Origin of the sequence: Phyllobacterium lublinensis (assembly GCF_020164435.1) — a bacterium.
In the GTDB taxonomy this organism is placed as follows: Bacteria; Pseudomonadota; Alphaproteobacteria; order Rhizobiales; family Rhizobiaceae; genus Phyllobacterium; species Phyllobacterium lublinensis.
Genome location: NZ_JAIUDQ010000013.1, coordinates 56,843 through 114,513, shown reverse-complemented (window position 1 = coordinate 114,513; position 57,671 = coordinate 56,843). Strand labels below are relative to the sequence as shown.

Below are 57,671 nucleotides of genomic sequence, written 5' to 3'. Positions count from 1 at the left end.
ACCGCGTCGGGCATGGCTGCGGTCGCTGCAGCAATCCTGTGTCAGGTCAGGGCTGGCGACCACGTCCTCGCTGCGCGCGCTATGTTCGGATCCTGCCGCTATATTATCGAGACCCTCTTGCCGCGCTATGGCGTCGATTTCACATTGATCGACGGTTCCAGGATTGAAAACTGGCAGGACGCCATCCGCCCCAACACGAAGGTATTGTTCCTCGAAAGTCCCACAAACCCGACTTTGGAAGTCATCGATATTGCAGCCGTGGCAAATGTCGCCAATTCCGTCGGTGCGAAGCTGATTGTCGACAATGTTTTCGCAACGCCGCTGTTCCAGAAACCACTGGAGCTCGGCGCACATATCGTCATCTATTCGACGACAAAGCACATTGACGGCCATGGCCGCTGTCTTGGCGGGATGATCCTCTCCGACAAGCAGTGGATCGATGAAAATCTCCACGAATATTTCCGCCATACCGGCCCGGGCCTCAGCCCGTTCAATTCCTGGGTGATGCTGAAGGGTCTGGAGACGCTGGCAGTGCGCGTGCAGCAGCAAACCGCAAACGCGACAAGGATCGCCGATTTTCTTGCCGAACATCCGGCGGTGTCGAAGGTTCTCTATCCCGGACGCGCAGACCATCCGCAAGCCGATATCGTCGCCAAGCAAATGACTGGCGGCTCAACCTTGATCGCATTCGAGGTAAAAGGCGGCAAGAAGGCAACCTTCTCGGTCGAAAATGCTCTGGAGATTATCCAGATTTCCAACAATCTTGGCGATTCCAAGAGCCTGATCACCCATCCGACCACGACGACGCACAAGAACCTGACCGATGAGGCGCGGGCCGAGCTAGGCATCTCGGATGGCCTGCTACGCCTGTCGGTCGGACTCGAAGACGTGAATGACCTGATCGATGATCTGGACGTTGCGCTGACGGCGGCACGCTAAAGCCAATACCGGCAATGCCCTAGAGCATATGCCGCGCCGAAAGGGACTTCGGCGCGGCTTTTTTCCAGGCCATAGCCATCGCATGCCTGACGGCCTCCGGATCGGCGTTTTGCAGAATGACGAGGGTCCAACCCTTCTCGCCCCAGCTTCCCGGCACCGGCTCGAACATGTCGGCCGACGTTTCGCGCAAGAGCGCCTGGTCCTCACGGGTAAGCGACAATACTCCGCGGTGCTTTTCAGGACGCAGCGTCGCAAAGATCTTGCCGTTCACCCGAAAATCCGTGGTGCCCAAATGGCTAGCCTGAATAGTTTCAGGAAAAGAAAGCGCCATCTCGGCAAATGTTTCGAGCTTCATCAATATTGGCGCCTGGTTTTCTTGAGCCGGCAATATCGATTATACTAACGGTAAATTGCCTGATCACGAATGATTTAAATCCAACCGTCCGCATGAATGGTTGACGAGCAGGCTTTGAGTCGCGATATCAGGGACATAGACTGAGAGCAAGAATGTACAGAGCCACAACGCGCGACATCGAAGTAACTGTTGAACCATTCTATCTGGAGGAGCAATCCAACCCGGAAGAAAACCGTTATGTGTGGGGTTACAGGATCACGATTGCCAATGAGTCCGAAGGAACAGTGCAGCTGCGAGCGCGCTACTGGAAGATCACCGATGGTAACGGCCATGTGGAGGAAGTGCGCGGACCGGGTGTGATCGGCGAGCAACCGGTTCTCAATCCCGGCGACAGTTTCCAATATTCTTCAGGCTGTCCGCTTACGACAACATCGGGGGTCATGACCGGACGCTATACGATGCAGGCCGAAACGGGAGAACGTTTCGACATCGAGATTCCTGCCTTCTCGCTCGATCTGCCTGACCAGCTGCGGACATTGAACTGATATGATCGAAGCCGAGCGCACGCAGTCTCCGTACATCAAGGGTCTCGCCTGCTCGGCAGTCGCTTTTGCCTTGGCAGTAGGGGCGCTTTTTCTTGGCTACACCCTGCCGAGTTTGAAAACCGGGGCTGAGGCCATAAGCCAATTGCTCGCCCTCGTTCTTGTTCCCGGCCTGATCGTGGGCCTGCTGGCGAAGAAATCGACCCGATCCTGGCCACTTTGGCTGATGATATGTGCGTTTATCGTTATTTTGATCGTGGTCACGCTTGCCCACGAATTCACAGCACCAATGCGAAGCTGACCGGCTCCTTCAACACATTCCACATTCTATCGTCAGTTTTTCGGAAGAAATTCCGACGGATCGAACACATACTGCGTCGAGCAGAATTCGCAGGTCACGCTGATCTTGCCGTCTTCGATGCTGTCCGTGATTTCCTCGGCGGTGAAGCCGGATAGCACACCTGCAATCTTCTCACGCGAGCACGAGCAATCATCGTTGACCGTGACCGCATCGAAAACGCGGACGCCCCTTTCATGAAAGAGGCGATACAGCAACCGTTCGGCGCCCACCTGTGGATCGGTCAGCTCCGAGCTTTCGATGGTTGCGACGAGCGCCTTTATTTCCGCCCAATCATCATCCTCGACAAGTCCGTCATCGTCCTCGTCGCCGTTTGGCGCGTCACCGGCCGGAAGATCTCGCTGGCGTATGCGCAATTCGGATTCAGGCAGAAACTGGACGATCAATCCGCCGGCGCGCCATTGTTCCACCGGCTTGCCATCTTCGCCACGCTCGACCAGCTTGGCAACCGAAAGCCGCACATCCGTCGGTATCTGTTCAGACTGACGGAAATAGGTTTTGGCGATCTCTTCAAGGTTGGAGCCGTCAAGGGCAACGATCCCCTGATAGCGCTGCGTGTGCTCGCCCTGATCCACAGTCAATGCGAGCGTACCGCTGCCCATCAATTCTTCCTGCGACAGCCGGCGTTCTGCCATGGATTCCGCCAGATGTTCCTCGTCGTAACGGGCGTAGGCTCGAACTGAATTCGGGGTGCGGAAGTCCACGACCAGCATGTCGACAGGACCGTCGGACTGTGACTGGAAGATAAACTTTCCCTCAAATTTCAACGATGTTCCAAGGAGCACTGTGAGGACGATTGCTTCGGCCAGCAACTTCGCCACCGGCTCGGGATAATCATGGCGGTTCAGGATGTCATCAAGCGCCGGCCCTAGTTGAACAGCGCGTCCCCGCGCGTCGAGGTCGGCGACCTGAAACGGGACGACCGCATCGTCGCCTGCGAAAATGTATTCATCTGGGTGCATTTCAGACATGTCAGACACTCGAGCGGCCTCCTTCGAGACACCAAGCAAGTATGGCTTTTTGGGCGTGCAAACGGTTCTCTGCCTCATCGAAGACGACAGAGTGGGGTCCGTCAATGACCGAATCCGTGACTTCCTCACCACGATGGGCCGGAAGGCAGTGCATGAACAGCGCATCCGGATTCGCGTGCCTCATCAAGGCATCATTGACCTGATAAGGCATGAAGACGTTGTGGCCGCGTGCACGGCCCTCCTGTCCCATTGACACCCACGTGTCGGTCACAATGCAATCGACGCCCTTAACGGCTGCAACGGGGTCGGTTGTCAACTTGATCTTGCCACCGGCACCTTTGGCCCATTCGAGATATTTTCCAGCAGGTTCACTGCCTTCCGGGGTAGCAATATTCAGATTGAAATCAAAACGCGCTGCGGCCTCGACGAGGGAGTGCAAAACATTGTTGCCATCGCCGGTCCACGCGAATGTCTTGCCCTTGACGGGTCCGCGATGCTCCTCATAGGTCATGATGTCAGCCATGATCTGGCAGGGATGCGTATCATCGGTCAGCGCATTGATGACGGGTACAGTCGCATTCTCAGCCATTTCGGTCAGGCGCTCATGAGTCGTTGTGCGCATCATTATGATGTCGACATAGCGTGACAACACCTTGGCCGTATCGGCGATGGTCTCGCTGCGGCCGAGCTGCATTTCCGAACCAGTCAGCATGATGGTCTCGCCGCCGAGCTGGCGCATACCAACGTCAAAAGAAACGCGCGTACGTGTCGACGGCTTGTCGAAAATCATCGCAAGGACCTTGCCCGCGAACGGTTTTTCGATGGCGCCGGCCTTGAGCCGCGTCTTGCGCGCCCGCGCATCGTCGAGAATGGTCCGAAGATCCCCCGAGGATAGCGCAGACAGGTCTGTGAAGTGCCTGAGGTCCTGCTTGATTGTCATGACGGAATCCTCAAGCGCTTTTCTGTCTGGTCGCCACGGAGAGCCGCTCGGCTGCCGTTTCGATCCGGGAGAGAGCGTCACGCGCCTCCGCTTCCGTCACAACCAACGGTGGTAGCAACCGGATCACATTGTCACCGGCACTGACAGTCAGCAGTTGCTCGTCGCGCAGCGCCTGAACCATTGTCGTATTCGGGACGACACTCTTTATTCCCATGAGGAGACCCTGGCCTCGCACTTCGGCAATAACATCTGGATAGCGATCAGAAATCGAAGCCAGCCCCTGCTTCATGACCAGGGAAAGTTTCTGGACATGTTCCAGAAAACCGTCTTCCAGAATGACATCGAGAACGGCATTGCCGACGGCCATGGCAAGCGGATTGCCGCCGAAAGTCGTGCCATGCACGCCAGCAGTCATCCCCTTGGCCGCCTCTGCCGTTGCAAGGCAAGCACCAAGCGGAAAGCCCCCGCCGATGCCCTTGGCAACAGCCATAATGTCAGGGCGAATTCCGGACCATTCATGCGCAAACAGCTTGCCGGTACGGCCAACACCGGTCTGGACCTCGTCGAGGATCAACAATAGTCCCTCATCGTCGCAGAGCTTGCGCAATGCACGCAGATCCTCATCCGGTACCGAACGTACCCCGCCCTCACCCTGGATGGGCTCAATCAGTATGGCCGCGGTCTCAGGACCAATCGCTGCTTTCAACGCCTGCTTGTCGCCGAAAGGAACCTGGTCGAAGCCTTCAACCTTGGGTCCAAAGCCTTCGAGATATTTCGGCTGTCCGCCCGCGGCGATCGTCGCGAGTGTCCGGCCGTGAAAGGCCCCCTCAAACGTGATAATGCGGAACCGTTCAGGGTTGCCGTTGACGTAATGGTACCGGCGCGCCGTCTTGATTGCGCATTCGAGCGCTTCAGCGCCAGAATTGGTGAAGAACACCTTGTCTGCAAACGTATTGTCCACGAGGCGTTGACCCAGTCGTCTTTGGCCTGGAATTTCATAAACATTGGAGACATGCCACAGCTTTTCAGCCTGGTTTTTCAACGTCTCCACGAGATGCGGATGGGCGTGGCCGAGCGAATTGACTGCTATGCCGGCAGCAAAATCAAGGTAGCGATCGCCCGACTCCGTCACAAGCCAAACACCCTCTCCTCGCTCAAAGCGCAGATCCGCACGAGCAAAAGTGTCGTAAAGCGGCTGCGCGTTTGCGTCCGTCATATCGTTTCGGGCCTCCAATACCCAGTTTGCCAAACTGCTGATCAACAAAGAAAAACCGGCAGCGTTGAAATCAAAAAGCCGCCCCACAATGCCATTCTTGGGGCGGCCACACCGGTAATATCATCATTCGAATCGCAATTGTCAAATGAACACTTGAACGGTCCGATCGCAAATGGACGCAATCTCGCATCCACATCAAATTAGGTACAACTTGCGCGCGCAATCGCAAGAATGGTTTGCCGGCGCCGGTACAGAGAGTCTTTTATGCAACAGTTCATCGCGCAAGTTGGGGAAAACCCAAAAAAGCATGGCCGCGGGCGGTGCCCGACTCTTGTCACAGAGTCATCCCATATTGTAGCTTGAGAAACGAAATAGCTAGATTTCGTGCGGCGTCTTCGTCATCTGAATAGATATGGTATTACACCAATCTGGAGCAATCCAGATGCGAGGAAGGATTCAGTCCGTTGTCCGCACAGAACAGAGCCCCATATGGAGCTAGGGAACGATGAACTGGACAGATGAGCGCGTAGAACAGCTAAAGAAACTTTGGGCCGATGGTCTGAGTGCAAGCCAGATCGCAGCACAACTGGGCGGTGTCAGCCGCAATGCCGTCATCGGCAAGGTCCATCGGTTGAAGTTGTCAGGCCGGGGCAAGACCACCTCCACCCAGGCGCGCAGCAAGAAGGTCAACACAAGCGCTTCCGGCGGGCAGCGCAGCGGTGGCTCCGCCCATATGACAAGCCGGGTCGTAAACCGGAGCGTCGGCGCAACGGCCTTGCAGACCGAGTACAGCACCGATCTCGTTCCGCATACGATCACGAGAACCGTGACCGATGTCGTCGTACCCATATCCCGGCGCCTCGAACTCGTTCAGCTCAGCGAGCGGACCTGCAAGTGGCCCGTAGGGGATCCACTGCAGCCGGACTTCAACTTCTGCGGAAATGACGTGGGCGATTCCGGCCCCTATTGCACGTATCACTCACGTCTCGCTTACCAGCCGGCGTCGGACCGTCGCCGCGTTCGCTAAGTTCTTTGCAATCCTCCACTAAGGCGCCGGAAGGCGCCTTCTTTTTGAGGTTATGGTTTTTGTGGCCCGAACAGGACCGTGAAGGATGAACCTTCGCCAACGCGCGAGCGGACAACCAGACGGGCACGGTGCCGCGTCAGGATATGTTTGACGATCGCAAGCCCAAGGCCCGTACCCTTCTGCGCCCGGCTCGTTTCGATATTCACCCGGTAGAATCGTTCGGTCAGGCGGGGAATGTGTTCTTCCGGGATTCCCGGCCCAAAATCCTGAACCGTTGCCCGGATCCCGTCGCTGCCCTGCTTCAGTTCAATGATGATCCTTTTTCCCGGCTGGCCGTATTTGCAGGCGTTTTCGACCAGGTTCTGGAATACCTGTGTCAGCTCATCGCGGTCACCGAGCACTTTGATTGGCCCGGGGTCGATATCCTGTTCGATTACCACGCCGAGGCCAGCAGCCAGGGGCCGCATTGAATCTGCCACATGGTTGAGTATTGCCGTCAAATCCACCTGATCCTTGACGGCGATATGGGCTTTCATCTCGATACGAGAAAGGGACAGGAGATCGTCGATCAGCCGGGCCATTCGTTCCGCCTGCTTCTGCATGATCTCAAGAAAATTGTCGCGCGCTGCCTCGTCATTGCGGGCAGGGCCGCGCAGCGTTTCGATGAAGCCGCTCAACGAGGCCAGGGGTGTACGCAATTCGTGACTGGCGTTTGCGACGAAATCCGAACGCATTCGTTCAAGCCTGTGCGCTTCGGTCAGATCCCGGAAAGACAGCAGATATTGCCTGTCTGCGCCCCCTGTCTGGTCGAGCAACAATACCGTGGCACGATACCATCGTTCGACCGGGACGCGTTCGGAATAGTCAACCGATCGCGCCACCCCATCGATCATCACCGACTGGACCAATGCCTGCATCTCGGGGGCGCGGAAGTGCATGAGGAGTGTTCCGCCCCTGGTCAGTGAACCGAAGGCGCCCGCGGCCGCGGGGTTGGCATAGAGGATCGTCCCATCATGGTCGAATATGATCAGCGGATCTGGCAACTGTTCCGCGAGCTGCTGCCCCGACAGGCGAAATATGGCGGTGTTGCTTGCGTGCAGGGCGGTATTCTGGCTGTCAACGCGGGGCAAGCTGGCCGACAGCAACACGACCGCAAGCAATACAAACATCAAGACCGCAAAGCTCAGCCAGAATGACGCGCCCGAATTCAGAACGAGTACCGTGAGAAATGCTGCCGCGCCCAGAACATAGCGGGACCGGCTGATCCTTTCCAGCGCACGGCGCCTTGTCCCACTACCCTCCTGACCCCAGATACTCATTCGCTAAACTCCTGCCCTGCCGCCCTTTTTTAGCCTCTGGACGATACAACGCTCTCCCCATAACATGGCTTTATGTCAATTGAGGATGAACGACGTGGGTAAAGATTCAAAAAAGAAACCTGATCAGGCTCAACAGGTCATCGCCCCGCTCGAATTAAAGATAGACGGGAAAAAACGCTCCTTCGATATTGACGATCCCGAGTTGCCCGACTGGGTAGAGAAGACCGCGCTGACCTCAGGCGGCTTTCCCTATACTGAGAAAATGCCCGAAGACGATTACGAGAAGGTACTCGAACGTCTGCAGATTGAACTTGTGAAGATGCAGTATTGGCTGCAGGACAGCGGTTCGAGTGTGATCTGCCTTTTCGAAGGTCGGGACGCCGCAGGAAAAGGAGGAACGATCTTTTCGCTGCGCCAATATATGAATCCACGCTCTGCGCGCAACGTCGCCCTTCCCAAGCCCAGCGAAACCGAGCGGGGTCAATGGTATTTCCAGCGATATATCGCTCATTTCCCGACCGATGGCGAATTCGTCACCTTCGATCGCTCCTGGTATAATCGCGCTGGAGTGGAACCCGTACTCGGCTTCTGTACGCCGGAACAGCATGAGGCATTCTTGAACGAGGTGCCGGGCTTCGAACGCATGATTGTCTCCGACGGCATTCATTTCTTCAAGTTCTGGCTCGACATCGGCCAAACCATGCAGTTGAAGCGCTTTCACGACCGCCGCCACAGTCCCCTCAAAAACTGGAAGTTTTCGCCCATCGACATCGAAGGGGCAAAGAAGTGGGATGGTTATACCAAAGCCCGCGACCAGATGCTTGCCCGCACCCAAACGCCTTCCGCACCTTGGATCGTTGTCCGGGCGAATGACAAGCGCCGCGCCCGCATTGCGGTAATCCGGCGAATTCTCCTGAGCTTGCCCTACAAGGGGCGCGACGTCGAGGCGATTGGCAATGAAGATACGTTGATCATTGGCTCGGGCGCGGAATTTGTCTGAAACGCGGATCGATCTGACGATCCTGCCGTAGCGGGCCTATGGGGGGTTTTTTCCCAGAGGAATGGCGTCCGGTGCAGTTGCCATAATGCGCGCCAGGCAGCTGCCGAGATCATGAGCCAATAAAAAGGTATCCAGACGAGTACGGGTCGAGAGCTTTGTCCTCCTTTCAATACGCGGCGGCCCAATGCATGAAATGCCAGATATCCCATCACGATATTGATGACATCGACAACGAGAAGGGTCCGCCGCACTGCGGCTGAACCGCCCTGTGGGAGATCAAAGGCCGAAAGTGCAACGGAAACGAGCATGAGCGGATAGAGCAATGCCGAGACGATCATTCCCGCCGATAATAATTGGTATACTGTGAAGCGTCGTGCTCCGAATTGATAAAGCAAGCGGATTGGCCGCCGCATTTCGACCAGCCATGTCTGCATCCAGCCCTTGATCCAGCGCGTCCTCTGCCTCAGCCATATGCGCGCTTCGGCTGGCGCGTCTTCGATTGTCGGCGTCGTAAGCATGCCGATTTCAAAGCCACATCGGGCCAGCCTTGTTCCCAGTTCGGCATCTTCCGTTACGTTGAATGGATCCCAGCCACCAACCGCCTCAAGGCAACCGCGCCGAAAATGATTTGAGCTCCCCCCAAGAGGCATGACGAGGCGATGGCGGGCAAGCCACGGCAATATCCCGCGGAAATGCGCCGCATATTCAAATGCGAACAGACGTGTCAGCCTGCCTGCATATGCATTGGCGATAACAAGCGGCGCTTGGAGACAGCCGAGCGTCTCTCCGCCTTTGGCGAAATGCCACCATGCCTCCTGCAGTTGCTGAGGGTGTGGACGATCTTCGGCGTCATATACAACGACGAAATCTCCTTTCGCCAGTTGCAGTCCATAGTTGAGTGCTTTTGGCTTCGTGCGAGGGCCGCCACTCGGAACGCGGACAATTCTGAAACCGGCCGGCAACATTGCGGCTTGAAGGGCAGCAATCGTCCCGATGTCATCCAGCTCACACAGAAACAGAACGTCGAGCTTCGATCGCGGCCAATTGAGCTCCCTCATGGCATTCACCAGCTGCGGGACGACGTCAGCCTCGTGATAAAGCGCAATCAAGACGCTGTAACCGGGCAATCCCGATGGTGAAAGGGGATACCAAGGCTGTATTCGCATGGACCCGACGTTATGACGCGCAAGCAAACGCAATAAAATACATGCCGAGAAAAAACTCGAAAAGAGAGCATGCAGCAGTTGCCATAACAGCCCCGGATTCAGCATCGCCGTGAAAAGGCATGAAGATGCTATGAAACCGATCATGACTCCCTGTGTCCCGGTCGCAACCACCTTTGCCGAATGTTCGGCACTTGTGATTTCTACCATGCGTATGGCCCTGTCCAGGAGGGCCGTCTCATGGCTTGACACCAGGAATTGGTCCAAAGCGTATGGTGTCGTTATTCGCAAACGCGCCGCTATTTCCGGGCTTCCTGGAAGATTGTTCTTGATTGCCGCGAGGTCGCTCAGACTCGGGGCGATGTAGATTAGTGTCGTATCCTCTGATGTCAGAACGACCGTGTGCCTCATGCCACGTAGCACTACAAAATCTGCCGCACTGGGCATTACAACGCGAACCCCCTCGGGTACATCTTCGAACAACAGCCCTGCTTCATCGGCGATGCACTGTCCAATTGTCGTTTCATGGATCCGCCCTGACGCATACAACTCGTCGATGAATGACGTTCCATTGACAAGCGATTGCCTGAATGCGCCAACAATGAGCGAACGCGGCATTCGCGTGCAGGCAAGTCGCGCCGCAAGCGAAACTTCAATCGTCCGCATTTTTCAGACGATAACGGCCGATCGCCCCTGCATCGACAGCAAATACAGATCCAAATCAATTACGGTCAATATTATCATTCCGAAAACCCTCAATCAAAAATTGCAGTGAATTCGATCAATACATCTTCAGTTGAAATACTTGCCTGTACTTTCTATTATCCAGAACGTGCTATACTGGATAGAAAATCACAATACGCTTCTGACGTTCTGTGGGCAGAATTCGACCAATTGATGAGTGGTCCGTCGCCGAAGCATCGGACCGGAAAGCGCTATCGCGTTCATCGCCGGTTCCATTTGGAGCGTGTTTGTTCTAGCTTGCCGCAAATCACATGATTGCGCTGGAACGAATGCATATCCGGAAAATTGCCGCCTTTGCCTTTGGCCTTAGTCTGGCCGTTTTGCCGAATGCGCATGCCGCATCGGATTTTCCGCATTATTGGGATGGTCGGGAACATGTTTCGAAACCCGACCTGACGACCGTCGAACGCATTCGCTTCATGACGACGGTAGATTACCCGCCCTTCAATTTCATCGACAGTACAGGACGCATTTCCGGGTTTAATGTGGATCTCGTGCGGGCGATTTGCGATGAACTGGGCGTCACGGCAATTTGCCAGATTGAGGCGCGCCCTTGGAACGAACTGCAGCCAACGCTTGAAAACGGTGAAGCCGAGGCGATTATTGCCGGGCTGAAACCAACTGCCGTCTTGCGGGAGAAGTACAACTTTACAGCCCCTTATATACGCCTGCCTGCCCGTTTCATGACGCTAAAAAATACGCCACTGAGGGAACCGCTTGCGAATGCCCTGGAAAACAAGACGGTTGGCGTTATCGCGGGTTCCGTGCACCAGGCGATACTTGCCGATTACTTCCCGCAAGCCCATTGGGTCGGCTACCCCTCACGCGACCTCATGTTCAAGGACCTGCAGGCGAAAAAGGTCGATGCGATATTTGGCGATGGTTCCGACCTCTCGTTCTGGATTGGCAGCCCAGACGCGAAAAACTGCTGTGCATTTGCTGGGGGGCCCTATGTCGCGCCGCAATTTCTCGGCGACGGCATGACAATTGCAACGACCCTGGCCAACAGCAAGCTCGTTGAGGCCTTCAATTTTGCCTTGAAAGCCATGGAAGAAAAGGGAACGATATCTGAACTCTACCTGCGGTATTTCCCGGTCGATTTTTACTGAAGCCAGTCCCATTCTTCAAAAATGAGCAATGATGGCGTTGGCGCGGACAGTTGTGATTGACGCGGGCAAACTGCCGCCATAGTGTCCGCGCGCCCCACCAAATGGCCGGAAACACAGGAAAAACGAATGACTTCGCGCCCGGATACACAAATCGAACTGACCGCCGAATTGATCGAGGCGGCAGCAGAGGCCAAAGCCTGGCCTTTCGAAGAGGCGCGTAAGATCATCAAACGGTATGAGAAAACCGGCTTTCCGGAGACGGTACTGTTCGAGACCGGCTACGGACCCTCCGGTCTGCCGCATATCGGGACGTTCGGAGAAGTGGCCCGAACATCGATGGTACGCCATGCCTTTCGGGTCCTGACCGGGGACACAGTCAAGACAAAATTGCTTTGCTTCTCCGATGACATGGACGGGATGCGGAAGATCCCGGAGAACGTACCAGACCCCTCCTTGCTGGCGCCGCACCTGCACGAGCCTCTTTCCGCAGTTCCCAACCCCTTTGACGGTGATTACAAGAGTTTTGCCGACCATAACAATGTCATGCTGTGCCGGTTCCTTGATACATTCGGCTTTGACTACGAATTTGCCAGCGCCACGGAATATTACAAGTCGGGCCGCTTCGACGAAGTGTTGCTGCGTGCGGCCGAGCGCTACGAAGAGATCATGAAGGTGATGCTGCCTACGCTCGGCGAAGAACGGCAGGCGACCTATAGTCCGTTCTTGCCCATCTCGCCCACCAGTGGCCGGGTTCTTTACGTTCCGATGAAGCATATCGATGCGAAGAACGGCACGATTACCTTTGACGACGAGAACGGCGTTGAAACGACTCTCCCCGTAACGGGTGGGAACGTGAAGTTGCAGTGGAAGCCTGACTTCGGAATGCGTTGGGCGGCCCTCGGCGTGGATTTCGAGATGTTCGGAAAGGATCACCAGACGAATGCGGTGATTTACGATCGCATATGTGAGATTCTGGGCGGCCGGGCTCCTGAACATTTTGTCTATGAGCTCTTTCTCGATGATGTTGGCCAGAAAATATCCAAGTCGAAGGGCAATGGTCTGAGCATCGACGAATGGCTGACCTACGCTCCAACCGAAAGCCTCGGCCTGTACATGTTCCAGAAGCCGAGGACAGCAAAGCGGTTGTATTTTGACGTCATTCCAAAGGCGGTAGACGAATACTTTACCTACCTGTCCGCGTATGGCCGGCAATCCTGGAAGGACCGGCTGAACAATCCAGTCTGGCATCTGCACGACGGCAACCCGCCAGCGATCGAGATGCCGGTTCCATTTGCGCTGCTGCTCAACCTTGTGAGCGCCTCCAATGCTGAGAACAGCAGTGTTCTCTGGGGCTTTATATCGCGCTATGCGCCGGGCGTTACGCCTCAGAACAATCCGGAACTCGATGCATTGGTGGGTTACGCGATCCGCTATTTCAATGACTTCGTCAAGCCGTCGAAGAAATTCCGCGCGCCAGATGACGTGGAGCGCGTCGCCCTCGAAGCAATGGACAAGAAGCTTGCAACCATTCCCGCCGACGCCGACGGCAGCGAGATCCAGAATGCGATACTCGATGTCGCCCGCGCAATCGAACGCTACCAGGACCATACGAAAAAAAGCCCTGAAGGCGGCCCGGGTGTTTCAGTATCCTTCTTCCAGATGCTCTACGAGGTGCTGATCGGACAGGAGCGTGGACCACGCTTTGGCTCCTTCGTCGCACTTTATGGCATTGCCGAGACTCGCGCCCTCATTGCGAAGGCACTGGCGGGCAATCTATCATAGGCTGACAGAGCAACATGCTTGGGAGGACTGAATGATCGATCATACAGGCGTAGCCGTAGGTGATTACCAGAAGAGCAAGAAGTTCTACGCCGATGCATTGGCTGCCATAGGATATCAACTGATCGTCGAGTTCCCCGCCTCCGTCACCGGTACCGAAGGCGTTGCCGGATTTGGCGAGGGTGGGAAGCCGGATTTCTGGGTTGTCAGCGGCACGCCCAACAAGCCTCCGGTTCATGTGGCCTTCCGTGTCGGCAGCCGCACTATGGTCGACGCCTTCTATAAAGCGGCAATAGCAGCCGGCGGCACCGACAATGGACAGCCGGGACTGCGTCCCCATTACCATCCAAACTACTATGGGGCGTTTGTCCGTGATCCAGACGGCCACAACATCGAAGCGGTTTGCCACGAAGCTTAGAGCTTACTGTGGACGAGGCGGAAATGGAGCGTCCGGCGCAGTGAGCGGCGGCGGAGTGACGGCAGGCTCCTCCGTCGGCAAAAGCGTATCGCTGAAAGACGGCATTGGTACTTCCTGGGTCACTGGAAGAGCCGCCGGTGCTTCACCAAAGATGCCGCGTTTTTCTTCTTCGGCTTTTTTCATCGCGTCAGCCATCGGGGTGCCGTGCTTGACGCGCGCCCAACCGTTTTCCACCAGCCATTGCGCGAGATCGGCATTCCCAAGCTTGCAGTGGGTCGCGATCACATCGTCGGTTGGCTGGCCAGGTACGTCGCATTCGATCGCGCGCGATCGCAGCCAGTTGCGAAATGCTGTCCTCGCTGCCATGCCGCATGGCCAGCTCGCTCCGTCGCCGGCACTGCAGGTCTCCTCTATGGGCAGTGTTTCGATGCCATCGAGCGCGATCTTGTAACCTGACGCTTCGATTGTTCCGGCGGCAAGAGCAACCGGCTGGTAGAGCAGCAACGGCTTTGCCGTATTGTCGACCGGCACCGGAGGTGGAGGCGGCGCTACGGTCGCGGCTTGCCCAAGTTGGCTCAATGGTTGACGAGGTTCGACACGTTCCAGTGGCGTTGACTGGCTGTCTGGCAACGCAGGTGCGTCCGGATTGACCTGTCGCGCTTCGGGAGAGGTTACGCGTCCCTTCAAGGGCGCGGCCTCCGGCTCGGCGTCCGGCACATCATTCTTCATTTCATCGGGTAGTTCAAAGTCTTCAGGCGTGATGTCGACATCCTGACCCGTCACAGCGGGCGTCCCGACACCGCCGTGGAAGGGTGCCATAAAGGCGTAGGTCAGCGAAATGGCGACGAAAACGGTCAAAACATAGAGCGGCAACTGACGCATACGGAAAAATTTCCTACTGGCTTGCCCATAGGATCCGGGCGACCCAGTCTATGTGGGCCGCATCAAAAGTACGATTAGGGTGTTCAGGATTCATCGACTGCAATTCGATCGTCCGCGGAGTTTGCCGGGCGAGGACCTTGGCCATGACCTCTCCATCCTTGGTGCGAACCACGACGCGATCACCCCGCCGTACGGCTGCGCCAGGCGAGACGATGATCGTATCGCCGTCACGATATAGCGGCAGCATGGAATCGCCTGATACTTCCAGGGCATAAACGGTATCACCGGGACCTATCGGAAACTCGACGACATCCCAACCCTGCCCTACCGGAAAACCGCCATCGTCAAAGAAACCGCCCGCCCCAGCCTGCGCAAAACCAAGGAGCGGTACTGACCGCGTCGTCGTACCGCCTGACCTTGTGGCTTTGCCCAGAACCAGCATCATGAACTCGTCGAGCGACGCCCCCGTCGCCTCCATAATCTTCGCCAGGGATTCGGTAGAAGGCCATCGCGCGCGGCCGTCTACAGCATAACGCTTCGATTTGTTGAACGTTGTCGGATCCAGCCCTGCCCGCTTCGCCAATCCGGAAACGGAGAGCGAATGGCGTTCTGCCAGTGCATCGATGGCCGCCCAGATGCGGTCATGTGAAAACATGGGATGTTCCAGCGACGAGGAAAAAATACCTTCCCTATTGTTCTAAGAAGGAAACCCGGAAAAGTCGAGAAAAATTGCGGAAAACTTTCTTATCCACAAAGAAAAAGGGGCGATCAGTGCCCGCCCCTTGAGAGGGTGGCCGCGAGGTCAAGCGGCCTGCTTCTTTTCCTCAGCCGGATAGGGATTGAACCTTTCGTAAAAGGTGTCGCCCTTTTCGGCCATATCAAGCAGGAGTTTCGGCGCCTTGAACTGCGCACCGTATTTGCGCTGCAGCCCCTTGGCGATCTCTACAAACCTTGCTGCCCCCATGCCATCGATGTAGGACAGCGTTCCGCCCGTGTAGGGCGCAAAGCCGAAAGCAAGGATCGACCCCACATCCGCTTCACGCGGATCGGTAACGATGCCTTCCTCCATCACGCGTGCCGCTTCAAGGGCAATGGTGAAGAGGAACCGCTGCTTCAAGACATTGACGTCGATCTTGTCCGGGTCCTGCTGAGGATAGAGCGTCTTAAGCTCCGGCCACAGGTGTTTCTTCGCGGGCTTGGCCGGGTAGTCATAGAAGCCCTTGCCGTTCTTGCGACCGCGGCGGTCGAATTTATCAACCAAAGTGTTGACGAGCTCTACATGCCGCGGGTCGACAGCCTTTGGTCCGAGATCTGCCAATGTGGCCTTCAGTATCTTTTGCGAAAGATCAATCGCCGTCTCGTCGTTGAGTGCCAGCGGGCCGACCGGCATGCCCGCCATCCGGGCAACATTTTCGATCATTGCCGGCGGAACACCTTCAATCAGCATGTTGTAGGCTTCCGACATGTAACGCAGAACGCAGCGATTGACGTAGAAACCACGCGTGTCATTCACAACGATCGGCGTCTTCTTGATCGCACGGACGTAGTCAAGCGCAACGGCAAGTGCCTTGTCCGACGTCTTCTTGCCAAGAATGACTTCCACCAGCAGCATCTTGTCCACTGGTGAGAAGAAATGGATGCCGACGAAGTTCTTGGGTCGCTGTGAGACTTTGGCAAGGCCGGTAATTGGCAAGGTTGAAGTGTTGGACGCGAATATCGCGGCCGGCTTCAGGACCGCCTCCGCCTTTTCGGTCACTGCCCGTTTGACTTCGCGGTCTTCGAAAACCGCCTCGATGACAAGGTCTGCACCTTCCAGATCAGCATAGTCGGCCGATGCCGTGATCAGGCCTAGCAGTTTTTCCTTTTCCTCGGCTGTCGCCTTGCCCTTCTGCACTTCCTTGGTGATCAGCTCGGCGGAATGTGCCTTGCCCTTTTCTGCCGCCTCGAGGCTCTGGTCGAGGAGCACCACCGGGATGCCAGCCTTTGCGGTGACATACGCGATACCAGCCCCCATGAAGCCCGCACCGACAACGCCGACTTTCTTGAATTTGGTAGGCTTGATGTCGCTCGGACGACGTGCGCCCTTGTTCAACTCCTGCAGGGATACGAACAGCGAGCGGATCATCATGCCGGCTTCGGTCGTCTGCAGGATCTTTGTGAAGTAGCGCTGTTCGATCTTGAGTGCGGTGTCGAACGGGACGAGCAGACCCTCATAGACTGATTTGAGGATCGATGCCGCGCCCGGATAATTGCCGTAGGTTTCGCGGCGAAGGATCGCAGTCGCCGCAGGCCAGAGATTGGCGCCGGCTGGGGAATAGATCGCGCCACCGGGGAGCTTGAAGCCCTTTTCATCCCATGGCTGCACGGGCTTCAAACCGGCCTTGATCATCTTCTTGGCCGCGTCGATCAGCTTTTTGGCTGGAACAACCTCATGCACCAGCCCCATTGCCTTGGCGCGTGATGCCGTCAGACTAGACCCTGTAGTCATCATCTGCAGGGCATCCTGCTGGTTGGTCAGCCGCGGTACGCGCTGGGTTCCGCCTGCACCTGGAAAGATGCCGACCTTGACTTCCGGTAAGGCCATCTTGACGGCCGGGTCGTCGGAAACAACGCGGCCATGGCAGGCCAATGACATCTCGAATGCGCCGCCCATGCACGTGCCGTTGATCGCGGAAACCCATGGTTTGCCGCACGTTTCCAGCTTGCGGAACAGGCCACCCATCTTGCCAGTGTTCTCGAACAGCAGTTCAACCGCCTTCTTTGGGTCCTTTGCCTTCTCTTCCTGGAAAAGCTGGAACATGCGCTTGAGCATGGTCAGATCGGCACCACCGGAGAACGTGTCCTTGCCGGAGGTAATCACAGTTCCCTTGATTGACTCGTCCTTTGTGACCCGGTCGACGATCGCGTCCAATTCCTGCATGACCTCTTCGGTGAAAACATTCATGGACTTGTCGGGCATGTCCCAGGTAACGAGGGCTATGCCGTCCGCGTCAACGTCGAATTTGAAGTTCGTATAGCTCATCTTCCCTATCTCCTCAGACGCGTTCGACGATGGTTGCGGTGCCCATGCCGGCGCCTATGCACAAGGTAACCAGTGCGATGTTGAGATCACGGCGCTCCAGTTCATCGAGAACAGTGCCAAGGATCATGGCACCTGTGGCGCCCAGAGGGTGCCCCATGGCGATGGCACCGCCGTTGACATTGATCTTTTCGCGCGGAATGTCGAAGGCCTGCATGTAGCGCAGGACCACCGCGGCAAACGCTTCATTGAGCTCGAAGAGATCGATGTCCGAAATCTTCATCCTCGCCCGCTTCAACAGCTTCTCCGTTACATCGACCGGGCCGGTCAGCATCAGAGCCGGGTCCGAACCGATATTGGCGAATGCGCGGATGCGGGCACGCGGCTTTGCGCCGATAGCCTTGCCCGCGCCCTTCGAGCCAAGCAATACGCCCGCAGCGCCATCGACGATTCCGGACGAATTGCCGGCATGATGGACATGATTGATCGTCTCGACCTCGGGATGTGCCTGAATGCCAACAGCATTGAAGCCTCCCATTTCGCCGGGCATGACAAAGGAGGGATTCAATGAGGCCAGCGCCTGCATATCCGTCGCCGGACGCATGTGCTCGTCATGATCGAGTATCGTCAGCCCGTTCTGGTCCTTTATCTCGAGAACCGACTTCTTGAAATATCCGTTCTTCCAGGCTTCCCCGGCCCGCTTCTGGCTCTCGACCGCGTAAGCATCGACGTCATCGCGGGTGAAGCCGTACTTCGTAGCGATCAGGTCGGCGGAAACGCCCTGCGGCATGAAATAGCCCGGCAGGCCGACGGACGGATCCATATACCAGGCGCCGCCTGACATGCCCATGCCAACACGGGACATGGACTCGACGCCGCCGGCAATAACGATGTCGTCCGCACCCTGCACGATCTTGGCGGCAGCAAAATTCACCGCATCAAGTCCGGATGCACAAAACCGCGATATCTGCATGCCTGGCGCCTTGAAATCATATCCCGCTTCAAAGGCGGAGGAACGCGGGATGACAGCTCCGGCTTCGCCGACCGGATCGACGCAGCCGTAGATGATGTCATCGACCAGGCCCGTGTCGAGTCCGTTGCGGTCGCGCAGCGCCTCGAGCACGTGGGCGCCGAGGCGGACCGCAGGCACTTCGTGCAGGCTGCCGTCCTTCTTGCCCTTGCCGCGCGGCGTGCGGACGTGGTCGTAAATGTATGCCTCAGTCATTTCATTCTCCCTGTTCGAACCGGCAGCTCAAAGGCTGCGGGCGATCAAAAGCTTCATGATTTCGTTGGTGCCGCCATAGATCCGCTGGACGCGGGCATCACGGAACATGCGGGCGATAGGATATTCGTTCATATAGCCGTATCCGCCATGCAACTGCAGGCATTCGTCGACCACTTTGTTCTGCAAATCGCTGAGCCAGTATTTCGCCATCGAGGCCGTGACCGGATCAAGCCCGCCATTCACGTGGCGTTCGACACAATGATTGTAGAAGACACGCCCGATGGTCGCCTCTGTCTTCAGCTCAGCCAGTTTGAACTGGGTGTTCTGGAACTCAATGACAGCCTTGCCGAAGGCTTTGCGCTCCTTGACATAATCCGACGTGATGGCAATGGCACGCTCCGCCATGGCGATTGCCGTCCCACCTATCTGCAGGCGCTCCTGGGGCAATTGCTGCATCAGCTGAACAAAGCCCTGCCCCTCTTCCGTCCCGAGAAGATTGGACGTGGGTACCCGGACTTCATTGAAAAAGAGCTCTGACGTATCGTTGGACTTCAGCCCGACCTTATCGAGATTGCGGCCGCGTTCGAAACCTTCCTGCCCATCGGTTTCAACTACGATAAGCGAGGTACCCTTTGCCCCCTGCGCAGGGTCGGTCTTGGTCACGACGATGACGAGGTTGGCAAGCTGACCGTTGGTAATGAACGTCTTTGACCCGTTGATGACGTAGTGGTTACCATCCCTTTTCGCGCTGGTCTTTACACCCTGGAGATCCGATCCCGCACCGGGCTCGGTCATGGCGATGGCGCCGATGAGTTCGCCGGTCGCCATTTTCGGCAACCATCGCTGTTTCTGCTCCTCCGAACCATAGTGAAGGATATAGGGAGCAACGATGGAATTGTGCAGAGCTATGCCGAATCCGTCGACGCCGACATGGCTGATGGCTTCAAGAATGGCGCTTTCGTGCGCATAGGAGCCACCCGCTCCGCCATATTCCTCCGGCATCGAGGCGCACAGGAGCCCGTTCTCTCCAGCGAGCTCCCAAGCCGAGCGATCGAATATTTCCTGTTTCTCGAAACGGTCATAGTGCGGCAGTATCTCCGCCTCGAGAAACCTCGTGGCCATCTCTTCCAGCATGACGACATCTTCCGTCTTCCAGCCGGGTTTCGGCACACCCAATACTTCTTCCGGTCGCAGACCCATCACAAACCTCCCAAGATCAGTTGACGGAGCCGCGTGGTCGCGGCTCGAAATGAGCGTGCAGCAGCTTAGAATGCTTCCGCTGCGAGCGCCATCATCGTATCAGCTCCAGTCTGGATGCGGGCAAGATGCGCCGATGTTTCCGGCATGACGCGCTCCATGAAGAACTTGCCCGTGACGAGCTTGGTCTCATGGAAGGCCTTGTTGCCTGTGCCTTCAGCCAGCTTGGCGTGCGATGCCTTGGCCATGCGCGCCCACATATAGCCAAGCGATACCAGGCCGAAGAGATGCATGTAGTCGGTGGAGGCAGCCCCAGCATTGTCGGGATTTGCCATGCCGTTCTGCATCAGCCACATGGAAGCGGCCTGCAAATCGTTGAGGCCCTTCTTCAAATGCTTGGTGAAGAATGAGAGTTTCTCGTCGCCGCGATTTTCTTCGCAGAAATCGCCCACTTCCTTGAAGAAGGCCATGACAGCCCGGCCGCCATTGGCGCCGAGCTTGCGGCCGACCAGGTCCAATGCCTGGATGCCATTCGCACCCTCGTAGATCATGGCGATGCGCGCATCGCGCACGTACTGGCTCATGCCATGTTCTTCAATATAGCCATGGCCCCCGAAAACCTGCTGGGCCAAGCACGCATGTTCAAAGCCCTTGTCGGTCAGCACACCTTTCAGCACCGGCGTCATCAGGCCGAGAATGTCATCCGCCAGCTGCCGTTCGGCCTCATCGCCCGAGCGATGCGCAATGTCGGACTTCAGCGCCGACCAGAGAATGAATGCGCGGCCTGCCTCGTTGAAAGACTTGATCGTCAGGAGGATGCGCCGGATGTCGGGATGGACGATGATCGGGTCGGCTTTCTTGTCCGGCTGCTTGGGACCGGTCAAGGCGCGCCCCTGAATGCGGTCGCGCGCATAGATGGCAGCATTCTGGTAGGCGATCTCGCCTATCGAAAGACCCTGCAGGGCAACGCCGAGACGCGCTTCGTTCATCATCGTGAACATGGCGCGCAGACCCTTGTTCTCTCCGCCGATCAGGTAACCGGTCGCTTCGTCATAGTTCATGACGCAGGTCGAATTGCCGTGGATGCCCATCTTCTCTTCGATCGAGCCGCACGACACGCCGTTGCGGGTGCCGGGATTGCCGTCCTTGTCGAGCATGTACTTGGGCACGATAAACAGCGAAATGCCCTTGGTACCTTCCGGCGCACCTTCGATGCGGGCCAGGACGAGATGGATGATGTTCTCAGCCATGTCGTGCTCACCGGCCGAGATGAAAATCTTCTGCCCGGAAATCCGGTAGGAGCCATCGGCGTTTGGCACAGCCTTGCTTCGCAACATGCCCAGGTCGGTACCGCAATGCGGCTCCGTGAGGTTCATGGTGCCGGTCCACGTCCCATCGGTCATCTTGGGCAGATAGGACTGCTTCTGTTCGTCGGTTCCATGCGTGAGAATGGCAGCGATTGCGCCCTGTGTCAGACCGGGATACATGACCAGCGCCATGTTGGCCGAAGCCATATATTCGCCGGCCGCCACGTGCAACGCATAGGGCAACCCCTGGCCGCCAAATTCCTGCGGCACGGCAAGGCCTACCCAGCCACCCTCCCGATACTGGTCGAATGCTTCCTTGAACCCCTTCGGCGTGGTCACCGAACCGTCATCATGGCGGACACAGCCTTCATGATCGCCGGTCTGGTTCACTGGAAACAACGTGTTCTCGGCAAGCTTGGCGCCTTCGCCCAAAATCGCTTCGACGATATCCGGGGATGCATCGCCAAAACCCGGAAGGTTGTTGTAACGCTCAAAACCAAGAACATCGTTCAGGATAAACAGCGTATCTTCAACAGGCGCACGATAACTCGGCATCAGGTTTCCTCCAAAACATATACGAGCAAAATGCGGCACCGTAGTCATGGTACCATCAGATTTCCGCCCTCTGTAACAAATTTTGACGTTTCCGTAAACGTCAAAATTCTGTGAATTCCGGTCTTCTGCAAGAATATTTTGAAGCGGGCCATCTGCCATATGGCACCACCATGAATTCCCTATGAAACGCCGCCTCCGTGCGGCGACATTTTTAATGATTAGCAGATTGTTTTAACGAGTTGTTTACCACGTTTCGCCAATGTCACGGTGTCGGTGATCCGTGTCTATGTGTGATTTGTTTTTCACGGCTTGTCGGACCGCATGGGGCAGACCTGTCCTGGCTTTCCGGATTAGCCCGAATGGACCTGTGAGGACACATTCCTGCTTTTCGGCAACCGAGACCAGCGTCGCTGCTCCAAGGTCAAGAAGTTAAACCCGCCAATGCTGTTGGCGTTAGGAAAAAGCAGACGTCCATGACGAAGCAAAGGTCACTGATGGAACAGGTCAATGTGAACCGCGCACGCCGCGATGCGACGTCGCTGGATAGTCTCAATCAGACACTCGAAACGATCGAAGGCCAGTTGCGCCGGGCCATGGAGCCAAAGCCGGATATCAGCGAGGGAAGCCAGGACATTGCGGACCGCTTCGCCGCCCTAGCCTCACGCGCTGGCCGACCGGCAGCGCCGAGGCACATGGCGCAGCCAGCACCGGTTGCTAGCCAGCCAGCCGACGGCAAGCACGACCTTACCGCCATTGCAGCACAGTTGAAGCAGCTGCGCGACGAGATGCGCGACGAATCCGAACCAGCGCCACCGGCCGGCTTGACTGCACGTGGCGACACGATCAACCGCCTGTGGCAGTCAACGGCGGCGAGTGAAGGGTTCGGCGATGATACCAAGGCTGGTCGACCGGAGGCCAGTCATCTATCCATGCTCCGTGGTGACCTCGAAGAACTGAGGCGCACCGTGGACACGCTGGCACGCGAGGAATCCGTAAGGGACCTTGGCAGCCGTTGGGACGCGATGGACGAGCGCTTCGATGCGTTCGCGCAAGGCAACCCATTCAATGGGGAAATTGCCAGCGCTTCGCTCGGATCGCTGGAAGGCCGCCTCAAGGAAATTCGTGAAACGCTGGACGGTTTGCCCCAGTCATTGCCGCTCCAGAACGTTGAAGAAAAACTGTTGTTGCTGGCAAGCGCTGTTGATCAGATGTCACGGAAGAACGGCGCTTCCCTGACAGGCAAGTTCATGCAGCAGGTCGATGAGCGCCTTGATGAAATCAGCCGTGCAATTGTTGCTACATCCAGGCCTTCGACCACACGCAATATCGAAGCCGATGCCTTCGAGCGGCTTGAGGCGCGGATCACGTCTCTGGCGACAAAGGTCGAGGCAGCGACTCTTGACCGGACATCCGATACCATCCTCAAGGGAATGATCGAACTCGCCGAGCGCGTTGATGATCTGACCGCACAGCATGCAGCGCCCGTCTCCAATCTTGACGTGCTGTCCGACCAGCTTGCTGCAATCACCCGACATCTGCAAAATGCGCCGGCATCGATCAGCATTACCGACTTCCGCGATCTGGAAGACCGGGTGTTGCAGATCATCGACAAGCTTGAAAACATGCCGCAGCCGCCTGCTGCTGATCCCGCCTTTATCGAACAGATCGATCAACGTTTCGAAGCGCTGACCCGCCGCCTCGACGATCATCACATGATGGTCGAGCACAGCGACATTCGTCTTTCCGATAATCTTGAGGCCCGTTTTGACGATATTGCACGTTACATCGCCAAGAACGTACCCGATGTCGACAATACGCACGGCGCTATCCGCAATCTCGAATTGCAGATCGCCAGCCTGGCGGAACATTTGTCACGTACGAATGAGCACCAATCGGAACTGCGGGCGATTCCTCCCCGGCTCGATGCGATCGAGGAATCCATCGCCCTGAACCGCGATCTCGTGCTTGAAGCAGCGCGCAATGCAGCGGCGGAGGCGATCCGCAATACGGCCAGCTTCGACAGTATCCATGATAACGCGATTGCCCATGAACTCGCCGAGGATTTGAAGACTCTCGAAATGCTTGCGCGCAAGTCTGAAGAGCGCAATACCAAGACGTTCGAAGCGATCCACGACACCTTGCTCAAGATCGTTGATCGGCTGGCCTCGCTGGAAAGCAGCACAACCCCGGAACGCAGTGCGTTCGGTGCCATCGCCGGGGGAACGATCATCGCCGAGGACGCGGAGGCACTTGACTACGACCCGAAACTTCCTGTCGAGCCCGCCGATAGCGTATCTCAATTGCAGGAGGACGATGTCTCTCCAGACGTGAACCTCTCCGGCGATCTTGATGACACGCCCCGGCAAAAACGATCTCTTTTTGGTAGTTTTGCTCGCGGCCTGAAGGGGCGAAACAAACAGGACGCCACAAACCAGGATTCGGGGTTGGATTTGCCGGGGCGCGACGAGCGTCCCGACGTGAAGATGGACTTCGATCCGGATATCCTCAACCGCCCGCTGGAACCAGGCTCAGGCATGCCTGACCTGAACTCGATCCTTAAGCGGGTGCGCGACGACCGGCGGGATGCGCCCACCGTCAGCGACGTCCCTGCCGGCAAGGCCGATTTCATCGCGGCTGCACGCCGGGCTGCCCAGGCGGCGGCGTCGGAAATTGATAGCCAGAGTGTACTTCCAGTCCAGCAGGAAGAAGCGGTCACGGCTAAGGCCGGGCTTCTCTCCCGGCAGCGCAAGCCGATCCTTCTTGCAATCGGCGCAATCATGATCGCAATTGTCGGCCTGCAGTTGAAGAGTGCATTCCTCGATCATCCAGCGCCATCGAACCTGGCGACCGGTCAGGCCAAGCCGGGTGAGACGGACGATCTCGCGTCCAGCACCACCGAAGCCAATCCTGCCATAGCGGCTGAACCGGCTGCGCCTTTGGACAGCACGGGACCGGCATCGGCGGCATCCCTGCCTGCCCCCGACAGTGTCGCCAGCGTCATTGCCTCCCAGCAAAATACTCCACCTACGTTCACGGCCACCGACACCGCAGCCGGCGGCGCAATGACCGCTCCAGCCGTTCCGGCAGAAGTCGGGCCGGAGCCCCTGCACACAGCGGCAGCAAATGGCGATCCCAGGGCATTGTTCGAAATTGGCAACCGCTACATGGATGGACGAGGCATCGATCGGGACTACACCAAGGCTGCCGACTCATATCGCATCGCTGCCGAGAAGGGTTATGCCCCTGCCCAATATCGTCTCGGCAACTTCTACGAAAAGGGCCTCGGCGTCGCGCGTGACCTGACGAAGGCCAAGACATACTACCAGCTTGCAGCCGAACAGGGGAATGCGAGCGCCATGCACAACCTCGCTGTGCTGTTTGCTGCAGGTACCGATGGCGCCCCGGACAATGACTCTGCCGCGCTCTGGTTTGCCAAAGCCGCGGAGCTTGGAGTGAAGGACAGCCAGTTCAATCTTGCGGTCCTTTCAGCGAAAGGCATGGGCGTCCAGCAGAATCTTGAAGAAAGCTACAAGTGGTTCGCTCTTGCAGCGAATGCCGGCGACAAGGATGCATGGCAAAAGCGCGACGAAGTTGCAAAGGCCATGTCTCCCGAACAGCTTCAGCGGGCACGCGCGGCTGTCGAGCTCTGGAAGCCGAAGCCGATGAACGCGGACGCCAATGCTCTTAATGTACCCGAAGAGTGGCTTGATACCCCATCCACTACAGGTTCCATTGATATGGAAAAAGCCATTCGCAACGTGCAGATGATCCTGAACAAACATGGTTACGATGCAGGCGGTTCTGATGGCAGGATCGGAGCCAAGACCCGCGATGCGATCATGGCATTCCAGAAAGACAATGGGTTGAAGCCGACAGGCAACATAGACGGCGAGTTTGTCCGGAACCTTCTCGGTAAGAACGGGTAGGCACCTTGCATTTCCAAGCATAGTTCTGGTTAAAAACAGCAGCTACCCCGTTGTTGCGACAATTGGTTTCGTGTTTGAACCGGTATGTCCCGCAACATTGAGTCAGTGTTTGACTCAAGCCCGTCGAGAGGGCAAGAAACCTTAAAGAATTGCTGTCATTGTGGTGTTACGACGGCGTCGTAGCACCATGATGAGTTTGGGGTTTGTATTGGGTATTTACCTACCTATAGCCGAGATCTCGGTCAATATCTTCGTGCTCTTCGGCATGGGAGCGGCGGTCGGATTCCTGTCGGGCATGTTCGGTGTGGGTGGTGGCTTTCTGATTACGCCGCTGCTGATCTTTTACAATATTCCACCTGCAGTTGCGGTTGCCACCGGTGCCAATCAGGTCATTGCCTCGTCGTTCAGTGGTGCACTGACGCATTTCAGGCGAGGTACGCTCGACATCAAGCTCGGATCCTTGCTGGTGATCGGCGGCATCATCGGCGCCGCCGTCGGCATATACGTGTTCGTGCTCTTGCGGGAACTCGGCCAGCTCGACCTGATCGTCTCCCTGCTCTATGTGGTTTTTCTGAGCACTGTCGGCGGTTTGATGCTGTATGAAAGCGTCCAGTCGATGCGCCGGGCGCGGGCAGGACAACTCGCCACTTTGAAGAAGCCCGGCCAGCACAATTGGGTGCACCGCCTGCCATTCAAGATGCGGTTTCGCCAATCCAAAATCTATGTGAGCATCATTCCTGTGCTCGTTCTTGGTGGAGCGATCGGCTTTCTGTCGTCCATCATGGGCGTCGGTGGTGGCTTCATCATGGTTCCCGCCATGATCTACTTGCTCAAGGTACCGACGAACGTCGTTATCGGCACATCGCTGTACCAGATCGTATTCGTCACCGCCTTCGCGACGGTGATGCAGGCGACAACCAACCAGTCCGTCGATATCGTCCTGGCAATGCTACTCATGTCAGGCGGTGTCGTTGGAGCGCAATATGGCGCTCGAATTGGCCAAAAATTGCGAGGCGAGCAACTGCGCGCGCTGCTTGCATTGCTTGTCCTTGCGGTTGGCTTGCGTCTTGCCATAGAGCTTTTCGTGACACCCGATGACCTTTATTCGATCTCGCTCGCGATTGCGACGGGGGCGACATGAGCATGTGCGCCAAAGCCCTGGCATTGGCGATCTGGCTCGGAACAGCTGCAGCCGCCTTTGCCCAGCAACCGTTGAACAAGGAAACGGTAGAAATCGGACTTTCTACCGACACCATAGCGATTACGTCTGGTTTCCGTGGAACCGATCTGACGGTCTTTGGTGCCTTGGACAATGCGGACCCGTTGATCCAGCGCCAGGGTCGCTATGATGTGGTCGTCATTCTGCAAGGCCCGGAACGTGATTTCGTCGTACGCCGCAAGGACCGTTTCTTCGGCATCTGGGTTAACACGGAATCGGTAACTTTCCAGCACATACCGGCATCCTACTCGCTTGCATCGACGCGCAGCCTGCAGGACATCACTACACCGAAGGTGTTTGCCCAGCTCGGTCTCGGCATCAACAATATATTCTATGAACCAATGCCGGACAGCTTTGGATCAAGTGCCACGCTGAGGGAGTTCTCCACGGAACTGCCGCGACTGAAGCTGAAGCAAAAGCTTTACAGCCAACGCATGGGAGATGTGCAATTCCTGTCATCGACCTTGTTCCGCGCGACGCTTTCTCTACCGGCCAATGTGCCGGTCGGCAAGCACGTGGCGCGAGCCTACCTATTCCGGAATGGTGAATTTCTGCGAGAGAGCGCCACGAGCCTCAACATCGTCAAGGCAGGTCTGGAGTTTCGCATTTACCGGGCCGCCAACCAGCACAGCCTTCTCTACGGTCTCTTCGCTGTCTTCCTCGCCGTTGTGACTGGATGGATGGGCCGTCTGGTATTCCGCAAGGACTGATCAGTTCGCCTTGGCGACTGCGATGAGCCCCTGGAGAGCCTCCCCTCGATCGAGGCGTATCTGCTCGCGCTGGATGCTCACGGGGACCAAGGCATGCTCCGCGAGAAGACGGCGCACATAGGCTTCGGAGTGCGTATAACGCAGCGAAGATTGGAGAGCTGGCTCGTCGCGGTCACCTGCATCATGCTCGACCGAAAACGCAAAGAGGCCGTCCCGTACGAGGACTCGCGCGACATTGGCGAAAGCTTGATCGAGATCACCGACGTAAACGAAAACATCTGCGGCGATGACGAGATCCGCGCTGTTCGAAGCCGCGTCCAGCTCGTTGACATCACCTTTTGCCAAGCTGTCATAGACATGCTTTTCCGCAGCCTTCTGCAGCATGGCGTCCGAGAGGTCCGTGCCGGCCAGGTAATCCGCTGCGGCACGGATGTGGGTGCCCATCAGCCCTGTACCGCAGCCGAGGTCGAGCACGGACCGAAATTGCCTTCCAGGCGCAGACGCATGAATGGCATTCGCCAGCAATTCAGGCACGCGGTAGTCCAAACGCTCCACGAGCGCAGCCTCAAAGGTCGGGGCATAGGCGTCAAAGAGCGTTTCGACATAGGCCGTGGGCGGCGTGTGGGGAGCCTTTGCATGGCCAGCAGCCGCAAGCTTCAACGCCGCACCAAACCGGTCTGCCGGATCAAGCTCGAGCACGCGGTTCCAGGCACGGGCTGCCGCATCGTGCTCACCGGCCGCCGCCTCCATTTCGCCGAGGCGGAACAGGCCGGCCGCCCATTGCGGTACGATTTCCAACGCCTGGCGCATCAGATCAGCCGCGGCAGCATGATCGCCGGATTCAAACAACATGTCCGCATAGGAGGAACGCCGGTCGGCGATCATATCCCCGGAAGATAGAAATGCGCGCGCCATCAGTTCGTGATCTGGACGCGGATGGAGATGATGTCGACCGACTTTCCAGCCTGGGAAACATCAGAGTTGATTTTTATGACGCCGCCAGCGGCTGGCTGCTTGTCCGCGGGAAACTGTTTCTGCACCAGATACTCGCCATTGGCATCCGAAACATCGAAACGGGTACGCCCGCAATCACCGAGATTGCCGAAGTCACAACTAACCGCGATCTGTGTACTCGTACCATCCTGCGTCTTGGCAATGATATCGAAGACAGCGTTCGTCCCCACCAGCTGCTCTAGAACGCCCTGCCCCACAGCAAAGCTGATGTCGTCAGCCTCGCCGGGAGATTTGATGCGCAGGAACTTCTCCAGTTGGTCGCCATCGACACTGGCCATTGCTCGACCGGCCACAGACACACCGGTGGAATCGGCCGGATCGAAAATCGTGATCCAAGTGCTTTCTGACGCAACCTGTCCTTCCTTTACCGGTTCCTGGCTCTCACTGTTGGTTCGAGTGTCTGCAGTCATCGGCGGGGCACTGGACGGTTTCTGATTGACGATCCCGGATGCGACAACCCACAGCAGCCCCAATGCAACTGCCAGCAAAGCGAAAAGAATAAGAAGCTTGCTGAACCCGCTCGCTTTCTTGTGCTCAGTTTTGCGGCTCCCCCGTTGCTGCAGGCGTTCCGGCCGGTAATTGTCGGCAACAACTGCTTCTTCCGCTACGGAGTCAGGCGTGCCGAGGTTGGCCTCCGGCATGGCACTGAGCGTCGGCTCCACCCTGGATGCAGGTTCGATTGACGGAATAGTATCGTCAGGCATCACGGGTTCGAGCCGCTCTTCGACCGAAGCGGGCGGAGGTGGAGGCGTCAGTTCACCTACTGTCTGGATCTCTTTTTCTATGCGGATGATCGATGCTTTCAGCCGCTCACGGCGATCTTCACGCTGGTCATCGTCAAGCGCGCCGTTGGCCGCCAATGAACGCTCATGAGCACCCCAAGCGGATTCGTAGATTTTCTGACGAATGGCAGGGTTGTTGGCATCCGATTTCGCCAACGCGTTCCGGATCGCTTGCTCGATCGCTTCCAACTCGACGATGTCCCCTCAAAGCGGCTCTTGTGAATGGGTAGCCATAGCCTATTTGACTGCTTATTCAAGACTCTCGCGGCGCAATGATGGCAGTTTAGTCTATATGAACCCGGACGCACCAATTTATGCTGCAAGGCCCGGCAACGTGCAGTCCGGGCGCTCCATCTTGATTCTGGAACCGGCACTCCCTGACCAACGTCCAGCGCGATCATTGAACAAATAGGGTTGAACATGGAGCCCGATTCCGAGAAATTCGTACATATTTCGGGCGCAATAGCCCCACCCTTTTACTGGAAAGTTGCGCACGGAACCCGGAATTTATCACCTTTGACTTGCTCATTGCTAGCGGTCTGCTAAAAGAATTACGTTTACGAAAACGTCAAAGTTTACTGCATGGGAGATGCGACATGGCTCTGCCGGACATTCTGAAAACCAAGCTGCGTATTCCGGTTGTGGGAGCGCCGCTATTCATCGTTTCGCATCCACCGCTTGTCATCGCCCAGTGCAAGGCTGGTATAGTCGGCTCCTTTCCGGCTTTGAATGCCCGGCCCGAAGCCCAGCTTGACGAATGGCTGGCGCAGATTACCGAAGAGTTGCGCAACCACGACGAGAAAAATCCCCATCGCCCGGCCGCCCCCTTCGCTGTCAACCAGATTGTCCACCGATCCAACAAGCGGCTCGAACACGATCTGACCATGTGCGTCAAGTACAAGGTTCCTATCGTTATCTCGTCCCTGGGAGCGGTTCCCGAAGTCAATGAGGCGATTCATACCTACGGTGGCATCGTCCTCCACGACATAATCAACAACCGTCACGCGAATTCCGCGATCCGCAAGGGTGCAGATGGGTTGATTGCCGTTGCTGCGGGGGCCGGCGGTCATGCAGGTCCGCTCTCACCCTTCGCCCTCGTCCAGGAGATCCGGGAATGGTTCGACGGACCGCTCCTCCTGTCCGGGGCCATCGCCACAGGCCGCGCCATTTTGGGCGCACAGGCCATGGGTGCTGACCTGGCCTATATAGGCTCGCCCTTCATTGCTACCGACGAGGCACGCGCCGTAGACGGCTACAAGCAGATGATCGTCGGATCCACCTCATCCGACATCGTCTACTCGAACTACTTTACCGGGATCCACGGCAACTATCTGAAGCCATCCATCGCCAATGCAGGCATGGACCCCGAACACCTGCCGGAAGCGGATCCGTCCAAGATGGATTTTGAAGCCGCAACGACTGGTGCCAAGGCGTGGAAGGACATTTGGGGTTGTGGCCAGGGCATCGCTGCCGTCAAGGAAGTCCTCCCTGCCGGCAATCTGGTTGCACAACTGGAACGCGAATATCATGCGGCAAAAGCGGCGCTCTGCGCCGCGTAGCCGCCCTGTGCATCTCTCGCCGGCCGTCACATCGGACGGTTGGCAATCTCCGCAACAGCGCGTTTTGCCATCACTTTCACAAGGTTGGCACGATAGTCCGCAGTGGCGTGCAAATCGGACAAAAGTCCGTCCGGATTGACCGACAGTTTGTCCAGTGCGGACGGAGTGAAGCTTGTGGCCAGGGCCGTCTCGGCATCGTTGAGCCGGAAGACGCCGTTTTCACCCGCGCCCGTAACGGCAACCCGGATCTGGTCACCCGATCTGGCAACAAAAACACCCGCCATGGCATAGAGCGATGCCGGATTGGGAAATTTCTTGTACGCGGCTTTGTCCGGAGCGGTGAATTCCACTGCGGTGATTATCTCTTCCGGTTCAAGCGCCGTTTCAAACAAGCCTACGAAAAACGCCGAAGCTGGTACGGAACGCTGGTTGGTGATAATTGTAGCTTCCAGCGCCAACATGGCTGACGGATAGTCCGCGGCCGGATCGTTGTTGGCAATCGAGCCGCCTATCGTACCCATGTTGCGCACTTGGGGGTCACCGATATGGCCGGCAAGGCTGGTGATCGCCGGACAGATTTTGGCGAGTTCCTCATTGGTCGCGACTTCCGAATGCGTCGTTACTGCGCCAATCCGAACCTTGCGGCCGTCGATCTTGATACCTTTCAGGGCATCGATCCGCCGCAAATCGATAAGGTCGGATGGTGATGCCAGCCGTTGCTTCATCGTCGGAATCAGAGTCATGCCACCGGCAAGATATTTGCCGTCCTGCGCCTCACCCATCAATCTTGCCGCACCTTCGACGGAGGTGGCGCGATGATACTGTGTCTCATACATGGCGCTTGTCTCCCTTACTTGCCGGCCTGGATGGCGGCCCATACCGTTTGCGGTGACGCCGGCATGGCCAGATTGTTGTTGTGAATTGCATCGGTAATCGCGTTGATCACGGCGGGCGGCGAGCCGATCGCTCCGGCCTCGCCACAGCCCTTTATGCCAAGCGGATTGGACGGACATACCGTTTCCGTCGTCATGATCTTGAAGGATGGCAGATCCTGTGCGCGCGGCATCGTATAATCCATGAAGCTTGCAGTCAGCAGTTGCCCGCTGTCATCATAATGCGTGCCTTCAAGAAGTGCCTGACCAATTCCCTGGGCCAACCCGCCATGAACCTGTCCTTCAACAATCATCGGATTGATGATCTTGCCGAAATCATCGGCCGCCACAAATTGGACGATCTCCGTTGTTCCGGTCTCGGGGTCGATCTCCACTTCGCAAATATGGCAACCGCCGGGGAAGGTGAAATTGGATGGATCGTAGAAGGCTCCCTCCTTCAATCCCGGCTCCATGCCGGCAGGGAGGTTGTGTGCGGTGTAGGCGGCAAGTGCGACTTGGAACCAGGGCAGCGACTTGTCGGTGCCGGCCACTTTCACATCACCGTTCTTGATCTCGATGTCGGCCTCGTCGGCCTCGAGAAGATGGGCGGCAATCTTCTTCGCCTTGGCCTCAACCTTGTCCAGCGCCTTCACGATGGCGGACATGCCGACGGCGCCCGAACGGGAGCCATATGTGCCCATTCCCATCTGGACCTTGTCAGTATCGCCGTGCACGATGGAGACGCTGTCGATCGGGACGCCAAAACGCTCTGCGGCGAGTTGAGCAAAGGTCGTTTCGTGGCCTTGCCCATGGGAGTGCGAGCCGGTGAGAATTTCGATGGTGCCGACTGCATTTACCCGTACTTCGGCGCTTTCCCACAATCCGACGCCGGCGCCGAGCGAGCCGACGGCTGCCGAGGGGGCGATGCCGCAGGCTTCGATGTAGCAGCTCAAGCCAATACCGCGCAGCTTGCCGCGCTTGGCAGCTTCCTCGCGGCGATCCTCGAACCCGTCATAATCAGCGACCTTCGTGGCCGCGTCGAGCGTCGCATCGAAGTCCCCGGCATCATAGGTCATGATCACTGGGGTCTGGTGCGGGAAGGACCGAATGAAATTCTTCCTGCGAAGTTCGGCCGGCGAGATCTTCAGTTCACGTGCCGCGGTCTCAATGATGCGCTCGAGCACAAAACTGGCCTCCGGGCGTCCTGCCCCGCGATAGGCGTCCACGGGTGCCGTGTTGGTGTAAACCGCCTTCACATTGGCATGGATCGCCGGGATGTCATACTGTCCGGAAAGCAGCGTCGCGTAGAGATATGTCGGCACGGAGCTTGAAAACAGCGACATGTAAGCGCCCAGATTGGCGACCGTCTGCACTTTGAGACCGAGTATCTTGTTGTCCTTGTCGAACGCGAGCTCCGCGTGGGTGGCGTGGTCGCGGCCATGGGCATCGGCCAGGAAGCTTTCGCTGCGATCTGCTGCCCATTTTACCGGCACCCCCGTCTTCTTCGATGCCCAAAGGCAGATGACTTCCTCCGGATAGATGAAGATTTTCGACCCAAAGCCGCCACCCACGTCGGGAGCAATGACACGCAGCTTGTTCTCGGGTGCCACATTGTAGAATGCGCTCATGACCAGACGCGCAACATGGGGGTTCTGCGATGTCGTCCAGCAGGTGTAATGGTCCTCTCCAGCGTCATAAACGCCAAGGGTAGCGCGAGGCTCCATTGCATTCGGCACGAGGCGGTTGTTGACGATGTCAAGCCTGGTGACATGGGATGCATTGGCAAAGGCTTCATTCGTTGCCTTTTCGTCACCCAGGTCCCAGTCAAATATCAGATTGCCTGGTGCCTCGGGATGGAGTTGCGGTGCGCCCTGCTCGAGTGCGGCAACCGCGTTCACCACGACAGGTAGCTCGTCATAAGTTATGTCAACAGCCTCTGCGGCATCACGTGCCTGCCCTTTGGTGTCCGCAACCACGAGAACAACCGCATCTCCGACATAGCGCACAGCGTCGGTTGCAAGCGGCGACCAGGCGCCCATCTTCATCGGGCTGCCATCCTTCGAGTGAATCATCCACCCGCAGATCAGGTTGCCGATACCATCGGCCTTCAGCTCGGCGCCGGTGAGGACGCCGATGACTCCCGGCATCTTTTTCGCCGCCTCTGTGTCGATGGCGATTATCTTCGCGTGGGCGTGCGGGCTGCGGACGAAGGCGGCGTGCTTCATCCCGGGCACGACCATGTCGTCGGTATACCGGCCCTTGCCTGTGATGAATCTCTTATCCTCCTTGCGAAGGACCCGTGCACCTATGCCTTCAAGACCCATAATGACTTCTCCCTGTCGCAGGCGTTTGCCAAGAGGAGCGAGTGTGCTTCAGGCAACTGCGACTGCACGTTGAAACCAGATGTTCAGATGGCCTGTACGGCCGCCTTGCTCTTGTCCGATGCATCAAGCACTGCCTTGACGATGTTGTGGTAGCCGGTGCAACGGCAGATATTGCCTTCGAGTTCGGCCCGCACTGTTGCTTCATCAAGTCCGTTGGGGTGCCGTCTGATCATGTCGGCAGAGCTCATGATCATGCCGGGCGTGCAGAACCCGCACTGAAGTGCATGATTTTCACGGAACGCGATCTGAAGCGGATGCAGTTCACCATTGGCACCGAGGCCTTCGATCGTCGTTACAGTCGAGCCCGAGGCCTGGGCCGCCAGCATCGTGCAGGATTTGACAGCCATGCCATCGACATGGACGACGCATGCCCCGCACTGTGATGTGTCACACCCGACATGAGTGCCGGTCAATCCAAGGTTTTCACGCAGGAAATGCACAAGCAATGTGCGGTCTTCGGCTTCGCCTTTGACGGCACGCCCATTCACGACCAATTCCACTCTAGCCATAGGTTCCTCCCAGAACATTGACTCACGCGTCTCTTCCGGACGTCATGTGGCAACGTGAAGATTAACCGCTCTTGCGCACTTGTCTATCGCGAAATAGAAAAATTCCAGTTTACCGAACCACGCCGCTGCAATCGTCGGGAATCAACGCTGCCGGCGAGAAAATCCAATGAACACAAGGCTTGCAATCGGGACACAATAAAGGTATCAGGCGCGTCATCCGTCGGCATGTTCTTCAATGCCGGTTCCAAGGATCGGGAAGTTGCTTCCCTGCCGCTTTAGCTCAGTCGGTAGAGCACATCATTCGTAATGATGGGGTCGCGTGTTCGAGTCACGCAAGCGGCACCAGTTTTTCTTTTGACTTAGCTCCTCTGTTGTTGTTGTCCAGAAACAATGCGATGTCTGATCCGACTTTGTTCTGGGTCAGCGAACCGCCGCACATGAAGCGTGAGCCGCGATCCACTATCCCTGATGCAATGCTCGCCCGACTTTTGGGGTGGCCTGCGTGCTTCCACGCATTATTTGGCGCAGCCATCCCAGCGGGGCCGAACTGTCCGCCGTTGACAAATGACTGACAGGCCATAATCTGAACTTACACCTTTTGAGATAGCCGCCGTTTCAGGTGATGAGGATCATGCCCATGGCGAAGTGCATGAGACGCTTTCTGCTGGCAAGCCTTGCCCTTTGCCTTTCGGTTTTCGCGTCAGCCGCTGCGACGCTCGACACTGTTATCCAGCGCGGCACCATGCGCATCGGCTACATCGCCGACCAGACGCCCTTCTCCTCCACAAAGGCGGGCGCCGATCCGACGGGATATACCATCGACCTCTGTAACAAGATCGCCGATGAAGTGGAACGTCAGATCCCGCAATTGAAGCGAGAGTTTATCGAGATGACTCTCGCCAACGGCTTCGATGCGGTAAAGAATGGAAACTTGGATCTGCTTTGCGGTGCGATCACCGTCAATTTGAAGAGACGGGAGATCGTCGATTTTTCACAGCCGATCTTCCTGACTGGGGCAACAGCGTTGCTCCGCAAAGATTCGCCCGACTACTTGCAGAGTCTTTTTCTCGACCACCCAGCGGTTCGCGCCGTGAGCCAGCATGCCTCCACGCGCGTAATCGGCGTGCGTGCAAATACGACGACCGTCGCGATTTTGAGGGAGGCACTAGAACTCCAGGTATCGAAGACGAAGCTTGCCGATTTTGAAACGCACGAGGACGGACTTAAAGCGTTGGAGGACCACAAGATCGATGCCTATATCGCCGATCAGGTACTACTAATCAGCTTGGCAACGCGGGCCCGCAATCCGTCCTCCCTCGAGATAGGGGATCGCCTGTTCACCCATGAACCCTATGCGATAGCGCTGCCGCGCGACGACGCCAATTTCCGCCTTCTGGCCGATCGCGCGTTGACCAATTTCTATATGTCGGACGACTTTCTACCGCTGCTGGAAACCTATTTTGGAGCAGAGGCTCCGACGCTGCACACGCAAATCATCATGAAGCATGTGCCCTTTTGATATTGATCGTTTCAAGCCGACTGGCCAACCTTACTCAATTCCGCAATTTATGAGAGCAGTTCCGAAGCGTAAATGCCGCCTCTTACGCGCGGTCAAGCGCCCGGATCGCTTGCAAAACTGCCAACACGTGGCTCGGCGTCCAGCTCTCATGTAGGTCTCCTGACAGCAATTGGCGAAACACGTGATACCGTAAGAGGTCCCGCGCCGCACTAACGGCACCGACGTGCGCGGCAGAGTGGCAAGACAATGAAGGGAGCGTCACCATGTCCAGGATCAACCGCCGAGCCTTGCTAATGAAAGCTGCCGGTAGTGCAGCCGTCATCGTTTCCCCGCTAGGAGCAACCGCTTACTCGGCAGAGGCTCGGGACAAGGCTCATCATCAACCCCGCAATCTACAGGGACTGATCGAGGCCCACAAAGCGACATATGCCGCATTCGCCAAGGCAATTTACGAAAAGGACTCCCGAACCCCAGGCCAAGATAGCGCGAGTCGGGCAGAGGAGCGCGCCCTTCTGGCAGTATGCGCCTATCCTGCTGTCAGCAAGGGTGATCGTCAGATAAAAGCTCGATATCTGTTGGAGGTGGAGGCGCGTGGCGAACTCGACCTGGCAGAGCACATACAGACCATACTTCGTTCGACAATTTGAGAAGGCCACCATGTTTCGCAACGTTTGGCGGAGGCGCTCTCTTGGATGCATTCGCGTAAACCATGGCGGAGCTGCGATGTGAACCTAGGGAACGTCGTCATGCGCAACGATGCCGCCTTCGCATTCCAGAGCCGCAATGCGTTTGGTATCTGACCGATTGAACTTTAAACGGACACCGATTCCTCCACTGTCACTATCCGGTATGAACACGGCACCGGCATTTTCCAAGGCGGACTGGAGAGCGTTGATGTCCTCGTGTGCAGCGTTATCGAGCCTGCGCTCGAACATTTCAATGGCTTCTAGGTCTATGCCAGAGGCAATTGCGAGCCGCTCCCGACTGTATTCAACAAGAGCCCGAGCTGCACGACATTGAGAACTGGTAATCATGATGGATCTCCGTTTGCAAGGACGATCGTTTCGATGGATTGCCCAATTATCCTGAGCCCATCAAACATGAAGGCCTCTCCAGACCATATGAAGGAAACTTGAAGCGAACGGCAAGCTCATCATAGGTTCGGTTTGAATATTGGTTTCGATTTTCCCTCAATGGGCCTCGCCAGCGATGTCAAATATCGATGCGCGAATGAGTCGAAAGATTCGGCCACGAGCGTCCTAAGATGTGATATCTTAGATATAGATCCGTCGGAGGTGTATTGTGACACTGGCCGTTGCACGAGGACCGTCGCTGACCGAACAAGCCGCAGCCTACATTCGCGGGCGTATTGTTCGCGGATTGTTGCAATGCGGCGAGCCGTTGTCCGAGCTGGCACTGGCGCAGGAACTTGGTATCAGCAAGACACCGGTCCGTGAGGCCATTCTCGAACTGAAGCGTCAGGGACTTGTCGATGTTCAGCCTCAGCGTGGTACCTTCGTTTTCGAAATGAGCGCTGACCAAGTCGTTCAACTCGCCGAAGTGCGCTCAATTCTTGAACTAGCCGCCTTCGGTCTGGCCATGGACCGTGATCAGCACGCTCTGAGTCGACACTGGTCCGAAATTGTCTCAGCAATGAAAGTGGCATTGGAAAAAGGAAATACGGAACAGTATCGGGTTCTAGACGGCGCATTCCACCAGGCGATATTTGATGTCGCGCATAACCAGTATCTGTCGGAAACTTTCGCTGTCATCGCATTTCGGATTCAAGCACTTCGCAATCGCCTGTCGCTCGACCCCGAGCTGAACAACACATCCTACGACGAGCACCAGCGACTTTTACAATATGTCCGGAGCGGTCAAGCGGACAAGGCGATCAATTTGCTCGCCTGGCATATCGAATGGACACGCGACCGCTACATCACGTTCCTGCAGGCTCTGGTGAGACCGGAAACCGCGGGGCGAAGCCATGAACGGCGGCAAAGGGCTGGGAGAACATAGCTTAAGTCCGGCGCGGGAGGCCCGGCCATACAGGCAATACGCATGCTGGAGGAGCTCGATGTGGCGCTTGCAACGACAAGCCGAGCCGCAGATCGCAATAAGAAAAACCAAACAAGGAGGAGGAACTGAAATGATTATGTTACTCAAGAACGTGCTGGTTGCTACTGCTGCCAGTTTGGCGATGTCAGCCGCCGCATACGCGGCGGGACCAGAAATTGTGAAGGGTCCGAGCAAGGACGCGGAATGTTTCAAACCTTTGACCGCCGAGACGAAGTATTTCCAATGGCCGAAAAAGGAAGGTCCCTACCGGATAGCTCTGGCCAATGGCTTCATTGGCAACACATGGCGCATTCAAATGATACAGACGGCGAAGGCCTATGCAGCCCTGCCGGAAGTGAAGGCCAAGTTAAAGGAATTCAAAGTTGTTTCGACGGGGGATGATGTCGCCGCACAGATTGCTGCGGTCGATAACTTCATCAACTCGGGCTATGACGCCATCGTCGTCAATGCCCAGAACCCGACTGCTTTCAAACCGGTCATCAAGCGTGCCAATGCCGCTGGCGTTGTTCTGGTAGCCTTCGACAACACACTCGATACCGACGAAGCGGTCAATGTAAATGTAGACCAGAAGGGGCTTGGCGAACTCTGGGGCAACTGGCTGGTCAAGAATGTTTCTGGCAACAAGGGCAAGTTGCTTGAGGTACGCGGAGTGACCGGAACCTCTGTCGATCGCGATCGTCATGAGGGGATTCAGGAGGTTTTGGCCAAATCGGGCGGCAACTGGGAAACCGTGGAAGTCGTCGGCCGCTGGGACGATGGTACCGCGCAGAAGGTCGTGGCCGATGCGATCGCTGTGCACAAGCATTTCGATGGCGTCTCTGTACAGGGTGGATCAACTGGAACGGTTCGTGCGATGATCGACGCCAAACATCCCTTTGTGCCTGTCGGCGGTGAGACGGAAAATGGATTCCGAAAACTCTGTGCAGAATACTCCAAGGATGGGCTGAAATGTACCTCTGCCGGTACCGGTCCCGCACAAGTTGCGGTTGCCATCAAGACGGCAATCGCTGCACTTGAAGGAGAAGTGATCCCGCAATCCATTACACTGCCTCTTTCCATTGTCGAAGATCCGAACTTCAAGGACGGCGAAAGCTTCTATTCCAAGGAAACCGACAACTTCTTCGTTGGCAACTCCTTCCCAACTTGCGGCATAAATTTCAGTGCGCAGGAAATCATGGGTCAAACCAAGGCCGATCAGTAAATCGACGTTAATCGGGGTGCAGCCTGCACCCCGATTTTCGTTGGGAGGGTGTTTCGTGCCGAAGGCCGCGCCAATTCTGGAAATGAAACTTGTCTCGAAACACTATGGCGGCGTCGCTGCGCTGACCGAGGTGGATTTCGCCGCTTATCCAGGTGAGATTCACGCGGTCATTGGCGAAAACGGCGCAGGAAAATCGACACTCATCAAGATTGCAGCTGGCGTAACTGATCCAAGCGACGGCGAGGTCATTGTCGAAGGCCGGCGCGTGAATTTTCGCAACCCGACGGAAGCGATGGCCGCAGGCGTGGTTTGTGTATTCCAGGAATTGTCGCTCCTGCCCGACATGACTGTCGCGGATAATCTTTCAATCGTCTCACCTCCGCTGCGTGGAGGGCTGATCGACGGACGTGCGCAGCGCGAGCGGGCACGTGAGCTGCTCGCGTTGATCGGCTGCGAGAATGTTCATCCACTCGAACTCGTTCGTGACCTGCCACTTTCACGGCGTCAAATGGTGGAGATCGCCAAGGCTTTGGCAAAAAAGCCTAAGCTGCTCATTCTCGACGAGGCCACCTCGGCACTGACCGCCGCCGATGTGGAACGTGTCTACGGGATAATCCGTAATCTGCGATCTGAAGGCGTTGGTATCCTCTACGTTTCGCATCGGATGCATGAAATCGAGGCCCTCGCCGACACCGTCACCGTCTTTCGCAACGGGCGTCGGATCGAAACGTTCCAGAAGGGTGAGCGATCGGTAAACGCCATCGTCCAGATGATGATAGGCCGGGAATTGACCCATCACTATCCTGACAAGCCGGCACCGAAGCAGGCGGAGCCGGTAGCACTGTCTGCCAAGAACCTCTCATGGGGGGCTCAGTTGCGCGATATCTCACTTGATATTCGCAAGGGCGAAATCGTCGGGTTGGGAGGATTGGACGGTCAGGGACAGCGCTCGCTGCTGTTGGCGCTTTTCGGCGTGCTCAAGGGTGTATCCGGCACGGTCGAAATAGCGGGCAAACCGCACCGTCTGTCGGGACCCCGTTCGGCGATGCGGGCTTGCCTTCCAATGGCGCTCATTCCCGAGGATCGAAAGACAGAAGGCCTGCTGCTGCCAATGAACATCCGCGACAACATCAGCCTAGGTTCCCTGTCTCACTTCCAGAGGTGGCTACGGCTCGATGGCGCCAAGGAACACTCTGCTGTCGAAAAGATAATTGATGGCCTGAAAATCAAAACTAACGATTTGGCGGCTCCGGTTTCAACCCTATCGGGGGGCAACCAGCAAAAAGTGGTTTTGGGCAAGTGGCTGATGACCAATCCCGGTATCATTCTTCTGAACGACCCCACACGTGGCATCGATGTTGGCACCAAACAGGAGGTGTATCAGCTGCTTCGCAACCTCGCGGACAGAGGAGTAGCCGTGCTTTTCTATTCCACCGACTATGCGGAATTGATCGGGTGCTGTGACCGCGTGCTCGTCATGTATAACGGCAGCATCACACGGGAACTCAAGAGCCATCAACTGAATGAGCGCACCATCATCGAAACGGCATTGAATGTGGATGAGAAGGAACAGGTGGCATGAATAATCTTCGCCATCGTATCCATCACAATGGCGGGCTGTTAGCCGCTATCGGTCTCTTCATCGCGATGTTCATCATCTATGTCAGCAATCACCCGGTCGGGCTGACTGCCGCTGTAGCAACAACAGCGGCGAACAAGGCAGTCTTGCTTGCGCTGGTCGCCATGGCGCAGACTCTGCCCGTATTGACGCGCGGTCTCGATCTTTCGGTAGGAATGGTCTTCATTCTCGCCAACTGCCTGGCATCGGTCCTGGTGATCGGTACGATCGGCGAGGGTCTCCTCGGGATCGTAATTGTACTGGGCACGGGCGCGCTGGCCGGCTTCATAAACGGTGCAATTGTTGTCTGGGGTCGGCTCCAGCCAATCATCACTACGTTGGCGACCGGCGCTGTATATTACGGTATCGCGCTCTTTATTCGTCCCGGTCCCGGCGGCGATGTACAATCTGATATTGCCGACTTCGCCACCGGCCAGTTGTTCGGTGTCGTACCGACTGCCTTGGTCGTTCTCCTTGCGATCGTATCGGTGGTCTGGCTACCTTACCGAAATTCGGTGCTTGGTCGTGCGGCCTATGCTGTCGGCTCGAATGAGCAGGCTGCCTACATGTCCGGCGTTCCTGTGCAGCGAGCCAAGCTACTGGCCTATACTCTTGCAGGTCTACTCGCGAGTGTTGGGGGTCTGATGCTGACCTTCAACACTTATTCGGGAGAGGCGTCGGCGCCGATCGCCGGAACGTATACACTCAATTCCATCGCTGCGGTCGTAATTGGCGGCACATCGCTGTTCGGTGGCTGGGGCTCGGCGATTGGATCGATCTTCGGCGCCTTCGTACTGCGCACGATCGAGGATCTGCTTTTCGTCTTCGACCTCGACCCACTCTGGCAGCCACTGTTCCAGGGTGTCGTTCTGCTTGCGGCCGTCAGCCTTGGCGCCCTGCGTGTCCTTCGCATTCGCAACCGCCTGGAGCTTTTCACATGAGCGAGTCGAAACTCCCGGCCGGTGTCTTGCCGACAGTTCGGTTTTCAGTCGATCGTTCGTTGGTCATCGCATTCTCCTGCATCGTACTGATGTTGCTTGGCGGAGCCCTCTACTCCCGCGAATTCCTTTCCCCCGAATATTTATTGCAACAACTCCAGATCAGCGCCTTCCTCGGCATTATCGCTTCGGGGGCGATGATGGTCATCCTGATCGGCCATATCGACCTGTCGATCCCCTGGACGGTCACACTCGGCGCGATGATGGCGACAGCCGTTGCGGGATGGTACGGCGAGACCGGCAATATTCTGGCCATCCCGGTTGGGATAGTTTGCGGTGCGATGGTCGGGTTGCTGAACGGACTTGGTGTCGCCTACCTTCGACTGCCTTCGATGATCTTCACACTCGGCATGAATGCCGTTGTCCAGGGACTGATGGTCTTGCACACGGGTGGCTTTGCGCCACAGGATCATGCCACGGACGCGATGCACTTCCTCGCGGTCGGGCGGCCGATCCTCGGTATCCCGAACGCCTTGCTCTTATGGGCTGTCGTCGGTGCATTCACGATCTTTCTTTTGACGCGTACCGGCTTCGGTCGACGGGTCTATGCCGTCGGCAACCGCGAGGCTGCAGCCTACCTCTCGGGCGTCAATACCAACGCCGTCATCATATGGTGCTTTGTCTTATCGGGCGCCGCCGCGGCTTTTGCGGGCGTCCTCCTGGCGGGCTATTCTACCAAAGCCTATCAGGCGATGGGCGATCCCTATCTGCTGCCTGCCATCGCCGCCGTCGTCCTCGGCGGCACCAATATTCTTGGCGGGCGCGGCAACTATCTGGGCACAATTGCCGGCGTTGTTCTCATCACCTTACTGCAATCAATCCTCGCTGTGATGCAAATGCCGGAAGCCGGGAGGCAGATCATCTACGGCATCGTTATTCTCGTAATGTTGCTTGCTTACGGAAGAGCTGAGATCAATCGCAAATAAAGCGGCAGAATGTCTGTGGGACAGGTTTTTTCGCAAAGCTCGACGACCTCGTCACCGAGGCCAGAGCGGCCCGGCGTGGATGTGGTCGCGCACCAGCAAGCTGAGCCATTGAGAACCTAGCCTGCACACCCCTTCAGGAACAAATCCGCACACATCTTGGCTCGAGCCACTATTTCTTCGCCCTGCGGCGCCGCCTCCTGGCGCAGCATGGCCGCGCGCTGCGGCTCCATGACCATCATTCCGCGCAGCATGCCGCTGGCAGCGTGCGGATCTTCCAGCGTGATCCGCCCGCGTGCCACCTGCTCGCGAAGCCAGGCCTCCATCACCGTATTCGTCTTGACGATCGCCCGTTCATAGAAAGATGCGGCGAGCTCCGGGAACCGATCGGATTCGCCGATGACGAGACGAATGATATCAATGGTATCCTCTGAAAGAGTCAGCGCGCCATACGCAGTCAAAATGCGTTCAAGGCCTTCCCTAAGACCTTCATCTTTGTAGGCGTCGGGGTTGATCGCTAGAAAAAAGCTGTCGATTCGATCGGTTAACATACAGGCAAACAAATCCGCCTTGTTAGGAAACAACCGATACAGGGTTTTCGTCGAAACACCGGCATTTTGGGCGATGGTGCTGATACTCGCCGCTGCATAGCCACTTGTATGAAACTGCGCGTTGGCAGCTTCGATGATGAGGCTTTTCGTGTCATCGTCGCAGCGCACCTGGGGCCTGCCTCGCGGGCGTTTCTCGATCTTGTGATTTACAACCATCATCATTTTCCAAAATATCATTGACAACTCTCTTATACGGCGTATTTTGGAAAATATCAAGTTTCCTAAATGAAGTTTTCATCAACCAAAGGCCGCAGCCCATGTGACGGCGACCCGGAAATTCGGAGACCACAATGAGCAAGCTGCAAGCCCTGAACAGTAATATTGCCCAAACTGTCGAAATTGTTCCAACCGCCGAGGCGGGTAAGCCGGTTCACGTTCCCGATGCCATCACCACGCCGAGTGCAAACGAAACACCGGTGCGCAAAAAAGGCCGTCGATTGCTTTTTGGGACCGCCGCAATCCTCCTGATCGCCGCCGGCGCCTATTACGGGCACGACTACTGGACGGTCGGCCGCTTTCACGTCGAAACCGACGATGCCTATGTAAAAGCTGACAATAGTTCGGTCGCACCAAAGATCTCAGGCTATATTGCCGATGTCCTTGTCGAGGACAATCAACCGGTGAAAGCGGGGCAGCCCCTCGCCCGCATCGACGATCGTGACTTCAAGACTGCGCTGGAGCAGGCGAAAGGCGATGTCGCAGCCGCCGAGGCAACGATTGAAGCAAAGCAAGCCTCTCTCGAAATCCAGGAGTCCGTCATCGCAGCAGCGCGCGCCACAGTCGATGTCGACCAGGCCAATGCCATCTTTGCCGAACAAAACAACAAGCGCTATTCGACGCTTGCCACCAGTGGTTATGGCAACATTCAGAATGCCCAGCAGGCCGCCTCGCAGATCGCCGCGGCAAAAGCCACTATCGTTCGTGATAGCGCCGCGCTGGACGCTGCGATGAAGCAGGTTGGTTTGCTCAAGGCTGAACTGGCACAGGCTAAGGCGGCTCTGGAGCATGATCTCGCCGTCCAGCACCAGGCCCAACTCAACCTGTCCTACACCACCATCATAGCGCCCGTGGACGGCGTCGTCGGCAACCGCACGCTGCGCGTCGGCCAGTACGTTCAGGCGGGAACGCAGCTCATGACTGTCGTTCCGACGGCTTCAGTGTACGTGATTGCCAATTACAAGGAAACGCAGCTGACCGATGTTCATGCCGGTCAGGCGGTCGATATTGACGTCGATATGTTCCCGGACCGGGTCTATCACGGCCACGTCGATAGCCTTGCTCCGGCTAGCGGACAGGAATTTGCGCTACTGCCGCCTGACAACGCGACGGGCAATTTCACCAAGGTTGTTCAGCGCATTCCCGTGAAGATCGTACTTGATGCGGATAGTGCTACCGCCGGCGACCTGCGGCCGGGCATGTCCGTTCAACCAAGCATCGACACCAAGGCAGACGCTATCCAGCGCCAGAGCCATTGATTGCCGGCAGGAGGATCGTGTCATGTCTGCCATCACATTCAACGCCGCAGCCGTATCGCAGCCGCGTGCCAGCACGACAGATTGGATAGCCGTACTCGCGGGGATGATCGGCGCGTTCATGGCAATCCTGAACATCCAGATTACCAATGCGTCGCTGCTTGATATCGAAGGCGGCATCGGCACTGGCGTCGATAACGGTGCCTGGATCTCAACGTCCTACCTCATTGGCGAAATCGTTGTGATTCCGCTGACCGCCTATTTCTCTAGCGTCTTCTCATTTCGCCGCTATATACTGGTCAACACGATTCTGTTTCCGCTGTTTTCGATAGCCTGTGCCTTTGCCGATGACCTCGGCTCGATGATCGTCATGCGGGGCCTGCAGGGCTTTGCTGGGGGCGTGTTGATCCCCATGGCCTTCACCATGGTTCTGACGAAACTGCCCAAGGCGCAACAGCCGGTCGGACTTGCGCTCTTCGCCCTTTCTGTCACATTCGCGCCTGCGATCGGCCCGACGATCGGCGGTTACCTCACCGAGAACTACGGTTGGCAGACCATCTTCTTTATCAACGCTATTCCAAGCGCAGTCATGGCCATTGCTCTGGCCGCAACTCTGGACAAGGCGCCGATGCAGCTTCATTTGCTGAAGGAGGGTGATTGGGCCGGCATATTCACCATGGCTGTCGGGCTTTCGGCTCTCCAGACCGTGCTTGAGGAAGGTAACAAGGAGGACTGGTTCTCCTCGCCCTTCATCTTAAAGCTCAGCACCGTCGCGGTCGTGTTCCTGGTAGCTTTCATCTGGATCGAGCTGACCGTCGAAAAACCCTTGGTGAAACTCAGCCTCCTGAAACAGCGCAATTTTGCTATCGGCGTGATCGTGAACGTTCTCGTCGGTGTCGCCCTGTTCGGTACCGTCTATATCCTGCCGCAATATCTTGGACAGGTGCAGCGCTATAATGCCGAACAGATCGGCAATGTGCTTGCCTGGACCGGCCTTCCACAACTGCTGCTGATCCCGCTGGTTCCGGTCTTGATGAAGCGCTTTGACGCCCGCTACATCGGCTTTCTCGGCATCAGCATTTTCGCAGCGAGCTGTTTCATGAATGTCATGCTGTCACCCGACAATGCTGGCGATCAGTTCTGGATTCCGAACATCGTTCGTGCAATCGGACAGGCTCTGGTCCTGACGCCGATCACGGCCATCACGACGGCAGGCATTGCTGCTGCTGACGCTGCTGCCGCATCGGGCTTGACCAACATGCTGCGCAATCTTGGCGGTGCTGTTGGAACGGCAACGCTAGGAACGGTTCTGACCAAGCGTGAACAGTTCCACTCGAACATCATCGGCCAGTCGGTTACTCTCGCCCGTGATGAGGTTCATCAACGGCTCGACCAACTGACCGGTTATTTCATCGCCCATGGCGTTTCCGATCATGCCCTTGCTGCCCAACAGGCCGTTGTCGCCCTTGGTCGGCTCGTCAAGCGACAGGCGTTGATCCTCGGTTTCGGCGACACTTTTGCGGTTATCGGCGTTCTTCTTGCTATTGCCGCGATAGCGCTGTTGTTCGCCGAAAAACCGAAAGCGGCTACGGCGGCTGGCGCACATTAGCCATCGCTGGCGAGCTCACGACCGGGCTCGGCTCGCCAGCGAAACCACCAGCCAGGCATGGGTCATCTTATTCTCTAAGCGTTTGAGGTTCCCGAAATGCGCTCACGCGGGATTACTGAAGCTGGAGGCTTGGTAAACGCCGAGTTGTTTACCAGTGAATTGTTTTCCGATGGGATTGAAAAATGAAATAGAGCCCCGCCGTCCGAATGGTTGGCTGCGGTTATCGTTCCGCCATGGGCTTTGACGATTGACTGGCAGATGGCCAAACCTATGCCCAGGCCGTCTTCCTTCGTCGTGAAAAATCCATCAAAGATATGCTCCAGTTGATCGATTGGAATACCGGTGCCGGTATCCCAGATCGAAAAGGCGATCTGACCATTCTTGTCCAGACTAGTCTCAACGTGGATCTCCCGTTGCGCATGCCGTATTGCCCTCATCGCCTGGATGCTGTTGACGATCAAGTTGACGATCACCTGCTGCAATTGAATTCGGTCTCCGCGGATGAGTGGAAGGTTTGGCTGCAGCCTGCTCTTGATGATGATGTCCTTTTCTTCGCTTTCGTGGCGGAGGAAAACCAGGCACTGGTCAACGACATCGTTGAAATTAAGCAAGGCGTTGGTCGGTGCACGCTTGCCCGCCATATCCTGGATCCGGCCGATGATGTCGCTTGCCCGTTCGGCGCATTCGACGATACGGGTTGTCAGTTGTTCTGCTTTTTCAAGATTTGGCTCTGCCTTCCTGAGATAGCGCAGGCTCGTCTGTGCGTTCATCAGGATTGCTGCAAGCGGCTGCTTGATCTCATGCGCGATCGAAGTGGCCATTTCTCCCAAGGTGGAAAGTCGTGCCGCATGGGAGAAATCGGCCTCGACGCTCCGCAATTTGGCTTCAGCCTCAAGACGCGCCGTGTTGTCGATCATCATCAGGATCGTCGTATCAAGACGATCACCCGGGACCGGAAAGGTTATCAACAGCAACACGTCGACCAGACGTCCGTCAAAGGTACTAATTACCAGCTCTTCGACGTGATTGCGGGCACCTGTGGCATGCGCCAGCATCACACGTTTTGCCGCTCCGGGAGTTCCGGCAAACAGATAACACACCGGCCCGAGGAATTCCGAGCTATGCTTCCCCCCGAAAAGCTGGATGGCTTCGTCGTTGACCGCAAAAACCTGCAGGGCCTCACTTGCAAGGTCCACCAACTCCGGATGTTCGTCCAGATATGTTTCCAAGTCACCAATGACGCTGGCTTTAAGACGGTCGAGAATGCGTCCCGCCGGCCGGGCATCAATCTGCCAGACCGGGATCGGTAAGCAGGAGATAAGATTGCGGTAGCGCTTCTGACTCGCGTCGAGCTCAATGCCGCCACCCTCTGCAGTCAAAGCCAGTTCCATCTGCGTTTCCCATACGATGTTGCCGTTACGGTCCGGCCAGTCGATTGAGGGCGATATTGACGTGCCTGAACAGAATGTCGCCGTCGATCGGCTTATTCAAGAATGCCACAGCGCCCCCACGAAGGGCCTGTGACCTTTCTTCGGAGGTTGATTGCGCTGAAATGAAGATTATCGGCAGTCCGGGATCGATGGATATCAGCCTTTGCTGAAGCTGCAGTCCGCTCATCCCGTTCATTTTGAGGTCGGTTATCAGGCAGTCGAACCGGCCCTTGGTGTGCGCAGCCAAAAAGCCTTCCGGACCTTCGAAGGCCTTGGATTTGAAGTCGAACACCTCGAGCAGTTCCGCCAGGGCTTCGCGGAAGCACTTGTCGTCGTCGACGACTGCAATCATGGGTACAAGGGCCAAGATAAAACCTTTCGCGCAACTCGTTGCCTTTACATGGCTCTGTTATCTGATCGATCGCGGCTTCATTGAACCCATAAGACAGTCTAGGCAGGGTAATCATGACGTATGTCCGCAGGGATCGACTGCCAGGCATGCAGCAGTTGCGTAATGAAAAGAGTTTGCATCTTTCGCATCACGTTGCTCCGGTGGAGCTTGACCGTGATCTCCGAAATATTCAGATCAAACGCGATTTGCTTGTTCAATTTCCCTTCGACAGCCGCTGCCATGACCTGTTTCTCGCGCGGCGTGAGCGTCGCATAGAGTGCAATATTGGCCTTGGCTTCGCGTTGTTGAATCCGCTTTTCCTTGTCTATCTCAATGGCCTTGTTGACTGCGTCGATCAACGTCTGGTCACGAACTGGCTTGGTCAGGAATTCGACGGCACCCGCTTTCATGGCCTGGACCGTCATCGGTATGTCGCCGTAACCAGTGAGAAAAATGATTGACGCGGAAATTCCGCTTGCAGCCAGCCGAGCTTGAAACTCGAGACCGCTGATGCCGGGCATTCGGATATCGAGGATCATGCAACCAGGATGGTCCAACACATCGGCGTCCATGAGGGCTTGGGTGGTGGAAAACCCGACCGCCTCGATGCCGACCGATCGCAGCAGTTCGCAAATCGAGAGCCGCATGGCTTCGTCATCGTCGACGACAAGAACCAGCGTATCATGCTCGGACCGGGGCTGTTTTCGCGATGCCGCACCTACATTTCCCGACAAAATGTTCATATCAACCATCCCCGCGGTGCCTTGCGCTAACGATAAGCTATTGCCCGCTACGTCCACTACCCTCAGATGATCGCTTCCGCTTCGTTGGCTTGCGGGCGCGGGACTTGATGCGGTTATCCAGCCAGTCACCGATCTCGTCCGAAAATTCAGGTGGTGCCTTACGATCCAAAACCCGTCCTATGTCTGCGAGCGATTGACTCGCGAGCGAGTCACGCATCGCTTTCTCTGCGCGCAGCATCACGGCATGGATTGCACACACGCCCGCGATCGCCCATTCCGGCGGACGGCTGTCGAAGACAGCACATCGACCGCGGATTTCCTGGCAATCGTATAGCGGCTTTTTTCCCTCGATCGCATCCACGACCTCCAGAACGCTGATATTCTCTGGCGCCTTGGCAAGCAGGTATCCACCGCGCACCCCTTCGGATGCCCGCACAATTCCGGCCTTTTCGAGCTTCGGAAAAATCTTCGCCACGAAGCTTGGGGAGATGCCTTGCAGATCCGCGAGATCCCGGCTGCTCACCGGCTGGCCTTGCGGACCAGTCAGCCAGAGCAGGCAGTGCAATCCATACTCCACGCCCACAGTCAAATGCGCCATAACGCAGACTATAGCAGTCCGCGTTCCAGAATTCAAGATCTAACTCGGATGATGTTCATCCGCGTATTGAAATTCGGATCCGGCAATTGGCCGTGAGTATCCGACGTCAATACGAGGTTCTATCGGTCGATGGCACTACAATGCTGTAAAGTTGGTCGGCGACACCTGAACTGTTTATCGGCCTTTGCGGGTTGATTGCAGCATCTAGCCACCTGATTCAGCCGGATTAGACGGTGGTGCAATGGCACCAGAATTCCACAGTGCTTCGCCTATTCGTGGGCCATACGCCGCCTGTACCACAGGCTGATTACACCTCCAGCGCAAACGGTCACTAATGGCATCACCAAAACGCATACTCTGCAGGAGATTGACATGAGCTTGGACGACACCTCACCCGCCGGCAGGGCGGGATTCGACGAGTTGGTTCCATCGCGCTACGCGGTTCGGGTGGGCGACATTGACGTAATGGTGATCAGCGATGGCGTGTTAACGCCGCCAGCCGAATCGATGGCAACCAACGCCGACCCAGCAATCCGCGGGGCCTGGCTGGACAAAAGGTTCCTGGCGCACGACGCGTTCGATTGGCCGCTAAACGCGGTCGTAGTGCGCAATGGCGGCCGGACCATCCTTATCGACAGTGGCATAGGAGAGGAATACCCCGACTTCCCGCGGGCCGGCCAGTTTGGCCATCGACTGAAGGCCGCCGGGGTCGATCTCGCGTCCGTGACCGATGTAGTGCTGACCCACATGCACTTTGACCACGTAGGCGGGCTGCTTGTAGACGGCGTGAAGGATCAGCTGCGTCCGGACCTGCGCATCCACGTAGCGGCGGCCGAGGCCGAGTTCTGGGAGACACCCGACTTCTCCCGCACCGGAATGCCGCCGGCGCTTGCGGAGTTGGCACGACGGGCGTCGCTGCAATTCCTGGATGAGTACCGCAACCAGCTCCGTACGTTCGGGGAGGAGTCCGAGGTAGCACCAGGCATCGTCGTCACCCGCACCGGCGGTCACACCCCCGGGCACAGTGTTGTCCGTCTGGCGTCCGGCGGCGACCGGCTGATGTTCGGCGGCGACGCCATATTTCCGGTGTCGTTTGAGCACCCGGAGTGGCACAACGGTTTCGAACACGACCCGGAGGAGGCGACCCGCGTGCGGCTCCGTCTGATGCGGGAGCTGGCGGAAACCGGTTCGTGGCTGGTGTCGACGCACTTGCCCTTCCCGTCTGTCAGCCGGGTGGCGGCCGATGGCGATCTCTTTCGTTGGGTCCCAGCCTGGTGGGACTACTGACTACTCTTGAACAAGGGCCAAATCAACATCGGGCGGCGCTCTGCAGTAGCCGCACTTTTCTATGTTCTGTTTAGTTGAAGGTTCCTTGCTTTGGGTCCGACCGCGGTACTCAGTCATTCAATCGGGCCAGGCAGGTCGACCGATCATGGCGGGCCGGTTTTCCCTAAACTTGCATTCTTCCAACGGCTGCCACCATTCATTGAGCGTGGTTACGATCAGGCATTCGCGGTATACTTTGCCGTCTTGAAAGCATAGCGCTTAACGGCGGTTTACCTTGGGAGATGCCAAATGCGCGTGTCCTTGCTTTTCATTCCAATACTGCTTGTGCACATCCCGCTGGCATCGCATGCTGCCGACATTCACGACGCCGCCATGAAAGGCGATGTCGCGGCGATCACGGCGGCGCTCGATGCAGCCGCTGGCATAGATGAAAGTGATGGAACCGCAACACCGCTCTTCCTTGCCGTCTGGACGGATCACATCGAAGCCGCAAGACTACTCATCGAACGTGGTGCGGACGTCAACGTTCAGACGGTTCTGGGTCCCCCGTTGATTGCGGCTATAGGAGAAGACAAACTCGATCTGTTGAATCTGTTGCTGGATCGGGGCGCTGATCCAAATTCTGAACGTGGCGGCGAATTTGCCCTTCACGTCGCCGTCAGCATCGGTTGTCTTAATTGCGTGAAGGTGCTGGTCGTGGCCGGCGCAGATGTGAATGCGAAGTCAATGGAGGGCAAGACACCGATCCATCTGGCAAAACGTACGGCGCAACGCGAGGTCGCCGACTACCTCATGTCGCACGGCGTCGTCTTGCCAGCACCAGCCCCTGTCTCAATGAAGTTGGCTTCTGCCAATGTCGAGAAAGGCCGAACTTACTTCATCCGCGTTTGTCACCATTGCCATAACGCCGAGCCAAAGGAGGGACCCCAGATAGGACCGAACTTGTGGCGCGTCGTGGGTCGCGACAAGGCATCTTTGGCGAATATGCGTTACTCCGACACCTTGCTGGACTGGGAGGGTGTATGGACGTACGAGGACCTGAACCGATATCTCTTCGGACCCATGCTCATCACGCCGGGCGTCAACATGGAGACACCCGGAGTTCCGGACGAGACCGAACGGGTCAACTTGATCGCCTACCTGCGCACACTCAGCGACAAGCCGGTCCCGCTGCCATAGGTTGAGGACACACCTTGCTAGCCAGTTCTCTCGACATGACTGATCTCAAATAAATGCCTGATCTTTTTAACAAGGCCAGGCATGGCTTGGATGCCGCCAATCTCAGTACTGTTTTCGAACAGATGCTTTTCTGCCTACACCAGCCGCCTCGTTGTGCAAGCAGCCCAACCGCCATCCACACAGAGATCGAACGGTTACAGCTTTGGACGTTTTTGCTATCATCCGCCGCCGAAGTTGTAACAAGGTTGGCGGATTCACAATTCATCCCGAGGCCATCCGGAAAAAAGGAGCCGTCATGACGCTGATGACCCGCCGTTCATTTTCTGCAGCCTTGGCAATGGGGGTCGCCCTTGGCCTTCTTCCGAAAGGAGCGGCAGCGGACCTCACCAAGGCAAAGAATGTGGTGCTTGTCCATGGCCTGTTCGCTGATGGCTCATGCTGGGTTGACGTTATCGGCCGTCTTCAAGAAGCGGGTTTGAATGTGACCTCGGTGCAGAACCCATTAACGACGCTTCCAGATGCTGTGGCCGCCGCCAAGCGTGTTCTCGACCGCCAGGCCGGGCCGACAGTGCTTGTCGGTCACTCTTTCTCCGGCATGATCGTCACAGAAGTTGGAGTGCATCCGAACGTTTCCTCGTTGGTCTACATTGCTGCCCGCGCGCCAGATGCTGGAGAAGACTATGCCGCCTTGGCCAAGACCTATCCGACACCTCCTGCTACCGCGGGCATCGTTTTCGACGGCGATGAGGGGCGACTGACCGAGGACGCCTTTCTTAATGATTTCGCGGGTGATGTGGCCGAGAAGAAAGCCAAGATTCTCTATTCCGTGCAGGCTCCCTTTAACAAGGCATTGTTGGCTGGCAAGACGACACAGGCTGCGTGGCGATCGAAGCCGAGTTTTTACGCAGTCTCCAAGAACGATCGCACCATCAATCCTGACCTCGAACGTTTCATGGCAAAACGTATGGGAGCAAAAACGGTCGAACTCGAGGCGAGCCACGTTTCGATGATCTCACAACCAGAAGCGGTAACAGCGCTTATTCTCGAGGCGGCAGGCATGGGCCAATAAGCATTGAACAAAGGGAGCAATGGTCCAAAATTGACTAGCAGATATCGATCTGCACCAGTCGCCGCTACTCGAAAAACATATACCAAGGTATCGAACAAACGCGTCCTCGGCATGATGGCTCACACCCCGGAAGTTTGGCAGGGTGGGATGTCCGCAACCTGTATGGGGAATACCGGCAATGAAAACGCTACGTTTCGCACTTTCGAAATTGCTGCCGATCATCTTAAGGCTCTGGGGCGTTGATACAGAAAAACCTGGTCGCGAGGGCATTTTGATCGACTTCCAGAATGCGGCTGCCCGGCGGCACTATGCCCGCACAAGAGCGGATGGTTCCGTCTCGCGCCGACGCCCAAAGCTGCCAGGATAACCCGCAAGAGACCAAGGTCGTCCGAGACGTCAGGCAACAGGGAGCAACTCGATGAGCGGTGCACCTTCTACCTATACGCCCAAGACCGGCATCGAACGCTGGCTGGATGCCCGCATGCCATTGCCGCGAATGGTCTACGATTCCTTCATTGTCTATCCGGTCCCCCGTAACCTGAACTACGCCTATACGTTCGGCGGCATCCTCACGGTCATGCTAGTCTCGCAGATCCTGACAGGCGTCGTGCTGGCGATGCATTATGCTCCCGACACGATACTGGCCTTCAATTCAGTCGAGAAGATCGTGCGCGACGTGAATTCCGGTTGGCTGCTGCGCTATCTGCATTCGAACGGTGCATCGTTCTTTTTCATCGCGGTTTACATGCACATCGGTCGCGGCCTCTATTACGGCTCCTACAAGTCGCCACGGGAGCTTTTGTGGGTGCTGGGCTGCACCAACTTCCTGTTGATGATGGCGACTGCCTTCATGGGATACGTGCTGCCCTGGGGACAGATGTCATTCTGGGGCGCTACGGTTATCACGAATTTCTTCACCGCGATCCCGATCGTCGGAGACTGGATCCAGCGACTGCTCTTGGGTGGCTTTGCGGTTGATAACCCGACACTCAATCGTTTCTTTGCACTGCACTACCTGCTGCCATTCATGCTTGCGGGGGTGGTGGCGCTGCACATCTGGGCGCTTCACGTCGTCGGCCAGAACAACCCAACCGGCGTTGACGTGAAATCGAAGAGCGATATCGTCGACTTCACGCCATACGCAACCGTCAAGGACGCCTTTGGCATATTGATCTTCGTGCTGGTCCTGGCTTACTTCATTTTCTACCTGCCGAACTATCTCGGCCACCCTGACAATTACACGGTCGCCGACCCACTGAAGACGCCGGCCCATATCGTGCCAGAATGGTATTTCCTGCCCTTCTACGCGATCCTTCGCGCTATCACATTCAACATTGGCCCGATCGATTCCAAGCTCGGTGGCGTGCTGGCCATGTTTGCCTCCATTGCCGTGCTGTTCATCGTGCCGTGGCTCGACACGGCAAAGGTGCGCTCCGCAGTCTACCGCCCCTGGTACAAGCTGTTTTTCTGGCTCTTCGCCGCCAATGGTCTTTTCCTCGGCTGGCTGGGGTCGCGACCCGCGGAAGGAGTCTACGTCATCCTGTCCCAGCTGGCGACGCTTTACTATTTCACATTCTTCATCGTCATAATGCCAGTGCTCGGATTAATCGAAAAACCTCGCCGACTGCCCAACTCGATCACCGAAGCTGTCCTCAAGACCGGCAGCAGCTCCGGGCAAGGATAACCCGCCGCTGCGGGCATGAATGGCCTCGGTCATACGGGATGCAAATAGTCTACCCCGCGACGGATGCCCCAACAAGACTGCCCCATCTACTGACGTTCAGTTCCGCTTCCAAGTCGCTCGACGTACCGATCCCTTCGGTGTTAGTATACCAGCAGTCAAGCGTCGGCGGTGCTGCATGCTTCGGCGCTCGCCGGAAGGGGTTCTCAACATCAATATCATCACTCGGTCTGCAGGCTGCGGATCGGGTCGGGATTTGGAGGAGAGCAAGGCTCCAATTCCTTGGCGAAACAACTGAACCATCATTCGGGTTGCGACGGCCGGGACGTGGCGACCCTCAAGGCTGGATGACGAGGAACGCCGCCAAACCATGAAAGAGACGCTACGTTGCTCTTCTTCAGCTCGCGATCCCGCATCCCTGGTGGTCGGTGCGATCGCCGCGCAGTTGATCGGCGGACTCGTAGCGCAGATGTCTCCCCTGATGATCGGCGGCTTCATGGACGGTCTTTCGCTTTCGGAGCGCGACGCCGGTTTCGTCGCCTCCCTGGAACTCCTGATCCTAGCCGCCACTGCGATTGCAATCGCCCCGTTCCTGCCCCGAATTTCCTATCGGCGCATCAGTCTAGCAGCAGTCGCCCTAACCTTAGGCGCCCAAGCGGCATCCATCTTCAGCCTCTCGTTGGGTTCACTCGCGCTGCTGCGCGGGCTTGCGGGCATTGGCGAGGGGGCGCTCTATGCGGTATCACTCTCCATTGTCGCCTCCCGTTCCAGCAATCCCGACAAGGTTTATGGCTACTTTCAGATTGCCTGGGCCTTGGGCAGTGTTGCGCTTTTCTCTGTCGGCGGTCAGGTCACCGAGGCCTTCGCGCATCGCGGCATACTCGCATTGATCGCCGGCGTGACCTTGGCCCTGGCGCCATTTCTGTTTTTCATTCCGGACGCCCGCGCCAACTCCGGCGACCGAACTGTGAAGAGTCCAGCGCTGGTGGCCCCGCCATTGCTTGGCGTCGTGACGCTCTCGGCAATCGTGCTCTACATCAGCGTCTCTGCTGCGCTCTATGCGTTCAGCACGCCCCTTGGCGAACGCGCAGGGCTCGACACGATCGCGGTCGGCTATGCGCTGACGCTCACGACACTGATTGGTCTGGCAGGTGCAGCAGCGGCCACAGTCCTTAACTTGCGCTGGGGACGGGCACTGCCGATCTCATGTTTCTGCGCCGCTTTCATGATCGTTGCAATCGCGCTCTGCCTCTGGCGCCACCCTACTGCCTATATCGTGGCACTCACTGCGTCAGGCATTATCTACTATTTCTCGATCCCCTACCTGTTCGGCCTTGCCGCAGCGCTCGATCGCAACGGTCGCTGGGCCGCGGCAGCAGGATCAGCTTATTTGCTTGGCTTCGCCATAGGGCCTCTTGCTGCCGGCGCGGTGATTGCAGCAGGCGGCTATGCCAGCCTTGCCGCTGTGTGCATCGCAGTCACGGCGGTCGCCTGGGTGCTTGCCATGGTCGTCATTCGGCGCCTGAGTGAACCGGCCCACGCCGCACTTCAAGCCGATGCAGCGTGATGCCCGTCGCCAAAAGAAACTGGCATCGCTGTCCCCCAATAGTGTCAATGATGCTGGACGTCGACCATCTCGCGCACCTCAACGGGCAGAGATTCCCACAGGCGAACGAGTTCGCCGACGGAAGTCAGTTGCATCTTGCGCATGACGTTGCAGCGATGAAGCTTGACCGTGATCTCGCTGATACCGAGGGAGAAAGCTATTTGCTTGTTCAGCCGTCCTAGCGCGACTTCTCGCAACACCTGGCGTTCCCGTGGCGTAAGCAGAGAAAGCTTGCCCAGGTGCTCTTTCACCATCCGCAAGTGGACCCGCTGTTCGACATCGCGCTCAATGCCCGCCGCGATTGCATCGAGGAGTGTCTGGTCCCTTACAGGCTTGGTGAGAAAGTCGATTGCTCCCGCCTTCATCGCTTGCACGGACATCGGGATGTCGCCGTGGGCGGTGAGAAAGATGATCGGCTTGGAATCACCGTTGTCCGCCAAGCGGTGTTGGAGATCCAGCCCGCTTAGACCTGGCATGCGTATGTCGACCACCAGGCATCCTGGGCGATCAGGTAGCCCCGCCTCAAGCAGTTCGCGCGTAGACGCAAAACTGACCGCATCCAAGCCAACTGACTGCAGCAGTTCATGCAAGGCCTCGCGGAGACTGTCGTCGTCGTC

The 57,671-nt window shown here is 57.0% G+C and carries 51 protein-coding genes and 1 tRNA gene (2 of these 52 running past the window's edge); 28 read left to right on the top strand and 24 right to left on the bottom strand.

Features of this window, described 5'->3' with window-relative positions:
• Positions 1 to 939, top strand: the 3' portion of a protein-coding gene (locus tag K9U38_RS16170) for an O-succinylhomoserine sulfhydrylase (protein ID WP_224495377.1). 255 nt of this gene lie to the left of the window's left edge; only the last 939 of its 1,194 coding nucleotides appear in the window; its start codon lies off the left edge, out of view; it ends in the stop codon at positions 937 to 939.
• A gap of 19 nt (positions 940 to 958) precedes the next feature.
• Here K9U38_RS16170 and K9U38_RS16165 read toward each other — a convergent pair whose 3' ends face one another.
• A complete protein-coding gene (locus K9U38_RS16165) occupies positions 959 to 1,294 on the bottom strand; it encodes an MmcQ/YjbR family DNA-binding protein (RefSeq protein WP_224495376.1) in 336 nt (111 codons plus the stop codon).
• A gap of 152 nt (positions 1,295 to 1,446) precedes the next feature.
• Between K9U38_RS16165 and apaG the strand changes: the two genes are divergently transcribed.
• Positions 1,447 to 1,839: a Co2+/Mg2+ efflux facilitator ApaG/CorD gene (apaG, locus tag K9U38_RS16160; protein ID WP_224495375.1), complete on the top strand. Its 393-nt coding sequence runs from the start codon at positions 1,447 to 1,449 to the stop codon at positions 1,837 to 1,839.
• 1 nt (position 1,840) lies between these two features.
• Positions 1,841 to 2,137: a hypothetical protein gene (locus tag K9U38_RS16155; protein WP_224495374.1), complete on the top strand. Its 297-nt coding sequence runs from the start codon at positions 1,841 to 1,843 to the stop codon at positions 2,135 to 2,137.
• Between the two features lie 32 nt (positions 2,138 to 2,169).
• Here K9U38_RS16155 and K9U38_RS16150 read toward each other — a convergent pair whose 3' ends face one another.
• From K9U38_RS16150 to K9U38_RS16140, 3 genes are read right to left on the bottom strand one after another with little or no spacing between them, the layout of a single operon-like run.
• The gene (locus tag K9U38_RS16150) at positions 2,170 to 3,165 is read right to left on the bottom strand and encodes an Hsp33 family molecular chaperone (RefSeq protein ID WP_224495416.1); all 996 of its coding nucleotides are present in this window, start codon (positions 3,163 to 3,165) and stop codon (positions 2,170 to 2,172) included.
• A gap of 1 nt (position 3,166) precedes the next feature.
• Positions 3,167 to 4,105: an ornithine carbamoyltransferase gene (gene argF, locus K9U38_RS16145; RefSeq protein ID WP_224495373.1), complete on the bottom strand. Its 939-nt coding sequence runs from the start codon at positions 4,103 to 4,105 to the stop codon at positions 3,167 to 3,169.
• A gap of 10 nt (positions 4,106 to 4,115) precedes the next feature.
• Positions 4,116 to 5,321 carry an aspartate aminotransferase family protein gene (locus tag K9U38_RS16140; protein WP_224495372.1) on the bottom strand — a complete coding sequence of 402 codons (1,206 nt, stop codon included), beginning with the start codon at positions 5,319 to 5,321 and terminating at the stop codon, positions 4,116 to 4,118.
• A gap of 505 nt (positions 5,322 to 5,826) precedes the next feature.
• Between K9U38_RS16140 and K9U38_RS16135 the strand changes: the two genes are divergently transcribed.
• The gene (locus tag K9U38_RS16135) at positions 5,827 to 6,348 is read left to right on the top strand and encodes a GcrA family cell cycle regulator (protein WP_224495371.1); all 522 of its coding nucleotides are present in this window, start codon (positions 5,827 to 5,829) and stop codon (positions 6,346 to 6,348) included.
• A 50-nt stretch (positions 6,349 to 6,398) separates the two neighbouring features.
• On the opposite strand, the gene phoR is transcribed toward K9U38_RS16135, so the two are convergent.
• Positions 6,399 to 7,667, bottom strand: coding sequence for a phosphate regulon sensor histidine kinase PhoR (gene phoR / locus K9U38_RS16130; protein WP_224495370.1), 1,269 nt, complete (start codon positions 7,665 to 7,667; stop codon positions 6,399 to 6,401).
• An 85-nt stretch (positions 7,668 to 7,752) separates the two neighbouring features.
• On the opposite strand from phoR, the gene ppk2 reads away from it, so the two are divergent.
• A complete protein-coding gene (gene ppk2, locus K9U38_RS16125; protein ID WP_370631966.1) occupies positions 7,753 to 8,667 on the top strand; it encodes a polyphosphate kinase 2 in 915 nt (304 codons plus the stop codon).
• Here ppk2 and K9U38_RS16120 read toward each other — a convergent pair.
• Entirely contained in the window at positions 8,592 to 10,496 is a 1,905-nt protein-coding gene (locus K9U38_RS16120) for a glycosyltransferase (protein WP_224495368.1), read from the bottom strand. The genes ppk2 and K9U38_RS16120 overlap by 76 nt on opposite strands.
• A 347-nt stretch (positions 10,497 to 10,843) precedes the next feature.
• Between K9U38_RS16120 and K9U38_RS16115 the strand changes: the two genes are divergently transcribed.
• The 3 genes from K9U38_RS16115 (at position 10,844) to K9U38_RS16105 (ending at position 13,880) form a co-directional block, all read left to right on the top strand.
• Entirely contained in the window at positions 10,844 to 11,683 is an 840-nt protein-coding gene (locus tag K9U38_RS16115) for a transporter substrate-binding domain-containing protein (protein ID WP_224495367.1), read from the top strand.
• A gap of 126 nt (positions 11,684 to 11,809) precedes the next feature.
• Positions 11,810 to 13,465 (top strand): lysine--tRNA ligase, encoded by a 1,656-nt coding sequence (locus K9U38_RS16110; protein WP_224495366.1) that lies wholly within the window; start codon positions 11,810 to 11,812, stop codon positions 13,463 to 13,465.
• Positions 13,466 to 13,496: 31 nt separating this feature from the next.
• The gene (locus tag K9U38_RS16105) at positions 13,497 to 13,880 is read left to right on the top strand and encodes a VOC family protein (protein ID WP_224495365.1); all 384 of its coding nucleotides are present in this window, start codon (positions 13,497 to 13,499) and stop codon (positions 13,878 to 13,880) included.
• A 3-nt stretch (positions 13,881 to 13,883) separates the two neighbouring features.
• Here K9U38_RS16105 and K9U38_RS16100 read toward each other — a convergent pair whose 3' ends face one another.
• The 6 genes from K9U38_RS16100 to K9U38_RS16075 form a co-directional block, all read right to left on the bottom strand.
• A complete protein-coding gene (locus K9U38_RS16100) occupies positions 13,884 to 14,762 on the bottom strand; it encodes a thermonuclease family protein (RefSeq protein WP_224495364.1) in 879 nt (292 codons plus the stop codon).
• A 13-nt stretch (positions 14,763 to 14,775) separates the two neighbouring features.
• Positions 14,776 to 15,417, bottom strand: coding sequence for a LexA family transcriptional regulator (locus K9U38_RS16095; RefSeq protein WP_224495363.1), 642 nt, complete (start codon positions 15,415 to 15,417; stop codon positions 14,776 to 14,778).
• Positions 15,418 to 15,564: 147 nt separating this feature from the next.
• On the bottom strand, positions 15,565 to 17,784 hold the full coding sequence (locus K9U38_RS16090; protein ID WP_224495362.1) for a 3-hydroxyacyl-CoA dehydrogenase NAD-binding domain-containing protein: 2,220 nt from the start codon (positions 17,782 to 17,784) through the stop codon (positions 15,565 to 15,567).
• 13 nt (positions 17,785 to 17,797) lie between these two features.
• Positions 17,798 to 19,006 (bottom strand): acetyl-CoA C-acetyltransferase, encoded by a 1,209-nt coding sequence (locus K9U38_RS16085; RefSeq protein WP_224495361.1) that lies wholly within the window; start codon positions 19,004 to 19,006, stop codon positions 17,798 to 17,800.
• Between the two features lie 27 nt (positions 19,007 to 19,033).
• Positions 19,034 to 20,206, bottom strand: a complete 1,173-nt coding sequence (locus K9U38_RS16080; protein ID WP_224495360.1) for an acyl-CoA dehydrogenase family protein — start codon at positions 20,204 to 20,206, stop codon at positions 19,034 to 19,036.
• Positions 20,207 to 20,271: 65 nt separating this feature from the next.
• The gene (locus K9U38_RS16075; protein ID WP_224495359.1) at positions 20,272 to 22,065 is read right to left on the bottom strand and encodes an acyl-CoA dehydrogenase C-terminal domain-containing protein; all 1,794 of its coding nucleotides are present in this window, start codon (positions 22,063 to 22,065) and stop codon (positions 20,272 to 20,274) included.
• Positions 22,066 to 22,538: 473 nt separating this feature from the next.
• On the opposite strand from K9U38_RS16075, the gene K9U38_RS16070 reads away from it, so the two are divergent.
• From K9U38_RS16070 to K9U38_RS16060, 3 genes are all read left to right on the top strand, one after another.
• Complete coding sequence (locus K9U38_RS16070) at positions 22,539 to 25,991, top strand: peptidoglycan-binding protein (RefSeq protein ID WP_224495358.1); 3,453 nt, start codon at positions 22,539 to 22,541, stop codon at positions 25,989 to 25,991.
• Between the two features lie 208 nt (positions 25,992 to 26,199).
• Positions 26,200 to 27,132, top strand: coding sequence for a sulfite exporter TauE/SafE family protein (locus tag K9U38_RS16065; protein ID WP_224495357.1), 933 nt, complete (start codon positions 26,200 to 26,202; stop codon positions 27,130 to 27,132).
• A complete protein-coding gene (locus tag K9U38_RS16060; RefSeq protein WP_224495356.1) occupies positions 27,129 to 27,920 on the top strand; it encodes a TIGR02186 family protein in 792 nt (263 codons plus the stop codon). Before K9U38_RS16065 ends, K9U38_RS16060 begins: the two co-directional genes overlap by 4 nt.
• Here K9U38_RS16060 and K9U38_RS16055 read toward each other — a convergent pair whose 3' ends face one another.
• Both K9U38_RS16055 and K9U38_RS16050 read right to left on the bottom strand, forming a co-directional pair.
• The gene (locus K9U38_RS16055; RefSeq protein ID WP_224495355.1) at positions 27,921 to 28,835 is read right to left on the bottom strand and encodes a class I SAM-dependent DNA methyltransferase; all 915 of its coding nucleotides are present in this window, start codon (positions 28,833 to 28,835) and stop codon (positions 27,921 to 27,923) included.
• Entirely contained in the window at positions 28,835 to 29,905 is a 1,071-nt protein-coding gene (locus K9U38_RS16050) for a hypothetical protein (protein ID WP_444357727.1), read from the bottom strand. The genes K9U38_RS16055 and K9U38_RS16050 overlap by 1 nt, the downstream gene beginning before the upstream one ends.
• A gap of 407 nt (positions 29,906 to 30,312) precedes the next feature.
• On the opposite strand from K9U38_RS16050, the gene K9U38_RS16045 reads away from it, so the two are divergent.
• On the top strand, positions 30,313 to 31,275 hold the full coding sequence (locus K9U38_RS16045) for an NAD(P)H-dependent flavin oxidoreductase (RefSeq protein ID WP_224495353.1): 963 nt from the start codon (positions 30,313 to 30,315) through the stop codon (positions 31,273 to 31,275).
• Between the two features lie 26 nt (positions 31,276 to 31,301).
• Here K9U38_RS16045 and K9U38_RS16040 read toward each other — a convergent pair whose 3' ends face one another.
• The 3 genes from K9U38_RS16040 to K9U38_RS16030 form a co-directional block, all read right to left on the bottom strand.
• Positions 31,302 to 32,111, bottom strand: a complete 810-nt coding sequence (locus tag K9U38_RS16040; protein WP_224495352.1) for an FAD binding domain-containing protein — start codon at positions 32,109 to 32,111, stop codon at positions 31,302 to 31,304.
• Positions 32,112 to 32,125: 14 nt separating this feature from the next.
• On the bottom strand, positions 32,126 to 34,471 hold the full coding sequence (locus K9U38_RS16035; RefSeq protein WP_224495351.1) for a xanthine dehydrogenase family protein molybdopterin-binding subunit: 2,346 nt from the start codon (positions 34,469 to 34,471) through the stop codon (positions 32,126 to 32,128).
• Between the two features lie 83 nt (positions 34,472 to 34,554).
• Positions 34,555 to 35,040 (bottom strand): (2Fe-2S)-binding protein, encoded by a 486-nt coding sequence (locus K9U38_RS16030; protein WP_224495350.1) that lies wholly within the window; start codon positions 35,038 to 35,040, stop codon positions 34,555 to 34,557.
• 269 nt (positions 35,041 to 35,309) lie between these two features.
• Between K9U38_RS16030 and K9U38_RS16025 the strand changes: the two genes are divergently transcribed.
• The 3 genes from K9U38_RS16025 (at position 35,310) to K9U38_RS16015 (ending at position 37,206) form a co-directional block, all read left to right on the top strand.
• Positions 35,310 to 35,385: transfer RNA gene (locus K9U38_RS16025), tRNA-Thr, on the top strand.
• Between the two features lie 304 nt (positions 35,386 to 35,689).
• Positions 35,690 to 36,559, top strand: coding sequence for an amino acid ABC transporter substrate-binding protein (locus tag K9U38_RS16020; RefSeq protein ID WP_224495349.1), 870 nt, complete (start codon positions 35,690 to 35,692; stop codon positions 36,557 to 36,559).
• 263 nt (positions 36,560 to 36,822) lie between these two features.
• Positions 36,823 to 37,206: a hypothetical protein gene (locus tag K9U38_RS16015; protein ID WP_224495348.1), complete on the top strand. Its 384-nt coding sequence runs from the start codon at positions 36,823 to 36,825 to the stop codon at positions 37,204 to 37,206.
• Between the two features lie 84 nt (positions 37,207 to 37,290).
• Here K9U38_RS16015 and K9U38_RS16010 read toward each other — a convergent pair whose 3' ends face one another.
• Positions 37,291 to 37,593: an XRE family transcriptional regulator gene (locus K9U38_RS16010; RefSeq protein ID WP_224495347.1), complete on the bottom strand. Its 303-nt coding sequence runs from the start codon at positions 37,591 to 37,593 to the stop codon at positions 37,291 to 37,293.
• Between the two features lie 268 nt (positions 37,594 to 37,861).
• Here K9U38_RS16010 and K9U38_RS16005 point away from each other — a divergent pair, with 268 nt between their 5' ends.
• The 5 genes from K9U38_RS16005 to K9U38_RS15985 all read left to right on the top strand — a co-directional run bounded on the left by K9U38_RS16005 (position 37,862) and on the right by K9U38_RS15985 (position 43,381).
• Positions 37,862 to 38,578 (top strand): GntR family transcriptional regulator, encoded by a 717-nt coding sequence (locus K9U38_RS16005; protein WP_224495346.1) that lies wholly within the window; start codon positions 37,862 to 37,864, stop codon positions 38,576 to 38,578.
• Between the two features lie 130 nt (positions 38,579 to 38,708).
• Complete coding sequence (locus K9U38_RS16000; RefSeq protein WP_224495345.1) at positions 38,709 to 39,839, top strand: sugar ABC transporter substrate-binding protein; 1,131 nt, start codon at positions 38,709 to 38,711, stop codon at positions 39,837 to 39,839.
• Positions 39,840 to 39,894: 55 nt separating this feature from the next.
• Entirely contained in the window at positions 39,895 to 41,421 is a 1,527-nt protein-coding gene (locus K9U38_RS15995; protein WP_224495344.1) for a sugar ABC transporter ATP-binding protein, read from the top strand.
• Entirely contained in the window at positions 41,418 to 42,398 is a 981-nt protein-coding gene (locus tag K9U38_RS15990) for an ABC transporter permease (RefSeq protein WP_224495343.1), read from the top strand. The genes K9U38_RS15995 and K9U38_RS15990 overlap by 4 nt, the downstream gene beginning before the upstream one ends.
• Positions 42,395 to 43,381: an ABC transporter permease gene (locus K9U38_RS15985; protein WP_224495342.1), complete on the top strand. Its 987-nt coding sequence runs from the start codon at positions 42,395 to 42,397 to the stop codon at positions 43,379 to 43,381. Before K9U38_RS15990 ends, K9U38_RS15985 begins: the two co-directional genes overlap by 4 nt.
• Before the next feature lie 116 nt (positions 43,382 to 43,497).
• Here the strand turns inward: K9U38_RS15985 and K9U38_RS15980 are convergent, their stop codons facing one another.
• Complete coding sequence (locus K9U38_RS15980) at positions 43,498 to 44,145, bottom strand: TetR/AcrR family transcriptional regulator (protein ID WP_224495415.1); 648 nt, start codon at positions 44,143 to 44,145, stop codon at positions 43,498 to 43,500.
• A gap of 134 nt (positions 44,146 to 44,279) precedes the next feature.
• Here K9U38_RS15980 and K9U38_RS15975 point away from each other — a divergent pair, with 134 nt between their 5' ends.
• Entirely contained in the window at positions 44,280 to 45,464 is a 1,185-nt protein-coding gene (locus K9U38_RS15975; protein ID WP_224495341.1) for an HlyD family secretion protein, read from the top strand.
• A 22-nt stretch (positions 45,465 to 45,486) separates the two neighbouring features.
• The gene (locus tag K9U38_RS15970) at positions 45,487 to 47,070 is read left to right on the top strand and encodes a DHA2 family efflux MFS transporter permease subunit (protein ID WP_224495340.1); all 1,584 of its coding nucleotides are present in this window, start codon (positions 45,487 to 45,489) and stop codon (positions 47,068 to 47,070) included.
• Between the two features lie 74 nt (positions 47,071 to 47,144).
• Here K9U38_RS15970 and K9U38_RS15965 read toward each other — a convergent pair whose 3' ends face one another.
• The 4 genes from K9U38_RS15965 to K9U38_RS15950 form a co-directional block, all read right to left on the bottom strand.
• Positions 47,145 to 48,461 (bottom strand): sensor histidine kinase, encoded by a 1,317-nt coding sequence (locus tag K9U38_RS15965; protein WP_224495339.1) that lies wholly within the window; start codon positions 48,459 to 48,461, stop codon positions 47,145 to 47,147.
• A 25-nt stretch (positions 48,462 to 48,486) separates the two neighbouring features.
• Entirely contained in the window at positions 48,487 to 48,867 is a 381-nt protein-coding gene (locus K9U38_RS15960) for a response regulator transcription factor (protein WP_224495338.1), read from the bottom strand.
• An 83-nt stretch (positions 48,868 to 48,950) separates the two neighbouring features.
• Positions 48,951 to 49,634 carry a response regulator transcription factor gene (locus K9U38_RS15955; RefSeq protein ID WP_224495337.1) on the bottom strand — a complete coding sequence of 228 codons (684 nt, stop codon included), beginning with the start codon at positions 49,632 to 49,634 and terminating at the stop codon, positions 48,951 to 48,953.
• Between the two features lie 37 nt (positions 49,635 to 49,671).
• The gene (locus tag K9U38_RS15950; RefSeq protein ID WP_224495336.1) at positions 49,672 to 50,232 is read right to left on the bottom strand and encodes an RrF2 family transcriptional regulator; all 561 of its coding nucleotides are present in this window, start codon (positions 50,230 to 50,232) and stop codon (positions 49,672 to 49,674) included.
• A gap of 372 nt (positions 50,233 to 50,604) precedes the next feature.
• On the opposite strand from K9U38_RS15950, the gene K9U38_RS15945 reads away from it, so the two are divergent.
• From K9U38_RS15945 to K9U38_RS15920, 6 genes are all read left to right on the top strand, one after another.
• A complete protein-coding gene (locus K9U38_RS15945) occupies positions 50,605 to 51,519 on the top strand; it encodes an MBL fold metallo-hydrolase (RefSeq protein ID WP_224495335.1) in 915 nt (304 codons plus the stop codon).
• A gap of 288 nt (positions 51,520 to 51,807) precedes the next feature.
• Positions 51,808 to 52,698 (top strand): ankyrin repeat domain-containing protein, encoded by an 891-nt coding sequence (locus K9U38_RS15940; RefSeq protein WP_224495334.1) that lies wholly within the window; start codon positions 51,808 to 51,810, stop codon positions 52,696 to 52,698.
• A gap of 295 nt (positions 52,699 to 52,993) precedes the next feature.
• Positions 52,994 to 53,767, top strand: coding sequence for an alpha/beta fold hydrolase (locus K9U38_RS15935; RefSeq protein WP_224495333.1), 774 nt, complete (start codon positions 52,994 to 52,996; stop codon positions 53,765 to 53,767).
• Between the two features lie 178 nt (positions 53,768 to 53,945).
• Positions 53,946 to 54,134 carry a hypothetical protein gene (locus K9U38_RS15930; RefSeq protein ID WP_224495332.1) on the top strand — a complete coding sequence of 63 codons (189 nt, stop codon included), beginning with the start codon at positions 53,946 to 53,948 and terminating at the stop codon, positions 54,132 to 54,134.
• 51 nt (positions 54,135 to 54,185) lie between these two features.
• Complete coding sequence (locus K9U38_RS15925; RefSeq protein WP_224495331.1) at positions 54,186 to 55,451, top strand: cytochrome b; 1,266 nt, start codon at positions 54,186 to 54,188, stop codon at positions 55,449 to 55,451.
• A 367-nt stretch (positions 55,452 to 55,818) separates the two neighbouring features.
• Positions 55,819 to 57,015: an MFS transporter gene (locus tag K9U38_RS15920; protein ID WP_224495330.1), complete on the top strand. Its 1,197-nt coding sequence runs from the start codon at positions 55,819 to 55,821 to the stop codon at positions 57,013 to 57,015.
• Positions 57,016 to 57,059: 44 nt separating this feature from the next.
• Here the strand turns inward: K9U38_RS15920 and K9U38_RS15915 are convergent, their stop codons facing one another.
• Positions 57,060 to 57,671, bottom strand: the 3' portion of a protein-coding gene (locus K9U38_RS15915) for a response regulator transcription factor (RefSeq protein ID WP_224495329.1). Its footprint extends 114 nt past the window's final position; 612 of the gene's 726 nt are visible here — the last part of the coding sequence; its start codon lies beyond the right edge, outside the window; the stop codon is at positions 57,060 to 57,062.

Coding starts and splice junctions, on each gene's coding strand:
- K9U38_RS16010 (WP_224495347.1), bottom strand. CDS start 37,593: ATGATTACCAGTTCTCAATGTCGTGCAGCTCGGGCTCTTGTTGAATAC.
- K9U38_RS16165 (WP_224495376.1), bottom strand. CDS start 1,294: ATGAAGCTCGAAACATTTGCCGAGATGGCGCTTTCTTTTCCTGAAACT.
- K9U38_RS15925 (WP_224495331.1), top strand. CDS start 54,186: ATGAGCGGTGCACCTTCTACCTATACGCCCAAGACCGGCATCGAACGC.
- K9U38_RS16100 (WP_224495364.1), bottom strand. CDS start 14,762: ATGCGTCAGTTGCCGCTCTATGTTTTGACCGTTTTCGTCGCCATTTCG.
- K9U38_RS16035 (WP_224495351.1), bottom strand. CDS start 34,471: ATGGGTCTTGAAGGCATAGGTGCACGGGTCCTTCGCAAGGAGGATAAG.
- K9U38_RS16055 (WP_224495355.1), bottom strand. CDS start 28,835: ATGGCGCGCGCATTTCTATCTTCCGGGGATATGATCGCCGACCGGCGT.
- K9U38_RS15930 (WP_224495332.1), top strand. CDS start 53,946: ATGAAAACGCTACGTTTCGCACTTTCGAAATTGCTGCCGATCATCTTA.
- K9U38_RS16150 (WP_224495416.1), bottom strand. CDS start 3,165: ATGTCTGAAATGCACCCAGATGAATACATTTTCGCAGGCGACGATGCG.
- phoR (WP_224495370.1), bottom strand. CDS start 7,667: ATGAGTATCTGGGGTCAGGAGGGTAGTGGGACAAGGCGCCGTGCGCTG.
- argF (WP_224495373.1), bottom strand. CDS start 4,105: ATGACAATCAAGCAGGACCTCAGGCACTTCACAGACCTGTCTGCGCTA.
- K9U38_RS16040 (WP_224495352.1), bottom strand. CDS start 32,111: ATGTATGAGACACAGTATCATCGCGCCACCTCCGTCGAAGGTGCGGCA.
- K9U38_RS16030 (WP_224495350.1), bottom strand. CDS start 35,040: ATGGCTAGAGTGGAATTGGTCGTGAATGGGCGTGCCGTCAAAGGCGAA.
- K9U38_RS16155 (WP_224495374.1), top strand. CDS start 1,841: ATGATCGAAGCCGAGCGCACGCAGTCTCCGTACATCAAGGGTCTCGCC.
- K9U38_RS15955 (WP_224495337.1), bottom strand. CDS start 49,634: ATGAACATTTTGTCGGGAAATGTAGGTGCGGCATCGCGAAAACAGCCC.
- K9U38_RS15970 (WP_224495340.1), top strand. CDS start 45,487: ATGTCTGCCATCACATTCAACGCCGCAGCCGTATCGCAGCCGCGTGCC.
- K9U38_RS15965 (WP_224495339.1), bottom strand. CDS start 48,461: ATGGAACTGGCTTTGACTGCAGAGGGTGGCGGCATTGAGCTCGACGCG.
- K9U38_RS16140 (WP_224495372.1), bottom strand. CDS start 5,321: ATGACGGACGCAAACGCGCAGCCGCTTTACGACACTTTTGCTCGTGCG.
- K9U38_RS16075 (WP_224495359.1), bottom strand. CDS start 22,065: ATGCCGAGTTATCGTGCGCCTGTTGAAGATACGCTGTTTATCCTGAAC.
- K9U38_RS16090 (WP_224495362.1), bottom strand. CDS start 17,784: ATGAGCTATACGAACTTCAAATTCGACGTTGACGCGGACGGCATAGCC.
- K9U38_RS16120 (WP_224495368.1), bottom strand. CDS start 10,496: ATGCGGACGATTGAAGTTTCGCTTGCGGCGCGACTTGCCTGCACGCGA.
- K9U38_RS16095 (WP_224495363.1), bottom strand. CDS start 15,417: ATGTTTTCACATGACCGCATCTGGGCGGCCATCGATGCACTGGCAGAA.
- K9U38_RS16105 (WP_224495365.1), top strand. CDS start 13,497: ATGATCGATCATACAGGCGTAGCCGTAGGTGATTACCAGAAGAGCAAG.
- K9U38_RS16085 (WP_224495361.1), bottom strand. CDS start 19,006: ATGACTGAGGCATACATTTACGACCACGTCCGCACGCCGCGCGGCAAG.
- K9U38_RS15940 (WP_224495334.1), top strand. CDS start 51,808: ATGCGCGTGTCCTTGCTTTTCATTCCAATACTGCTTGTGCACATCCCG.
- K9U38_RS15980 (WP_224495415.1), bottom strand. CDS start 44,145: ATGGTTGTAAATCACAAGATCGAGAAACGCCCGCGAGGCAGGCCCCAG.
- K9U38_RS16020 (WP_224495349.1), top strand. CDS start 35,690: ATGAGACGCTTTCTGCTGGCAAGCCTTGCCCTTTGCCTTTCGGTTTTC.
- K9U38_RS16080 (WP_224495360.1), bottom strand. CDS start 20,206: ATGGGTCTGCGACCGGAAGAAGTATTGGGTGTGCCGAAACCCGGCTGG.
- apaG (WP_224495375.1), top strand. CDS start 1,447: ATGTACAGAGCCACAACGCGCGACATCGAAGTAACTGTTGAACCATTC.
- K9U38_RS15945 (WP_224495335.1), top strand. CDS start 50,605: ATGAGCTTGGACGACACCTCACCCGCCGGCAGGGCGGGATTCGACGAG.
- K9U38_RS16060 (WP_224495356.1), top strand. CDS start 27,129: ATGAGCATGTGCGCCAAAGCCCTGGCATTGGCGATCTGGCTCGGAACA.
- ppk2 (WP_370631966.1), top strand. CDS start 7,753: ATGAACGACGTGGGTAAAGATTCAAAAAAGAAACCTGATCAGGCTCAA.
- K9U38_RS15990 (WP_224495343.1), top strand. CDS start 41,418: ATGAATAATCTTCGCCATCGTATCCATCACAATGGCGGGCTGTTAGCC.
- K9U38_RS15935 (WP_224495333.1), top strand. CDS start 52,994: ATGACGCTGATGACCCGCCGTTCATTTTCTGCAGCCTTGGCAATGGGG.
- K9U38_RS16110 (WP_224495366.1), top strand. CDS start 11,810: ATGACTTCGCGCCCGGATACACAAATCGAACTGACCGCCGAATTGATC.
- K9U38_RS16135 (WP_224495371.1), top strand. CDS start 5,827: ATGAACTGGACAGATGAGCGCGTAGAACAGCTAAAGAAACTTTGGGCC.
- K9U38_RS16115 (WP_224495367.1), top strand. CDS start 10,844: ATGCATATCCGGAAAATTGCCGCCTTTGCCTTTGGCCTTAGTCTGGCC.
- K9U38_RS15920 (WP_224495330.1), top strand. CDS start 55,819: ATGAAAGAGACGCTACGTTGCTCTTCTTCAGCTCGCGATCCCGCATCC.
- K9U38_RS16045 (WP_224495353.1), top strand. CDS start 30,313: ATGGCTCTGCCGGACATTCTGAAAACCAAGCTGCGTATTCCGGTTGTG.
- K9U38_RS16000 (WP_224495345.1), top strand. CDS start 38,709: ATGATTATGTTACTCAAGAACGTGCTGGTTGCTACTGCTGCCAGTTTG.
- K9U38_RS16070 (WP_224495358.1), top strand. CDS start 22,539: ATGACGAAGCAAAGGTCACTGATGGAACAGGTCAATGTGAACCGCGCA.
- K9U38_RS15975 (WP_224495341.1), top strand. CDS start 44,280: ATGAGCAAGCTGCAAGCCCTGAACAGTAATATTGCCCAAACTGTCGAA.
- K9U38_RS15985 (WP_224495342.1), top strand. CDS start 42,395: ATGAGCGAGTCGAAACTCCCGGCCGGTGTCTTGCCGACAGTTCGGTTT.
- K9U38_RS15950 (WP_224495336.1), bottom strand. CDS start 50,232: ATGGCGCATTTGACTGTGGGCGTGGAGTATGGATTGCACTGCCTGCTC.
- K9U38_RS16015 (WP_224495348.1), top strand. CDS start 36,823: ATGTCCAGGATCAACCGCCGAGCCTTGCTAATGAAAGCTGCCGGTAGT.